Origin of the sequence: Arenibacter echinorum (assembly GCF_003259375.1) — a bacterium.
Taxonomy (GTDB): Bacteria; Bacteroidota; Bacteroidia; order Flavobacteriales; family Flavobacteriaceae; genus Arenibacter; species Arenibacter echinorum.
The window spans coordinates 173,015-230,685 of record NZ_QLLN01000007.1; the positions used below are offsets into that span (position 1 = coordinate 173,015).

Consider the following 57,671-nt stretch of genomic DNA (forward strand, 5'->3'; position numbering starts at 1 on the left):
GGCAAAATCCTCCAACCATCGGTTCATCATATACCATCCTATGGGTATCGCTATAAGTATAGCCAAAAGAATCAATTTTAGAAAATCCAGGGTCAATAGTTTATAGATACTTTCAAAAGGAGCCCCCAAAACCAATCGAATACTAATTTCCTTTTTGCGTTGTTCCACCATAAAGGCAGAAAGGGCAAACAAACCTAAACAGGCCACTAGAATTGCGAACATAGCAAAGCTGTTGAATATTTTCCCCATGCGCTCCACATCTTCGTGCATTTGGCTAAATTTTTGATCCAAAAAGGAATAAGCAAAGGTTTGGTTGGGCACATTTCTATTCCAAATAGCTTCAATGGAAGCCAGGGACTCCCCAATATTGCCCGACTTGAGCTTTACTGAAATAGCACCACTATCATTATTGGCAATCACCAGGCTAAGCGGGGCTATATCTTCTTTCAAGGATTTAAAATGAAAGTCCTTTACGACCCCTACAATCGCCCAATCCATTCCGTTATTTATATGTTTTCCAATGGGATTATCATAACCAAGTTCATGGGCCATTTGATCGTTGATTATCATGGAATTAATAGAGTCAGAGGCAAATTCCCGTGAAAAATCACGGCCCTCCTTGACTTTAATTCCCAAAGTTTTTATATAATCATAATCCACGCGCCAAATCTGTGCAGGAACCCCACGATCTTCGATGCCCTCCCCCGTCTTTTTAAAGGTATTTCCGTTTCTTTTGGCGCCATCTATCGGCAAATAATCGCTTATTGTTACTGTTTGTACCTGCGGAAGCTGTAAGAGTTGTTCCTTAAAACTCTCCGATTTGTTTCCTAGGATATTGGCCCCATCCAAAATAACAACCTGCTCCTTGTTATAACCCAATTCTTTGTGCTGTATATAATCCATCTGCTTGTAAATGATCAGTGTCCCTATAATCAGGATTACCGATGTGGCAAACTGAAACACTACCAGCCCACTCCTCAGCTTTCCGCTTTTACTACCAACACTTAGGCTCCCTTTCAGCACACTTACAGGTCTAAAGGCAGAGAGATAAAATGCAGGGTACATTCCCGCCAAGATTCCGATAAACAGCGCAGAAGCTACCATAAGCGGTACAAACCACCACACCTCCCAGGGAAATAAAATAGATTTTGCTGCAATGGAATTAAAGGCAGGCAACAAGGCCCAGGCCAGCATAAGCCCCAACATAAAAGAGATTATACTGAAGAACACCGATTCGGTAAGAAATTGCGCAACCAAATTACTCTTAAACGCTCCCACTGTTTTGCGTAAACCAACTTCTTTGGCCCTATTGGCCGATTTGGCGGTAGAAAGGTTGATGAAATTGATACAGGCCAGCAATAAAACAAACCCTGCAATGGCTCCAAAGAGCCAAACAAAACGAATATCTCCATGTTTTAGACCATCACCCATTGCAAGATCCGATCTTAAATGAATATCCCCTATAGGCTGTAATTTATATTCTATCGTCTTCAGAATTTCAATAAAATCCGGAGCACGGCCACGAGCCATTTGGGCGGGGATTACATAATTTTCCATAATAGAAAACATTTTTTTCTCCAAGGCTGGAATATCCGTATTCTCATCCACTAAAACATATGTAAAATAGTTCTGGTTGGTCCAACTCATGTTGGTATCCTCTATAGGTAACAGAAAATTAAACTTTAGATGGGAATTCTTGGGGAAATCTGGCATTACCCCGGTAATGGTATAGGGCTTTGAGGTATTATTGTCCAAAACAATGGTCTTGCCCAAGGCCTCCCCATGAGGGAAATATTTATCTGACTTGGATTTGGAAATCACGATATTCCCGGGTTGTAACAAGGCCTCGTTGGTGTTTCCCTGTTCCAAGGAAATCTCAAGAATTTCAAGGATGTTCTGATTGGCAAATACAAATCCGTCCTCAAAATTGTTCTGGGATTCACCCGCCAATCGCAAGCCACGTTTCCCAGCCCCAAAGAGCTCGCTCATATTTATTTTCCCTGCCTTTTCTATCTCTGGAAAATCGGATTGTAGGGCATCTGCAAAAGGCAATTGAAAATGAACACTTTTTCTTAGCTCACCATCCATTACACCTTGTAAAACAACCCTATAAATACGATCCTTATTTTTGTATTGTTGGTCATAGCTGAGTTCGTCATTAATGAATAATGCAATCAACAGACAAGCTGCAATGCCCATGGCAAAGCCCCCAACCTTTATAAAGGTAAAGAGCTTATCACCTTTAATACTTCGCCAAGCGATTTTTAGATAATTTTTATACATGATTGTAGATTTTGACCTCCCCCTAACCCCCTCCAAGAGAGGGGGAATCGGTTCGGTCTTTTAATTTATCTTTTCACGTTGTTTTCCTATGTATGCGCCACCCTTTGTGGGAAATAGTATTCACTTTATTCGTTTCTCAATGATTCCGCTGGGTTAACCATGGCCGTTTTAAATGATTGTGAGAGGATGGACAATGCCGCTACCACAAGAACTACCAATAGGGGTACTGCGAACATCCAAATACTCAAATCGATTTTAAAGGCATATTTTTCCAACCATTTTTTAGTGACAAAATAGATGATGGGTAAGGCTATTGCCCCTGATAGTAGGACCAGGCTCAGTAGTTTTATTGGAATTATGGCCAAGGCTTGTGCCACAGTGGCACCCATAACTTTTCGTACACTTATCTCCTGGGTCTTTTGCATGGCCATGTGCGACCCCAGGCCAAACAGTCCCAAGGCCGCTATAAATATGGCCAATAGGGAAAACACCAAACAAATAATTCCAAATTTAGATTCGGCCTGATACTGCCGATTAAAGTAATCATCCATAAAAAAGGAGTTGTACAAATCGTTCGGGAAAAACTCTTTGAACTTGGCCTCTATTTGGGCCGTTGTTTCAGAAATATTACCCGCTACAATATTTACGGTCATAAACGAGGCAGTATAGCCCTCGATATGCATGAAGACTATAGGGTCGTACCCTTTTTGTAGGGATTGTTGATGATGGTCCTCTACCACCCCGATAATTTCGGTTGTTCGATCGATAGGACCAAACTTGAATATCATCTTTTTGTTAATAGCCGCTCCAGGGTCCGAAAAACCCAATATTTTTGCTGCAGAACGATTGATTAGGACCCGATGTCCGGATGGAACCGGACCCTCCCTTGTATACAATGAGCTGGCATCTTCCTTAACAAAATCCCTTCCTGCCAAGAGATCAATGTCATAGGTTTTTATAAAATCTTGATCTATGATTGCGAAATTGGCACTGACCCCCAACTCTCTTGGTTTATGAACCTGCCGTATGGTATTCCCCTGAACAATTGGTTTACCGGGTATTTCATCGGACAAGGCAACCCTGTTTATCCTCGGGTTTTGGATCAGTTCCCGTTTAAAAGATTCTACTTTCCGTTGCGTGGTGGTATCGGCATACGTAGGTGCTGCAAAGACAAGATTTTGTTCAGCATTGAAGCCAAGGTCCTGGTTCTGCATGTATGAGAATTGGTTATAAACAATGTAGGTTCCCGCAATTAAAGCAATTGAAATGGCAAATTGGGAAACTACCAAAGTCTTTTGTAGCGTATTCCCTTTGGTGGTTTTATGAAACTTTCCCCGAAGAACTTCAATAGGTACAAAACCCGACAATACGAAAGCGGGGTAAAGGCCTGCTAAAACTCCCCCGATAAGAAATATACCTATCATGGCCCACCAGACTTGCCATTCACCCCACATTCCAAAGCTTAAAACCTCTATTCCGACCAATGAATTAAAAGAGGGAATCAACAAATTAATAAATACAAATGCTATGATAACTGCAAAAAAATTAATGAGGAGCGATTCAAATAGAAATTGATGTATAAGCACTGATCTAGGGGCGCCAACCACCTTTTTGATCCCTACTTCTTTGGCTCTCTCCATCGATTTGGCAGTAGATAGGTTGATGAAATTAATCATGGCAATGGCTATGATAAAACCCGCTACGATCAATAAAAAGTACAAAGTACCTTCGCTGTTATTGGCAGAAATCTCTTTTAATAAATGAGATTTTAAATGAATGTCCTTAACTGGTTGTAATGCCATTTTTGCTTCAAAACCGTGCTCAATCATAATATCCCCCAAATATTTTTTTACGAATTCCGGAAACTTGGCTTCAACGGTCTTCTGACTTGTTCCCGGTTTTAGTTTAATGTAATTGTAAAATTCCGGCCATACCCAACTGTTGGCATGATCGCCATTTGGGCCGAAGATGTTATAGGAAACAATCATACCCATAGGTAAGTGCGTATTGTCCGGCCGTTCTTTAAAGACACCGGTTACCTTCAATTTAAAATTATCATTGACCTCTATCATTTTTTCAATAGGTTCTTCATTCCCGAAAAAGCGATGGGCTATTTTCTCGCTCAGTATGACGGAGATAGGTTCATTGAGTGCTGTAGTGGCATCACCTTGAATGAATTGTAAATCGAAAAGATCGATAATCGAATTATCGGCAAAATAAATATGATCATCATTGGCATCAGATTTTATTTCGTCACCAAAGGTATTGGTATATGAAATATTCATGGTACCAGAAAACGCCATCGGCTTATCGGCGATACGCGTATAACTTTCAACTTCCGGAAAATCCGATAGCATGGCCCGGCCCGTCATAGGGTGATTTGTCGCTGAAGTAACAAAACCATTGTCGCCCAAGTTTGTAGTAAGGGTAACCCTATACAGGTCATCAACATCAGGAATAAAGGTATCATAGCTTTTTTCGAATGTGATGTATTGTGTCAACAGGATAAATGCCGTTATTCCAATTGATAGCCCTAAGACATTGATGCCAGTAAACAGTTTGTTCCTTAAAAAGAATCGTAAGGCAATTTTTAGATGATTTTTTAGCATGATTCCTGTTTTTAGTCCTCCCTCTAGTCCCGCCGTAGACGGGGAAACAGTTCGGTTTTTGATTTAACTTTTAATGTCTTCGTATCAATTGCACATCATTAGATATTCTTAGATATAGGATAATCTTTACTGCTACTGCCATCGCTCTACTGATTACTTAATTATTCCGTTCTCAAACTTTTTACCGGGTTGGCATTAGCCGCTTTAATGGCCTGAAAACTCACGGTTAATATTGTGATCGCCAACGATCCAATAACGGCAAAAGCGAAGATCCACCACTCCAAGATTACATGGTATGGATAGTCTTGCAGCCAACCGTTCATAACGTAGTATGAAATAGGTATGGCTATAAAACAAGAAATGATTACCAGTTTTAAAAAATCTTTGGAAAGCATGTTCCACACGTTGAATACTGTGGCTCCTAGAACCTTCCGGACCCCAATTTCCTTGGTACGCTGTTCCGCAACAAATGATGTGAGTCCGAATAGGCCAAGACAACTTATTAATATGGCCAAGGCCGTAAAAATTCCAGATAAGGTTCCAATGCGTTCTTCAGCAGCAAATTTTTCGCCATATTCATCATCCACAAAATCATATTGAAAAGGAAGGTTGGGAAAATGTTCTTTAAACACATTTTCAATAATCGCCATGTTCTGACTTGCACTTTGATTTGGATTCAATCTTAAATTATAGAAACTGGAATTGCCGTGTTTATCAAAAACATAAACACCCTGCTTAACAGGTTCATATGGCGATTGCGTAATCATGTCTTCTACAACACCAATAATTTTTAAGGGCGGACCCGGATCTTCTTCATCATCATCTTTCAAAAACTTGCCAACTGGATCCTTGATGCCCATGTATTTTACTGCAGTCCGATTGATCAATACCGCGTTTGAATCGGTAGCGAACTCCCTTGAAAAATCACGGCCTTCAATAATTTTCATACCCAAAGACTTGGCGTATTCCGGAGTTACTTCGGTCCATGCCAAATCTTCTTGAAAACCTTCGGGCTTCCCCTCCCAATCAAATCCACTGCGGTTGGACCAAATCTGCGTGGTTGGACTGCTGGAAGCCGACATTTCGATTACCGCACCTGAATTTAAAAATTCGCTTCGCATTAAATCATATTTACCTTCAAAATCTTGACTGAAGGTAGGTATCTGAACAAGGCCAGCTTTATCATACCCCACGGGTCGGTTTTTGGCATAATTGATCTGCTGCATTACTATGACGGTTCCAATAATAAAGGCCACGGAAACAGTAAACTGCAGTACGACCAAAATTTTTCTGGGCAAGCCGGCATATTTTCCAGATGTGAAGGTTCCTTTTAATACATCCACTGGTCTAAAAGAAGACAGATAAAGTGCCGGATAGCTACCTGCCACTAAAGCAGTAATCGTTATAAACACCAATGATACAACCCAAAAATTAGTGCTGTTCCAAGGGAACGAAATTTCCTTCTTGGATAAATCATTGAATCCGTTCATGGACAATAAAACTATTATCACGGCAATAATAAACGCAAACAATACCACTAAGAAAGATTCACTCAAAAACTGGTTGATCAATTGATTTCTTTGCGAGCCAATGGATTTTCGAATCCCCACTTCCTTGGCCCTTTTTTCGGACCTAGCCGTACTAAGGTTCATGAAATTTATACATGCCAATAGCAATACAAAAGCTCCAATTATTCCGAATAACCACACATATTTTATGCGCCCACCAACTTGCTCCCCGTTTTCGAAATTGCCTCGTAGGTACCAATCTTTCATTGGAAAGAGAAATATTTGTGGATTGAATTCCGCCGTATCCTCGTTTGCATTTTTTTTCACATTCAGAATGGCCTCGGTAACTTTTTCCATTGTAGAATTGTCAGCAATCTGGACAAACATCTGAAAGGAGTTATTTCCCCATTGATCTTCAGCATTCTTCATCCATTTTTGGGTCGCGATCATTTTGTCCCACGGCATTAGGAATTCGACATCATTAAATGAATTATTAAAAGGAATATCCTCATATACCGCACTCACCATTACATCATATTGATTATTTACTTTTAAGGTTTTACCAATAGGATCCTCATTACCAAAAAGTGCATGGGAGACGGATTCGGACAGCATTACGGAATTTAGTTCTCGCAAACCATCTTTCTCCCCTTTTATAATTTTTAAATCCAACATTTCAGGAGCTTCTCGCTGCATAAAATTTCCTGTTCTGGAAAGACTTTTCTCTTTGTATCGCAGATATCTGGAAATGTTCCAAGAAGACATCACCAAATGCTTAAAGTTATCTGCATAACCGTCACGTAACACTTTTTCCAAGGGTCGGGGTATCGCAGGGCCTGTACCGGTTTCTTGGTTAAATGTTTGTGATTGGAACACTTGGGCAATACTGTCTTTGTTTTTAAAATAGCTGTTATGACTAAGTTCATCTTGGATCCATAGACCAATTATGAGCGTTACCGCCATTCCCAAGGCAAGCCCGCCAACATTTATTACGGAATAGCCCTTATTTTTCCATAGGTTCCTCCAAGCTATTTTTAAATAGTTCTTAAACATGATTTGCGTTTTTGATTTGATTGATGATATGTGTTTTCAACTTTTAGCTGTTCACTTTCGACTATACATAACTTATTTTTACTATCAACTGCGAATTGATCGAACCACCCCTTCCGTTTTCTGCCCTCCATGCCACCTTCCCCACACTCAATACCGTTGGCCAAATTCGTTCGCCTTGTTCACTGCTCACTGGCTACTAACAACCGTTTCCTTTTTCACTCCGTTCGTAAACTTTTTACCGGGTTAACAATGGCCGCTTTTATGGTATGAAAACTGACCGTAAATAACGCCACCGCTATAACCATAGCTCCCACCCCCAAAAATATGAGTGGGTCGATGGATATACGATATTCATAATTCTCGATCCACATCTGCATTATATACCAGGCCAAGGGGACTGCAATTAAAAGACTGAGCAATACCAGTTTTACAAAGTGAATTGATATCATACCAACAATACTCTTCACCGATGCCCCCATAACTTTTCGTATCCCTATTTCCTTGGTTCTCAACTCTATGACCATTAATGATATGGCGAAAAGGCCTAAACAGGAAAGGAATATGGCTATGGCCGATGCGATGCTGAACACAGTAGTCATAATTATTTCGCCCTCGTACCAGGCCTGAAGATTTTCATCCAAAAAGGAAGCTTTGAAGAGGGCATTATCCGTAAGTTTTTCCCAAACTGCAGCGATATGTTCCATCACCATCTGTGGATTATCCGATTTAACCTTTAGGAAAATGTAATTTATACGTTCCGATGCCGATAGATGAATGGCTATTGGATATGACTTATCGGACGGGGAATAGGCATTAAAATCCGGTATTACTCCTATAATCCTATTCCCCAATCCCGCTTCTTCCCCTCCAAAATATTTGCCAATGGGATCAGGTTCTCCCATGGCCTTTACAAAACTCTCAGTAACCACGAACGCATTTATTGTATCCGTGGCATAGGCAGGATCAAAATCCCTTCCCTTAAGAATGGGAATTTGCAAAGTCTTTAAAAAATCATAATCCGCCAAGAGCCAATCGGCCGAAACCTGGTTTTGTTTATAATCGAACCCTACAACAGACCTAACGGTAACCCTATCCAAGCCCCTTCCCAAATTACCACCTGTCCCAGTAATGGAAACAATATTGGGATCGTTTTGAAGTTCGTTCCGCATACGCGCCAATATTTTTCTACCATCTTGTTGGAAACCTACAGGAATACTTATTACCTGCTCCTTTTCAAAACCAATAGGTACTTCCCTTAAAAAATCCAATTGTTGACTTGCTATCCAACTTACACAGATTAGCAGACTGGAAATGGCAAACTGACTTACCAACAGGGTATTGCGAAGTGCTCCCGGTTTCTTTGCTGAAACCTTGCCCTTTAAAACACCAACCAAGTTAAAGTTGGCCATCTTTAAGGCAGGGTATCCTCCAGCAATCAGGGTTACTAATAAAAAGACCCCGAACATAATTGCCAAAAAGGTGGGCTGGAACAGGGCTGAAATTTCTATGCCACCTCCAAATTGTGTATTAAAGGCAGGTATCAATTGGGAAGCGAGACCCAATCCCAACATAAAACCAACAAAATAAAGCAGAAAGGCTTCTCCCCATAACTGCATAAAAAGCTGTCCTTTATAGGCCCCAAGTGTCTTCCTTACTCCCAGCTCACGGCTTCGTTTAAAGGAGTTGGCCATGTTAAGGTTCACAAAATTAAAACAGGCAATCAACAGAATAAAGGCTCCTAGGGACATAAGGGCGTATACCAGTACCTTGGGAGCACTCCTTTCCCCAGAAAAATGAACGTCATTTATATTGGTGAGGTTTATACTAAATAATTCGGAGGTTTCCTTTATTTCCGGCCTATCGGCCCTAAGTTGGGCCAATTGATCGGGATAGTGTTTTTCCACAAAAGGCTGAAGTTTCAAAGCAACCTTTTGGGAATCGCTATTTTTAGAGATTTTAATAAACACACTGGATCCATTGGAGCCCCAATCATTTTGAAGCTTTCCAAAATTGGGAAGCGATTCAATCCTGGCAACGGCATCAAAACGAATACTGGAATTCTTTGGGCAGTCTTTGACCACAGCGGTTACGGTGTAAAATTCCACGTCCTCGCCTCTGCCAATTTTTAGCTCCTTCCCTATGGGATCCGAATCCCCAAAAATGGCCTTGGCCGTAGTTTCACTTAAGGCTATGTCTTGAAAACCAGAAAGTGCCGTGCTACCATTACCAATAAGTACCGGAAAATTGAACACTTCAAAAAAATCGGGATCAGTCCTAACAACCACCCGTTCCATATTTTTTTCCTCGTATGAAAAATTTTCAGGCATCCCCATATTCACCGCTATAGCTGTCTCCACCTCCGGAATATCGGCCATTAAAGCAGTAGCGGCAGGCAATGGCATTTGGGAACTCATTTCGGGACCCTGGGTACTGTTTATAAGACGGGAAGTTCTAAACAGCTGGGTCTTATCCTTGTGGAAAGAATCGAAACTCAGATGAAAATAGGCGGTCAAAAACAAGAGGATACAGATGGAAAAAGCGATTGCCAAACCAAAAATATGTATGGCCGAATGCAATTTATTTCTTTTTATATTTCGCCAGGCGATTTTAAAATAATTCTTAAACATGATTTTCGTTCCTTGATTTGATTGATGATATGCGTTATAATTCCCAACTATTCACTGCTCACTGTTCACTCAACTATTCCGTTCGTAAACTTTTTACAGGATTCACTATAGCCGCCTTAATACTTTGGTAGCTTACAGTAAGTATTGCTATCCCTATTGCCAAGAACGCCGCCAAGGCGAACACCCACCATTCTATTTCTATCCGATAGGTAAAATCTTCGAGCCACTTGTTCATTAGGTACCAACCAACGGGCAACGAAATAAGTATTGCAACCCCTACCATTTTTAAAAAGTCGGTCGTAAGGCGATAACTTATTTGGCCAACACTTGCCCCCAATACTTTTCGTATACCTATCTCCTTGGTTCGTTTTTGGGCATTGAAGGCCGCTAGACCAAATAATCCAAGGCAAGCGATTAAGATGGACAGTATGGTAAAGGTCACGAAAATGCGCCCTAATTGCTGTTCGGCTTCATAAGTGGTATTAAAGGAGTCCTCCATAAACCGATAAGCGAAAGGTTGCCCCGGAGCTATTTTATTCCATACCCCTCCAACACTTGCAATGGAGTTTGAAAAATCCCCTGCCTCCAATTTTATGGCCATGGAACCTGTAGACCTGCCCAAGGTCATACTCAATGCGCCAATATCTTCCCGTAGCGACTCGTAATTAAAATTTTTTATGACACCGATAATGGTAAAATAATTGGAAGTTCCATCTTCAAAATTGCGGATAATTCGCATACCCAAAGCATCTTTGGGTTGTACGCCCAAAATGGCCACTGCGGATTCGTTGATAAGCATTACTGTAGAGTCGGTACCAAACTGCCTATCAAAATTCCTACCCTCCAAAATCTCCATATTTAAAGTGGGAATGTAATTGTCATCTACATTCCATATCTGCATGTTGATGGAGTTCTCTGCTGTTGCCCCGCCTTCTTTAAAAAAGGAAGTATTGCTGCGGCTGGAAGGTGTTGGTAAAAAGCTGCTCAATGTTGCGCTTTCCACTCGGCCCAGTTGTTCCACTTCCTCCTTAAACGCCGTGGCTTTGTCTCCCAATGTATAAACATCATCTACAATTAAAACCTGATCTTTTGTAAATCCCAGATCTTTATTTTGAATAAACTTCAATTGCATAAAAACCACCAAAGTGCTTACAATTAAAAACACTGAAATAGCAAATTGGAATACCACTAGGAAACTTCTAATATTCCCACCCCCTGTACTAGTTGTTCCAGCCCCTTTAAGCACTTTAACAGGCACAAAACGGGACATAAAAAATGCAGGATACATTCCTGAAAAAAGAGCCAGAACTGTTGACCCAATAAATAAGGCCATCCAAAAAAATGGATCGGTAAATGGTATGGAAATGGACTTGCCAGATAGGGCATTAAAGTAAGGTGTAGCCATAATTGCTATTACCAAGGCAAACAATAATGAGATGAAGGAAATTAAACCTGATTCCGTCAAAAATTGTCGTATCAAGGCAGATTTGTCCGACCCCAATGTTTTGCGAATACCTACTTCTTTTGCCCTTTTAAGGGACTGTGCCGTGGATAGGTTCATAAAATTAACACTGGCCAATAAGATCAGGAACAAGCCTATAAATGAAAGAATATAAACATTTTGAATACTACTATTTGAGCTAAGTTCATGGTCTTTGTTGGAATACAGATGAATATCCTTCAAGGCTATTGTGCTATAGTACAGATAATTTCCGGAGGCGACCAACTGTTCTTCTGTTGCCCCAGGCAAAAATGTCTGTACATAAGGCATTATGTATGTGCCTAGCATGGACTGTAAGGGCTCCTGAAAATCGGCAATATCTGCACCGGGTATCAGCTTAATAAAGGTAAAGAAATTATGACTTGTCCATTCCTGGTTTTTAGCCTCTTCACTCCCCGCCATGGCCATAAAAACGTTATGATTTCTAAGGAATGACCGCTCTGGCATATCCTCTATTACTCCGGTGACGGTATAGGTATCGGTATTGTTCAACAATAACTGTTGACCTAGAGCGTCTTTTAATCCAAAATGCTTTAGGGCTGCCGATCTGGTCAGGACTAAGGTATTGGGCTCTTTTAGGGCGGTTTTCACATCCCCTTCCAATAGATCCAGACCAAACATCTCAAAAAAAGTAGCATCTACAAAGGTTGAACCTTGTTCTTTTACGCTTGCTTCCGCATCACTCTTTCTAAGGAGCATACTGCCCAAATTCCTAAATCTAGTTGTGAGTTCCACCTGTGAAAAATCGTTCTCCATGGCAGCCGCCATCGGAGCTGAAACTTCCGCGGATTTGCTCTCCGTACCCCCAAATTTTGTATCCGTATTTATTCTATAAATGCGGTCGGCATCTTTGAACATCGTATCAAAATTCATCTCATCATAGATGTATAGCGAAATGAGCAAGCCCCCGGCCATTCCAATGGCCAGACCAAAAGTATTCAGGAAGGTAAAAAAGGGCTGTCTTTTAAGACTTCTCCAAGCTATTTTGATGTGATTTTTAAACATGATTAGTGTTTTTGATGAGAAATAAGTTCTACACTTATTTCATTGATGAATAAACTCCTTTCTCTTATAAACCTGCAAGGTTTCCCTTCCCTCACAACCGGCAAGGTTTCCAAAACCTTGTAGGTTTTAATTTCCATGCAGGTGTCCGAACCTTATTGGTTTCACTTCCAAATCCTGGCCTAGACCTACAAGAAGGTCCGCAAAAAGGCGGACTACACCTTGCAGGTCTCCCTAACGCATTGCTCCCATTGCCCTATTATGGCTTTCGGTGGCAATCTGACCATCAAATAGGTTTACCACCCTATGTGCATAGTGCGAATCCCGGTCCGAGTGGGTAACCATAACAATGGTGGTTCCTTCCTGATTCAACTCTGTTAATAGGTTCATCACTTCGATCCCATTTTTGGAATCCAAATTCCCCGTAGGCTCATCCGCCAAAATTAATTTTGGATTGGTAACCACAGCCCTTGAAATAGCCACACGTTGTTGCTGCCCTCCGGAAAGTTGTTGTGGAAAATGCTTTTCACGATGTGCTATCTTCATTCGTTCCAATACCGCCATTACCTTTTGTTTACGCTCATTTTTGTTCATCTTAAGATAGATCAACGGCAATTCCACATTTTCATAAACAGTAAGTTCATCTATCAAATTAAAACTCTGGAAGACAAAGCCCAAATTGCCTTTTCGCAGTTGGGTACGTTGGCTTTCCTTTAAATGTCCCACTTCATGGCCAGCAAATTGATAACTCCCTGAAGTAGGATTGTCCAACATACCAATAATGTTCAACAAGGTAGATTTACCACAACCAGAGGGTCCCATTATGGCCACAAACTCGCCCTCCTGAACTTTGATGTTCACATTGTTCAATGCCAAAGTCTCTACCTCCTCGGTTCTGAAACTCTTTTTTAAATTTTGGATCTTTATCATTAGTAATAGATTTATTTAAGGACACCCTCTGTTGTATTAGTGCCAGTTTTGGACATTTGTTACTTCAATTTATTTCAACACTATATTATCGGCCTCTCCAAAACTATCATAGTTGGAGGTAATTACTTTTTCACCATTCTCCAATCCTTCCAACACTTCATAATATCTGGAGTTTTGCTTTCCTATTCTTATATTCCGCTTTAATGCCCGATTACCATCTGGGTTAACCACAAAGATCCACTGTCCGCCTGTACTTTGGAAAAAGCTTCCCTTGGGCAGTAAGAGTGCATCACTGGACTCGCCCAACTGTAATTTTATATTATAACTTTGTCCTGCACGGATGTTTTGTGGTTTTTCACCTGTAAAGACCAAATCTATCTTGAACTTGCCATTTCGAACTTCAGGATATACCTTTCTCAACCGCAGGGAATGTTCAGTTCCATTCCGCTCAAAAGTTGCATTTAAATCACGTTTCACACGGTCTATATAATGTTCGTCTATATCGGCCTCGATCTTATAATCTGTAAGGACATTAATCTGACCTATACGCTCGCCTTGACCAATACTTTGTCCTATTTCTGCATCCAAAAAACCCAATTGCCCATCTGCCGGTGCCCGTACATTTAAATGATCTAGACGTTCGTAAACCATAGTAAGTGTCTTGCGCATACGTTCCAGGTCCGTATCCAATCCCGCCAAGGAGGTGCTTCGCATTTCATCGTCATGTTCGGTCTGTAGTTTAACTATGTCATGTTGCTTTTGGGAAAGCTCAAAATTCTCTTTTGAAGTTAAATACTCCTCCTTCGAAATTAATTCGTCATCATATAAGGCCTGGTTCTGTTCAAAATTTCGTTTCAATTTTGTTAGCTCGTACTGCGCGTTGGCCAAAGATTTTCTACCCTCCACCTGCCTGGAATCGAATGTTATTTTGGTAGACCTTAGGTCGTTCTGCTTTAGTGCCAAATTGCTTTCACTGTTCAATATTTGCTCATACAGGCCAATATTCTCCAGTTTTAGGATGATATCCCCTTTTTGTACCATAGCCCCTTCCTCTATCAGTTTTTCGGTCACACGCCCCCCTTCGTAGGCATCCATGTATATGGTTGCAATAGGGGCCACCGTACCGTTGATGGTGATATAATCATCAAATTTTCCCTGTACCACCTCTGCTATGGACAATTTATCCTTTTCAGTTCTAAAAGTATGGCCGGTATTACCCATTATAATTTTCCAGCCCACAAATAGCAGCAAGACCCCAAGGGCAATATACCCGTAGTGTTTTGGCCTTAATCCTTTCTTCTTTTCTAATTGTATATCCATTTCAATTGGTGCTATTAATGTTAAAAACAGGTAAGCCTTGGTAAAAAGCCAATGTATTCCGGTTAATTTGAAGCAGTAGTTTTACCTGTAGATTTTTATTTTGTGAAGTGGCGTACATGGATTTTGCAAGATTAAGTTCCATTATCGTAAACAAGCCCTTTTCATATTTTTTTTGTGCCACTCCAAAAGCCTGTTCTTGGGCCATAATTTGCTTTTCACTCTGAATGAGCTCAACATTTAAAGCCTTATTCTCTTGAACAAGTTGTTGTATGGCCTTAAAAATTTCCTGCTCCTGTATTTCCAGATTATTTTCTTCCCTTTTCAAAGCAATTTTCTGTTGCTTGATGGCAGAACGCGTAGACCAGGCATTAAAAATGGGAACATTAAGTGAAAATCCCACATATCTGGAAGCATTGTCCTGAATTTGATTTTTAAATGGAATTGTAACGCCCAAAGTGTCCCTAGTGGTTTCATAATATCCGGTGCCATAGCCAGTAGCAAAAGAAAGTGATGGATAGAGCTCTCCCCTGGCAACACTCAATTGCTTTCTAACAGCCTCTGTTCTATACCTTTGAGCCTTGAGTAGGGGAACGAAATCCATTGCTAAGCCGTAAATACTATCTGTTGACAGCTTGTTATCGGCCATTGTATTGGGTACAATAGGGTTTATTTGCAGGGTATGGGCATTTTCCAAATTCATTTCCTGTATCAGGGTAAGCTTTGCGGCCTGAAGTAAATTTTCATTCTGGGTAACGTTCAATTGATCTGTATACAATACGGATTCTGCTTCATACAGATCGGCCTTGGCCTTCAATCCTATTTCAATTTGTTTATTGGCCAGTTTAAAATTGTCTTCAGAGATGGTCAATTGCTCCTTTGAAATTGCCAGAAGACCCTCATAAAACTGAATGTCATGATAGGCCGTCATAATCCTAAGGGCCAATAAAAAACGCTGCTGTTGCGACGTTTCCTGTGAAGCCTTAAATAAAAGCTTTCTTGCTTTAATAGTGTGGACCTTTTGGAAACCTCGAAAAAGATCAATGGAAGCGTTCAAGGAATAGCCATTGGAAAAAAATTCCGTATCAATTATATCATTGGTATTTGGATCTGTAGATCTACCATATCTAATATTATAATCGCCAAAACCATTAACCCTTGGAAGCATGTCCCTTATTGCCTGGTTATAATTCTCTTTACCAGAATCTTCCAGATATTGATAGTCTAGCAGCGTAAGATTATGTTCCAAGGCATAGGAGATGCAATTCTCCAAGGTCCAGTTCTCCTGACCAGTGGAGACAACACTGATAAACAAAAACAAAAGAAGTAATTTTCCTTCTATAAAATTCATAATACAAACAAGGTTAAAAAAATCACCAATCCGACCACTATAACAAGAATCGGCAAAGTACCCTATTCCAAGTCCATGCCAAACATCTACATTGTTGATTAACAATAAGTTACCGTATATTTAGCAAATACAATCTATTCTATTGTAAAATAGTTATACAACAATTGTCCAATATTTGGACACTATTTATGTAGTTATAAGGACATATTGTAGTTTTGATATAGGGAGTAATTGTCTGCTGGGATCATAAAAGGAAGTGAAGTGGATTCTTCGTTAAACTTCAGCACGAGCAACAAATCTAGATCCGCCCCACTTTTTTTTAAGTAAAAAAAGAGGAGTTTATAAAAGCTGATGAACAAAAGAAAAATTACCTTATTAACAATATTATGGTCGAGGGAAAAATATTAGTTATAGACGACAACAAAAGTGTTTTGAGTGCCTTGGAAATTCTGTTGCAATTTGAATATACCAGCATCACTACCCTTTCCAATCCCAATCAATTGTCTTCCTTTCCCGACTTAAGCTCGATTGACGTAGTCCTCTTGGATATGAATTTTTCTGCTGGGGTAAATACGGGAAATGAAGGGTTATTTTGGTTAAAGGAAATTAAGAAAAAGGCACCTCTTACCGCAGTTATCATGATGACCGCCTATGGGGCGGTAGAACTAGCGGTACAGGCGCTTAAAGAGGGAGCATCCGATTTTATTCTCAAACCTTGGAACAACGATAAGTTCTTGGCAACCGTAAAAGCGGCTTATATGCTTCGCAAATCCCAGAAAGAAATCAGTAAATTAAAACAAAAGGAAAGTAATTTAAAGCAGGTAATTAATCAGGACAAAAATTATATAATTGGTAATTCCAGGGCACTCACCGCCGTTTTGAACCTTACCAATAAAGTGGCCAGGACCGATGTGAATGTTTTGATTACCGGTGAAAACGGTACTGGCAAAGAACTGATTGCCCGACAACTGCACCGAATGTCTCCTAGACAAAATGAAGTTTTCATCCCGGTCGATATGGGTTCTATATCAGAAAATCTATTCGAAAGTGAGCTATTTGGCCACCTTAAAGGATCGTTTACGGATGCCAAGGAGGACAGGACCGGAAAATTTGAAGCGGCCAATGGAGGCACCTTGTTTTTGGATGAGATAGGCAACCTTTCACTACAAATGCAGGCTAAACTACTATCCGCCATTCAGAATAAGGTCATAGTACGCGTGGGATCCAACAAGCCCATTCCGGTAGATATTAGATTGGTCTGTGCCACCAATGGCAATTTGGAACAAATGGTAACCGATGGTCTCTTTAGAGAGGATCTTTTATATCGAATAAATACCATACATATTCAGGTTCCAGCACTACGGGACAGGGGGGATGACATTTTGATCATCGCTCATTTTTATCTGAAAAAATATAGCGCCAAGTATGCAAAACATGGACTCCGAATAAACGATATTGCTGAAGAAAAATTGATGCAATACTCATGGCCAGGAAATGTGAGGGAACTACAGCACACTTTGGAAAGGGCGGTAATCCTTTGTGAAGGAAATATTCTGAAACCTACCGATTTTATATTGAATGCGAAACCATCCCAACTAATGCCCACAGGACCTAAAACCTTGGAGGAAATGGAACAAATTATGATTGCAAACGCCTTGCAAAGCCATGATGGCAACTATAGTGCAGCGGCGGCACAATTGGGGATATCCCGGCAAACGCTCTACAATAAAATTAAAAAACAGGATACCAATGGTTAGTAAAAACTTCTATTTCCAAACCATAGGCCGAGTAGTCTTTATTACCGCCACATCCTTAATGCTCGCCTTTCTATTGGTCCGGGAAAACTATGTTTTTAGTGTTCTAACCTTAATTGCACTGGTACTTCAGGCCTCTTATTTAATAAAATATGTAAATGAGACCAACAGAAAAATAGCCTATTTCTTCGATGCTATAAAGAATGAGGATTTCACCCTTAGATTTCCCGAAAAATTGACACTTAAATCTCTTGAAGAGCTTAATCATAGCTTGAATATGCTAAATGAAATGATTCAAAAAATTCATTTAAAAAATCAGACCCAAGAACGATTTTACCAAGAGATCTTAAAACAAGCCGATATTGGCATTTTAGCGATCAACAACAAAGGACATATCCTTTTTGCCAATCCCAGATTGGAGCATATGCTAAATTATACGCCACTTAACCACATTAAACAACTATCCCAAATTGATGAAAATCTCTATCGTGTCTTTAGTGAATTGAAGCCTTTTGAACGTCGCATGTTTCAATTGACCAATGAACGTGAAAAAATTGATTTGGCGATAAAATCCTCATCCTTCAATTTGGATGGACAAGAATTATTATTGGTGGTCATCCAGGATATCCATCAGGAATTGGACGAAAAGGAAACCGAATCCTGGACCAAATTAATTAGGGTCTTGACGCATGAGATCATGAATTCCATTACCCCGATAACATCCATTTCCGATTCCATTTTAAAATATTACGAAAAGGGGGATATAAATCTTGAGAATGGCATTGAATACCAAAAACGCTTGGACAATACTATCAAGGGGTTGGAAGTGATTAAGGATCAAGGCTCCAATTTATTGAGTTTTGTAGAATCTTACAGAAGCCTCTTAAACGTTCCTGTACCGGATAAAAAAATTGTATTGGCGCAAAATTTATTGGAAAAGGTAAAGTTACTCGTAGGACAGAACCAGGGGTTTTCAAATACTTCCATCGAATTGCAAATACGGACCCAAGACTTGGAGCTTTTTATTGATGAAAAACAAATTACCCAAGTATTGATCAATTTGTGCAAGAATGCGTTACAGTCACTCTCAAATCAAGAGAACAGTACTATTAAATTAATTGCAGGACTAAACAATGCAGGAGAAAAATATATTGAAGTGGAGGATAATGGCCCAGGGATACCCCATGAATTGATCAACGAAATCTTTGTGCCTTTTTTCACTACCAAAAATACGGGAACAGGGGTAGGACTAAGTTTTTCAAAACAAATATTACGGATGCACGGCGGCAATTTAAAAGTGAACTCAATACCCGACAGGAATACCACCTTTACACTGTTATTTTAAGTCCACCGGTACTATTAAACAATTCACAACCCCTATTTTTGTAACAAACCCACCTTCCTATGGACTATTTCACTATTGCCTCTGTATTGATTTTTCTTTCTGCCGTTTTTGGATATATCAATGTTCGGTTTTTAAAGTTGCCCAATTCTATTGGGCTAATGCTGATTACCATTGTATTTACACTAGTCGTTTTTGCCATAAGTGGGTTTGATGACACTCTGTTAAATGCTGAAAAATATATCATAACCCATATTGATTTTAGAACCGTATTAATGGATGTAATGTTGAGCTTTCTCTTATTTGCCGGAGCATTGCACACCAATTTTGAACAGCTAAAAGTACAGCGATGGCCCGTCTTTGCCTTTGCCACCCTAGGGGTATTGGTTTCCACATTCTTGGTAGGAACGGCCATGTACTATATTTTACAGGTCGTTGGTTTACCTATAGACTATGTGTATTGCCTACTTTTTGGGGCCCTTATATCCCCGACCGATCCCATTGCTGTTCTTGGCATCTTAAAAAAGGCAGGGGTACCTAAAAAATTGGAAACCAAAATTGTAGGGGAATCCCTGTTCAACGATGGGGTTGGCGTAGTTGTTTTCTTAACCATTTTTCAGATTGCTTCCTTTGGAAGTAGCGAAACCGGTGCGAGCGAAATTCTAAAATTGTTTGGTCAAGAAGTAATTGGGGGACTTGTTTTGGGCCTGCTATTAGGATGGATCACCTTTAGACTCATGAAATCTATAGATGACTACGATATAGAAGTTATTATCACCTTAGCCGCAGTAATGACGGGAACTGTCATTGCACATCAACTACATCTTTCGGCACCTTTGGCCATGGTAACTGCTGGACTCATTGTAGGTAACGACAAAGTAAGAAACGCAGCAATGTCCGAGACCACAGAGACTTATGTGGATAAATTTTGGGAATTGTTGGACATTCTTTTAAATACCATATTGTTTGTTCTTATAGGGATGGAAATTTTGGTCCTTACCATTGAACTCAATTATTTTGTTGCTGGTCTAATTGCCATTCCAGTGGTATTGGCTTGCAGATACTTATCACTATTATTGCCCATCAACTTCTTTAAGAAAAAGCTGGATTTTGTCCCCAACACCAATATCATCATGACCTGGGGCGGATTAAGAGGTGGTATTTCCATTGCCTTGGCATTGGGACTTACTGCCGATATGCATCGGGATCTTTTCTTGGTCATTACCTATGTGGTTGTCGTCTTTTCTATCCTAGTGCAGGGTTTAACGGTAGAAAAACTGGTAAAAAGGTTATCCCTTCCAAACTAATATATCTTCTAAGCGAGAGATTCCAAAGCCAACCAGGCCATTAACCCTCCTCCTGTTTCCAAAGCCGATTCATCTATGTTGAAGGTTGGGGTATGCAAGCCGGAGGTAATTCCCTTTTCTATATTCCCAACTCCCAATAAGTAAAAACAGGCCTGATTTTTTTGGGTGTAGTAAGCAAAATCTTCGGCAGCCATCCATAAATCCAGGTCAACCACCTTATCTTCTCCAAGGTACGATATGGCACCCTGTTTCATGGAATTGGTCAGGACTACGTCATTTTTAAGATGGGGATATCCCCTTGGAATATCCACTATACAGTCCGCTCCCATTCCCTCGGCAATGGACTTTATCAGTTTGGTTAGTTTTTCTATAGCTTCCGTCCTCCAGACTTCATCATAAGTCCTAAAAGTACCCTCAATAGTTACCTTATCCGGAATAACGTTATTGGCTCCATCCCCAATAATACGCCCAAAGGATAGTACGCTGGGAGTTTTGGGCGATGCCATTCTGCTCACCACTTGCTGGGCCGCCACAATAACATGCGAAGCAATGAGAATTGGATCTATGCATTCTTCCGGTACTGCTGCATGACCGCCCTTTCCAATGATGGTAATATAAATCTCATCCATACTGGCCATAAATAATCCAGATCTAAAACCTACTTTCCCGGCAGGAAGATTTGGCATTACATGTTGACCCAAATGGGGTATGGGGCCTATGGATTTATAGGCGGCCTCTTTCATTACAAGTGTAGCCCCGCCGGGCATTAGTTCCTCACCTGGTTGAAATAATAATTTTACGGTTCCAGAATATTCATTTCTAAGCTCAAATAATATTTTAGCGGTCAACAAAAGGGAAGTCATATGCACATCATGTCCACAGGCATGCATAATCCCTTTATTTCGGGAAGCATATTCCACTGTATTTTCTTCATGAATGGGCAGAGCATCCATATCCGCCCTCAACAGAATGGTTTTGCCTTTATCGGTTCCTTGAATAGTAGCTAATAATCCAGTTTCTGCTACAGATTCAATAGTGTCGATTCCAATAGCAATAAGTTGCTGCCGTATATAGGCGCAGGTCTTATGTTCCTTAAAAGACAGTTCCGGGTGCTGGTGCAGATACCTCCTGACACCTACAATCTCTGAGGAATAAGTTTTTGCCAGTTGTTTTATTTTGTCGATTGTATTCATTTAACTTCCTGTATAACTAGTATTAAACCAAAATATAACTTTTGCTCCTTCAATTGGCAAGGGAAGGTGGCTTTTGTATCTTTTTCTGGGACAAAAGACGGAAGGGATCTAGTAATGTACTTAATTAAACCTCCGTTCATCAGCCTTTCCGTCCCAATCCACTAAAGCGTGGAATGGTCTACCTTCCCCTGCTAGGGGAAGGAGCCCGTAATTATTTGTAATCTTATTTCAATCCTCAACTATATAATTTAAAAATCCAGAACTATTCCATTGCTGGTATGACCCAGGTACATCCTCCACCATAAACACCTCCAAATTTATTGTTTCCTGAACAATTTTACAGCCTTCCCCTATACCCAGGACACTTAATGCCGAAGCATAAGCATCTGCCATAGTACCATTGGGGGCAATAATTGTTACCTGTATATTATTGCTCAACGCCATGCCATTTTTAGGATTGATGATATGCGAGTACCGCTTCCCATCTATAACGGCATACTGATATAAATCCCCTGAGGTAGCTACGGCCTGATTTTTCAACTTTATTTTCCGGAAAACTTCTTTTCCGTTTTTGTCATAATAGCTAAATCCTAAAACCCAAAACTCCTTATTGGGCGGGGCATTGCTTACCGTGACATCTCCCCCCATATCTACCAAAGCCGCATTTATTCCATTACTCTTCAGCAGGCTAATGACCTCATCCGCAGCAAACCCCTTTCCTATCCCGCCAACATCCAATTGCATTCCTTCTTGTTTTAACCTTACCGTATTCAACATGGGGAATTCCAGATTGCCATAACCGGTTCTTTGTTGTGCGGGCTTTATTTCAGCCATTGAAGGTATTTGTCTATTTTTCCTAGCCTTTTTCCATAGTTCAATGAGCGGACCTAGGGTAATATCGAAAGCACCGTTGGTCTTTGCAGCATAGTCCCCTGAAATTTGCAATAATCTAAAAAGGTCATTGCTAACCGCAACGTTTATATTTGAACCACTGCTAAGCTTATTAATTTCACTATTAGGAAGGTAATTACTTAAAGTGCTATTAAGTTCATCTATTCTAGCGAAAACCAATTGGGCAATGGAATCTGCCCTGGCCATATCTTCATTGTGGTCGTAAAAAACCAGACCAATTTGCGTACCCATTTGTTGGTGGGTATACTCATACCTGGCTTGGGCCATTGATAACGAATGAAAGGTAATAAGTAAAATGACAATTGGAATACGACAAGTCATACACATCCTAAGTAATTAATAATCTACTTACGAATTTACTGTATACTATCCACAATGGTGTCCTTCTCTATAAATTCCATTTTAAGCTCTGGATCAATTCCGTAGTCCAAATGTAAATTGGGCATGGCTTCCCTTAGCTCGGAAAGCCCTTGATCGGACATTTGCGTATCCCAAACATAAAGACTTTTAAGGCCTTTGAAATCCTTTAGAATGGCAACACTTTCATCGCTAATGCCTGTTTCATATGCCTTTAATACCCTTAAATTTTCAAGCCCGGTTATTTTTGCAAACTCGGCATCCGTGATGGGGGTTCGGTCCACTTCCAACCACTCCAAATTCTTGCACGTGGCCACTAGGTCCATTTCCTTTTCACCAATTGGGATTCCACTCAAATCCAATTCAACAATATTATTGGAAATTCGGTTTAAATCCGTAATATTTTTAGGATCGTATTCTGGAGGTAAGTACACGGATACGCTCAGCGCCTGCGAATTACTGGCAATCCTTTTAATTGTAACATAATCTGAGGCCAAATTTTGAAGGGTACTGTCCGATACCTTGGGAAGTTTTGCCCATGAATTTATTGTTCCGGGTTCCATCATCTTTCTAACCATTCCAACCAATGGTTCATCGTTATCCAAATGACTTAATTTTAGGGTATCAGAAGCTCCCAAGGCTATCCAACGTTCCAATATTTGTATTTCGTTCTCGGATAATGGTTTCTTGCCCTCAGGCGGCATATGCTCCTCGTCTTCCATTGGCAAATGTAGACGTCTGATGAGTTCACTGTTTCCTGGATCCCCAACTACCAAAGCGGGGCCACTTTCACCACCTTTGATCAACTCGCCTATACTGGTCATTAAGAGCTCTCCTTTTATTTTGTTTGGATTATGGCAGGCTATACAATTATTGTCCAACACCCTGTATACTATATGCTCATAAATCAATGGATTTTCAGGAATCTTCTCCAATTTCTTGCTTCTGGGCAAAGCCAAAAAGTCTTCCCCATGTGTAACCATACCTCCGTAATGGCCCGTTAGTCCCACCAAAATAATCAATACCACCTGTATTCCTTTCACCAAATAAGTCTGCTGTAAATGATTAGTACTCACCCAATACCATACAACTGCCAAAATAGCTACCCCGGCCCCCATCCATTGGTGCCAAAAAAGAAGGTCGCCCTTAGGTACAGATTCCGTTCCCAAAAAGAATCCCGTTATAGCGGTAACCAGCGCGGAAAGTGTGGCAACCATAAGTAAAAGCTTAGGAACCATTTGATTGAAAAGGCCTATAACGGCGGCCATCAGTAATAGTACAATGGGAAAATGCAGGATCAAAGGGTGCCAGCGTCCCAACCAGGCTACAAGGCTTGGAAGATCAATAAAAGATTCAAAAATTAAACAGAAAACAAGAAATACAGTAAGACCGAAAATAACATAATCGACCCAAGGAGAACTATTTTTTTGAGCCATATACTATGTTAAGATATCGTTTACAACATTACCGGCGACATCTGTAAGCCTAAAGCGACGTCCCTGATATTTATAAATTAATTGTTCGTGATCCAGTCCCAGATTATTCATAATAGTAGCGTGGAAATCGTTGATATGAACGGGGTTTTTCACAATATTATACCCAAATTCATCAGTTTCCCCATAAGTTATACCCGGTTTTATACCGCCACCGGCCATCCATATACTAAAGGCTCTTGGGTGATGGTCCCTACCGTAATTTTTTGGATCAAAATTACCTTGGCAGTAGTTGGTTCTTCCAAACTCCCCGCCCCAAATAACCAAGGTGTCCTCCAACATGCCTCGTTGTTTTAAATCCAGGATAAGGGCAGCAGATGCTTGATCCACATCCTTGGCCTGTCCAGCCATTTCATTGGGTAGATTTCCATGTTGGTCCCAACCTTGGTGGTACAACTGTATAAAGCGCACCCCATTTTCTGCAAGCCTACGGGCCTGCAAACAATTCGCCGCATAAGTCCCGGGAACCTGGGAGTCTTCCCCATATAATTTTATAATGGATTCCGGTTCCTTCTTAATATCCATAACATCGGGCACGGACATTTGCATCCTATAGGCCATTTCATATTGGGCAATCCTTGATTCTATCTCGTCGTCGCCCGTTTCAACATGATGTATTTTATTTAGTGAAGAAACATGGTCCAACAAATGGCGCTTATCTGAACGCGAAATTCCATCGGGATCGTTCAAATAGAGAACAGGATCCTTCCCTGAGCGCAACAGTACCCCTTGATGCTTGGAGTCCAAGAATCCACTGGACCAAAGCTTGGAATATAAGCCTTGACTATTTCCCTTGCCCCGTGAGGTAAGCACGACAAACGAAGGCAAATTTTGATTTTCACTTCCCAACCCATAGCTCATCCAGGAGCCCATACTAGGCCTACCCGATTGCTGACTCCCCGTTTGAAAAAAGGTGATGGCCGGATCGTGGTTTATGGCCTCGGTGTGCATACTTCTTACTATACAGATCTCATCGGAAATTTTGGCAATATGCGGAAAAAATTCGCTTACCCAAGCCCCACTTTTACCATGTTGGGCAAACTTGGCAGCCGAAGGCATTAAGGGAAATTTATCCTGACCAGCGGTCATCCCGGTAAGTCGTTGCCCGTTCCTTATAGATTCTGGCAAATCTTCTCCCATACGCTTGGCAAGGGTAGGTTTATAATCAAAGGATTCCAACTGTGATGGAGCCCCGGATTGAAACAAATATATTACCCGTTTCGCCTTTGGGGCAAAATGGGGAATTCCCAATGGTTGACTCGCCAAAGGCGCGGGTCCTCCTTTAAAAAGGTCTGGGATCAACAAAGAACCCAATGCCAAAGAACCGATTCCTACGCTTAATTGGGAAAAAAAGTGTCTTCGGTTTACCTTTAGTGGATTTTCAGAATTTGTTTTGTCTTCTTCCATAATCGTTATTCTTTGGTAATTGTTTCATCTAGATTGTAAATCACCTGGGCCGTCAACATCAATGCGGCCGTTTTTGCCGGATCGGTATCCAATCTTTTATATTCTCCCTGTGCAATCAATTTTTCGGCATTCTCCTTGTTGTTCAAGAACTTGCCCAGGGCATCGGTATAATATTCCTCCAAAACCTTTTTTTCCTCTTCTTTGGGGTTCCTCACCAAGATACGCTGAAATACAGTGGCGACCCACTTTTCCGAATCTTTGGTATCCAAAATGGTATTTTCTGCCAATACCCTTGCGGACTCCAACATTTGAACATCATTCTGAAGTGCAAGGGCCTGTAGAGGGGTATTGGTCTTTTGCCGTCTTACCTCACAAATATCCCTGTTGGGAGCATCAAAAATGGACATGCTTGGTGGTGGCAGGGTCCTTTTCCATAAGGTGTAGAGGGAACGCCTATACAATTTATCGCCTTCATCGGCAACATAGGTCGTAAGCACCCCCCTATTGCCACCGGCGTTTGTCTCTTCCCATAGCCCTGCGGGCTGGTAAGGTTTTACACTAGGCCCGCCTACCTCCTTATTTAGCAGACCACTGGTGGCCAGAACATAATCCCGTATCATCTCCCCGCTCATCCTGAACCTGGGGGCCCTGGAAAGCCACTTGTTATCCGGATCCGACTTTTTGGTCTCCTCGGTAGCTATGGAACTTTGCTGGTAGGTAGCCGATAGCATTATTTTCTTCAACAGATATTTTATGTCCCAACCGTGGTCCATAAAATCCTTGGCCAGCCAGTCCAACAATTGCGGATGGGTGGGCAGACTGCCCTGCACACCAAAATCTTCGGAAGTTTCTACAAGTCCCCTCCCGAACAACATTCCCCAGACCCTGTTCACAAAGACCCTGGAGGTCAACGGATTGTTTTCATCGGTCACCCATTTGGCCAGTCCCAATCTGTTTTTTGGAAGCTCATCCGAGTAGGGAAGTATTATTTCCGGGGCATTGGGAGTTACTTCCTCTCCCGGACTATCATATTCCCCACGGTTGAAAATATAGGTCGTTCTGGGCATGGAATCGTTCATGACCATCACCTTGACGGCTTCACCTTCGGACTTATTGATAAAGGATAGGACCCCACTGGTCTCCTCATCCGTTATATTCATAAAGGGGGCATCGGCAAAATATTTCTGATTGGCAGCCTGTACGGCATCCATACGCAACCCCTTTTCATCCACATTATTAAAAAAAGAATAGATCTCAAAATAATCCCTTTGGGACAGCTGGTCGTATTTGTGGTCGTGGCATTTGGCGCATTCCAAAGTAAGCCCCAAGATGCCCTTCCCCAAGGTATTGGTGCGGTCCACCACATAATAGGATTGGTACTCCTCCTGGATAACCCCGCCCTCCTGGGTGATGGGATGGTTCCTATTGAAACCTGTGGCCAGTACCTGTTCCTTGGTGGCATTGGGCATCAGGTCGCCCGCCAATTGCACGCTCAGAAAATCATCATAGGGCAGGTTGTTGTTAAAGGCATGGATAACCCAGTCTCGCCAGGGCCACATGCTCCTGTAACTATCGTCCTGGTAGCCGTGGGAGTCCGCATACCTGGCCACATCCAGCCATACTTGCGTCATGCGCTCCCCATAGGACGGTGAGGCCAAAAACTCGTCTATGGCCCGGTCCAGAATATCCCCGGAAGTATTGTTGAGAAACCTTTCAACCTGATCGGCATTGGGAGGCAGTCCCGTTAGGTCCAAAGCCATTCTTCTGATAAGTGTATGCTCCTCCGCTTTCTGGGAAGGGACCAGAGCGTTCTCCTCCAGTTTCTCCATGATAAAGGCATCGATCTCATTGTGTGCCCAATCCGTCCGTTCCGTTTTTGGCTGCTCCGCCTTCTTGGGAGGGATAAAGGCCCAGTGCTTATCGAACTTGGCACCCTGTTCTATCCATTTCTTCAAGAGTTTCTTTTCATAGGAATTCAGTGCCAATTGTGAATCCGGTGGGGGCATCAGCAGTTTGGGATCATCCGAGACCACGTGCTGGTACAAAAGACTGTTCGCGGGCCTGCCCGCCACAACGGCATATTTCCCGGGATTCTCCGGCAGTTCCGATAAGGCCCCTTTCTCCAGATCCAGACGCAGGCCAGCCTTCCGCTTGTTGGCATCAGGACCGTGGCAGGTATAACAATTGTCCGATAGTATGGGCTTTATATGGAAATTATAATCTACGACCTCCGGCAACTTCTGATCCGCATATACGTCACCAGAGGATTTGAAAAGCCCCGACTTAAATGCGAACAACAGCGCCACCAAGCCCAATAAAATCAATACTATGCTAACTTTTTGTCTCATAAGGAAACTATCTTATTATAAGGGCTATTTCATAGTTTTAACATCTTTAATAATGCATTTTATATATTGAAATAAATTAATCATTAATATACCGTCATTACATCCCCATTATTATGGCGGGACGATTTTCTTTTTTGGCAAAACTTGCCACCTCATCTTCGGTTATTGCTGTTCCCCAAGCGTACACACGTTCCAATCCCTTCATTTTTATAAAGTTATCAAAACTTGATGCCGTAATTTTAGTTTCATATAAATTAAGTCCTGTTATACTTTGAATCCCTGTAATTTCAGCTATACCCAAGTCTGTGATCGGATTTTTTTCCAATTCTACTTTTTGAAGGTTTACAAATTGACCGATGGTTTTTAAATGCCTGTCCTGCACACCGTTGTCCTTGAGGGAAAGCCATATAATATTGTCCTTCATTGGAAGTAGCTTTTCCAGCTTTCCATCCAATTCATCGCTGTTCTTGGAACTAATAAAATGAGGGGGCAAAACAACCTCATACAAACCGGATTCAAATATTAATTCCCGAACTTTAAACCCTGCACCCACAATATCCTTCAATATTTCCTCATTCACTTGAACAGCTTTAGGCAAAGGAATTCCACTTTTACCGGTCACATCTTCCAAGCCTAACATGTTAGAGGCAATACTTGTTATTTCCTCAGGAGTTTCCAATTCCCCCATTTTTACCCTAAAATCCGCATTTGCCTTTTCTATCCAAAAAGTCAAAATTGATTTCTCCTCATCAGTAAGGGGAGTTTTACCTTCAGGAGGCATATAATCCTCATGGTGAGGATCCAGCATGGTACGTCTAATCATCTCGGACTTGGCGACATTTCCAGCTATAAAGGCCTCACCATTTTTACCTCCTTTTTTAATATCGATACTGTCCTGAAAAGAGAGTCCGCCCTTTTTCTTGCTGGAATTATGGCAACTAGCACACTTGGCATCCAGGATAGGGTTTACCAAATAGTCATAGACCGCGGCATCCTCCAATTTGTCAATTGGGGGTAGCACTACTTTTTCCTCTCTACCAAATGGCGCATATTTTACCAAATAATCGCTTCCGTGAGTTAAATTACCTCCGTAATGCCCTGTAATACCCACCAAAACCACCACAAGGGTCAGACTGGCCATATTGGGTTTCATACCCTTTAATTTTGTTATATTAAGCCTGCCCGAACGTATGGACCATGCGAAAAATGTAACTATAGTAGTTGCAATTCCAAACCAAAAATGGGTATCCAACATACTCTCGTCATAGTCCCCGCTCAAGGAAAGCATGTAGCCCAAGGCACTGGCAACCACGGCGCTTATAGCTCCACCCAACAAGGCAAATTCAATAGCCATGGAGACCGAGTTATCTCTTTTCCAACGCCCATATAATTCCAAAAGAAAGGCAAAAATTAAGAACCCAATTGGCAAGTGCACCACTAGTGGGTGAAATCGACCTAAAAACAATATAAAATCCGGTACGTTATTTTCCATTGTCAACTACTAATACTCCTAAATTCAAATAATATTCTTCTAAACCCTTTCCAATTTTATTGGTGCCGTATTATAGGCGTTCCACTGACATACGTATAAATTTTTGTCCGGATCAACAAAAACATCGTGACCATGGTTAAAAATGGGAACGGTAGAATTATGCATGGTTTGGAGTTCCCCATTAATATAATTGGGAGCCTCGCCACCAGGGTTGGAAATCACCTTATTTTTTCCGTCCAATATGGTTACAAAACCCGTATCCCTAACCCATTTTTCACCATCCCTAGTTTCCGACCAACAAACTCCGGAATAGATGTTTTCATCGTCCAAAACAGCCCTACAAACAAAGGCTCCTGGCAAATTCAAGGTTTTGATATATTTTCCGTTGAGGGAGAAAAATTTAAAAGCATTTTCCGTTCTTGAAGTTACTATCAATACCGGGTTATTACTATCACGATAATCTACTGCCACTCCATGGGCATTTACCAAATTGTAGTTTTCATCGCTATTGTTTTTACCTCCCCATTTGCGGATAAATTCCCCCTTGTGATTGAACTGAAGAATATAATCCGAACCATAGCCATCTGCCACATAAATATCCCCATTGGGCCCTACGGCCGTTTCGGTGGGCATATAAGCTTCCTCTTGTTTGTAAACCCCAATAGTATGTGGATGTGGCAACGGAAAAATTAGACGCCCATCAATAGTAGTCTTAAACACCTGTCCGGCCTGCGCATGATATTTTCCGGATTTATCCACAAAATATCCGCAATCCACTATATAGAGTACATCTTCCCCTCCTTCGTTATGCAAGGTTAGACCATGTCCACCTGGATAACCAGTACCCCAATAGTCCAATAATTTCCCTGATTTATCAAATACCAAAATATTATTTGCCGTATGATCACCGATCATAAGCAACCTCCCCTTGCTGTCCATTTGCATTTCATGACAATTTAGGATAGGATTATGTGCAGTGCTTATTTTTGCCCAGTCTTTATGGACCTTATATCGGAAATCTCCGTGACCCACTATTGGATCCTCTTTAATTCCCTTCTTCAAAATATGAAAACCAAAAGAAGGGGTTGCTGCCAATGCCGTTCCCAACAACGCCGTATTACCTATAAATTTTCTTCTAGAATTGTTCATATATATTTCAATTTAATTGAATCTATTTTGAGTTAACTAAGAATATCTTTCACCACATCGCCATGAACATCGGTAAGTCTGTACCTTCTGCCTTGATGCTTAAAGGTCAATCGTTCATGGTCTATGCCAAAAAGATGCAATAAGGTGGCCTGAAAATCGTGGGTATGTACCGGATCTTTAATAATATTATAACCAAAGTCATCGGTCTCGCCATATGTAAATCCCGGTTTCACCCCTGCCCCTGCCATGAACATGGTAAAAGCCTTGGGATGATGGTCACGTCCGTAGTTCGTTTCAGTGAGCTGACCTTGGGAATAGACTGTACGTCCAAACTCTCCGCCCCACACCACCAAGGTATCTTCCAGCATACCCCGTTGTTTTAAATCCTTGATCAAGGCCGCGGTTCCCTGATCTGTATTCTTGCTCTGGTATTTTACTCCCCCAGGGCAATCGCCATGTTGATCCCAACCTTGATGATATAATTGAACAAATTTCACATCCTTTTCCAATAATTTACGGGCCATCAAACAATTTGCTGCATAAGTTCCAGGATTTCGGCTATCGGGTCCATACATATCAAAAATATAGTCGGGCTCGTCCGAAGTATCCGTTACCTCGGGTACGGAAGTCTGCATTCTATAGGCCATTTCATATTGCGCTATCCTTGCATTAATTTCGGGATCTCCAAAGGAATCATAGGCCATCCCATTCAATTTTTTCAAATAATCCAGCATTTGCCTGCGGTCATTTCCATCATAATTCTCAGGGTCCCCCAAATAGAGTACAGGGTCCTTTCCTGATCGGAACTGCACCCCCTGGTGTTCCGTAGGCAAAAAACCATTGCCCCACAAACGGGAGTACAAAGGCTGTCCAGAACCATTTTTGGAAACCAAGGAAATAAAAGTGGGCAAATTATCATTGTCCGACCCCAATCCATAGCTTATCCAGGAACCTATAGATGGTCTCCCCGGTTGTTGACTCCCTGTTTGAAAAAAGGTTATGGCCGGATCATGGTTAATAGCATCGGTATGCATACCCTTAATAAAACAAAGATCATCCACTACCTCGGACAAATAGGGCATAGCATCACTGACCCAAGCCCTGGATTCCCCATACTGCTTAAAATTTAAAGTAGATGCAGCAATGGGAAAAGCAGTTTGATCCGCGCTCATCCCCGTTAGGCGCTGGCCGGCCCTTATTGAATCGGGCAAATCCTGACCGAACATATCCTTGAGCTTGGGTTTATAATCGAACAGATCCAGTTGCGAAGGACCACCGCTTTGAAACAGATACACAATGCGCTTTGCTTTTGGCAGATGATGTGGCAAACCCAATTTATTTGTAGAGAAGGCATTCAAGGAATTCCTTTGGGCAGAGGTTGGATCTACAGCACTCCACAGCTTTTCCGTATTCAATAAGGATCCAAGGGCCATAGCCCCGATGCCTAGCGAGGTCTTTTTAAAGAACTCCCTTCTATCCCATTGCTTTTCAATGTCCTGAAGATCTCGATTGTTAGATCTTAATTTATCATGATGATCGCACATATCCTTTTGTTTAATTCTGCTTTTCTTTAAATCTTTATCTTTTGGTAATGCAGGCATCCGCATTCATAATGGTGTTGGCCACTACCGCATTGGCAGCTACCAAAGCCTTATCATCACCATTCTCCAATTTAAATTCACCCGTATTCAGCCATCCTTTTGTTCTTTCCAAATTGGTCGCGAATTTTTTATATTCATTCTCCTGAAGTTCAAGCAGTAATTGCAGCTCATCCTCCTTAATTTTCCGACCGGTAAGCTGTCTGAAAACATTGGAAATGGCCAATTTTATATCGGCTGAATCGCTCATACGCTTACCCAAAACTCTGGATGCTTCAATATAAGTGGGATCATTAAGCAATACCAAAGCCTGTAGCGGGGTATTGGTTTCCTGTCGCTGAATGGTACAAACATCTCGCGCGGGAGCATCAAAAGTGGCCAAGGTAGGATGCGGCACGGAACGTTTCCAGATGGTGTACATACTTCTTCGGTACAGTTTATCCCCCGTATCCTGCCTATAGGTAGCGTTATTCACCCTCCATAGCCCTTCCGGTTGGTAAGGACTTACACTTTCTCCTCCTATGGTTTTGTTCAACAATCCAGAACTCGCCAAGGCATTATCGCGTAACATCTCTCCGGACAGCCTTTTGGAAGGTCCTCTTGCCAAAAGTCTGTTGTCGATATCCATTTCCATCAATTCCTCACTTACCATGGAAGATTGCTGATAGGTATGAGACATCACTATCAATTTTTGGAATGCCTTAACATCCCATCCAGAGTCCCTAAATTTTAAGGCTAGCCAATCCAGTAATTTGGGGTGACTAGGCATTTCGCCCTGATTCCCAAAATCCTCCGAAGTCTTTACCAGGCCATACCCAAAGTAGTGCTGCCAAAACCTGTTCACCGCCACTCTTGCTGTTAGGGGATGATCCTCATGAAACAACCATTTGGCAAATCCCAAGCGGTTTTTTGGATACTCTTCGGGCATGGGCAAAATAGCTTTAGGGGTGTTTGGAAACACTTCTTCTCCGCGGGCATTATACACTCCCCGATCCAAAATGTAGGACGGTACCGGTTCCGGGGTCTCCTCCATGACCATTACCTCTTTAACCTTTTCCACACTATCCACATAGCTCTTGCGCAATTCGGCCAATTTATGGTGCTGTATTTTGGTGGCTTGGGAAACCGACTTCAAATAGTGTTCCTGCAATATTTTTTTATCCCCGGACCCAAGACTAACGACCTCTTTTTTTAGTAATTCACTTAATTGAGGATCGCTTGCAAGTTGCATCACCTCCACGGCCGACAAGTCCCTTTCATACACCCTTATCTCATCTACCACAGCTCCTTTTATTCCTTTCCCCCTTAATCTTGCCCCCAATTGCAAGCCTGGTTCATTATTATTTCTAAAAAGGATGTCCTTGTACAGGTTATCAGTTTTAACGACGGTCTCCATCTCCTTACCATTAACAAACAACTTATACCCTTCAGCCTTGCTGGAGCCATCATAGGTAATGGCAAAATGCACCCATTGGTCCCGTGGAAACGTATTTTTGGCAATCTCTACAATGGCATTGTTGGGTGCTGTATGTGCCATCATAAGTTCCAATTTATTGTCCACTATCTTCAGATGATACCCACGCCAATTGTACAAAATGGCGCCATCGCCCTTGTGGAAAATATTACCATTCTGGATATTTGCAGGTATATTTGCCCATAAACCTATACTGAAGGCATCATTTCTTCCGAAAACAGCTGTCTTTCTCAAATCCAGCCAAGTATCTCCATCGAACAGAACCCCTTTGCCTTGTTTTCCCTCGGAAAGATTTATTTTTTGCCCTTCCGTACCTTCCCGCTTCATGGTTCCCCTATGCTTTGGATCGATGACATTTTGCAAACTTTGATCGTTTAGATTGAAGTAGGCCGTTAATCCGTTTGAAGGAACTTTCATCCCAATGGATTTGTATTGCTTTTCCGACAGCCAATTATCAAAATTGACAGCCACTTCCTCCTGTTCCATTTTTTCGATTTCCCCTTCTTTTTCTTGAATTAAACTGTCCATATAGGTTAACACCTTTTCCTCCTCTTCCGTGGTCATCATTAAGGTAGGTACCGGGGTGGCATCATTCCAAGAAATCTGTCCCGATTCGTTTACATTATTGAAAAAACTGGTGAGTTCATAAAAATCCTTGTGTGATATGGGATCATATTTATGATCATGACATCTGGCGCAAGCCACAGTAAGCCCCATAAACGCTTGTCCAGCTGTACTTGCACGGTCTACCGCATATTCAACCAGAAACTCTTCACTTACTATACCCCCTTCCATATTCTGTGGATGAACACGGTTGAAAGCTGTGGCCAAAATAGTTTCCCGAGTAGGTTTTTCAATAAGGTCACCTGCCATTTGCCAAGTTATAAACTGCTCATAGGACATATTTTTATTGAAAGCACCTATAACCCAATCCCGCCAAGGGGACATATCCCGATATCTATCAACACTATATCCGTGAGTGTCCGCAAAACGTGCCAAGTCCATCCAATCCAAGGCCATTTGCTCTCCATATTGGGGAGAGGATAATAATTTGTCCACTTCTTTTTCGTAGGCCTCGGGTGAAGGATCCTTCATAAAAGAATCCATATCCTCCAAAGTTGGCGGTAATCCAGTCAGATCCAGATAAAGTCTTCTCAATAATAATTCTATGTCCGCTTTTGGAGAGAACTGCAATTTATCCTGCTCCAAACGTGCCAATACAAAATTATCGATAGGATTTTGTACCTGACCTGCCTTATCCTGAACTTTTGGGACATCGTATTCTTTCGGCTTTATAAAAGCCCAATGATCTTTATATTCGGCACCCTGTTCTATCCATTTTATCAAGATTGCCTTCTCATGGTCGGACAACGAAAGATGGGAATCCGGTTCGGGCATTACATAGTTGGGATCTTCTGATATAATTCTGTGGAAAACCTCACTTTTATTTAAATTCCCAGGCTTTAAGGCAAACTTTCCCGGGGATTCCTTTAGCTCCTTATAGGCAGCTTCAGGGGTATGCAATTGAAGGTCGGCCTTTATTTTTGCCTTATCCGGGCCATGGCAAATAAAACATTTATCTGAAAGAATGGGCTTTACATGAAGATTGAAATCCACTGTCTTAGGTAATTTATCATATTCAAGAGATACCAAATCAGGTATTTCCGGACCTCCACAGGAAAAAAATAATAAAACCCAAGTGAAAATTAAAAGCTTCTTAATAATTGACATATTCGACCTATCTATTTGCTATCTTTTCAAAGATAAAATTTAAGGATTCATAATACAGGTCCAAATCAGTTTAAGTATTGCACATTTCCGACATTAACACCATGCCAAATCCTATTCCTCACTATAAAATTTATTAAATTAGCAGTGAATTAATCGGTATTTGGATAAAAATATATTGATTACTACTGTTCTAAATCCGACAAAAAATTGAGCCATGTCCAAAATTCTTCAATCCCTAAAATTAGCCCTATTGAATGTAGGTTACGCAAAACTTGGGCCCCTATGGGATTATGATGATGTTATTAGCCCATTTATTAGACTATATTACATCACCGAGGGAAGTGCCATGGTTTATCACAGTAATGAAGCAATTGAATTGAAACCTGAACACATATATATCATCCCCAGCTACACCTTTGGCAGATACAAATGTGATGAATACCACGAACAATATTATATCAGTTGTTTGGAAGAGATAAAAAATGGCTATTCCATATTTAATTTTAGCAGTTTTATTTACGAGTCAAAAGCCAATGCAATGGACTTGTATTATTTTAAGCGCTTGTTGGAACTAAATCCAAATAGGCAGCTGGAAAATAACAACCCAAAAGTATATGACAACCGACCCACACTGATGGATTTTGAAAAGAGGAACGAAGAATTAAGTCCTTCGGCCTATATGGAAACCCACGCCATTTTGGAGATATTGATATCCAGATTTATAAAGGATATGAACTCCCAATCCACAAAGAGTAATGTAAAAAAGGAATTTGGTATGGTTTTAAACTATATCCATGAAAATCTCCACGAAAATTTAACCGTAAAGCAGCTGGCCGACTTTTGCCATCTGAATACAGATTATTTTTCAAGGGTCTTCCATGAAAATTTTGGTATGCGCCCCAATAAATACATTCAGTCCAAGCGTATTGAAAGAGCACAATTGTTATTGCTTTCCACCAACAATTCCCTGAAGCAAATTGCGGAGAAGGTGGGATTGGAAAATCTTTCCTATTTCAATAGGATCTTTAAGAGTCATACCGGGGTAACTCCGGGAATTTTTAGGGAAGAGCGATTGCAAAAATAGTATTGCACACGCACCAACTCATTCATTACTGAACCTAGGATTATCAGAAAACAAAAAAATTCGGAAATATACAATCAACCCAAGAAACAAAAGAGCCACTCCAACTATCTGGAATAGGCATCTCTATCCTTTGGCATAGACCAAATCGAAATCGATAGTAACATTATCTCCAACTATTATTTGGCCGAACATTGCCGTTGGTGGTTCCATACCATAATCCTGTAACTTTATCTCCTTGCTTCCCTTAAATACATATTTCCCGTCAACTTCTTGAAATTCCGATGTTATTTCCACTGCTTTTTCAACACCAGCGATATTAAGCATCCCATGAATCTGAAAAGTATTTTCCGAATCGGAGGTATTCTTTATTTCTTGAAATTTAAAGGATACTTCAGGATGCTCTTCCATCTTTAATGCAGCATGCATCTTTTTATCCATGGCCGCCCCACGTTCGCTTTTAATTTGGGCCACCTCCACCTGAAACAATAAATTATTTACTGCTCCAGCCTTCACTTTCATGGATCCCTTCATTGAATTGGCCGTCACAGTCCAGTCGTGAATGGTAGAGGAACCATTAATTTTGAGAACACTTTCTGTGGACAGGGTATATGATTCTTGGGCATATCCAATAAAAACCAGAAATGACAATAGTATGAACAGTGTATTTTTCATGTGCTAAATTTAATGATTTGTTTTTAAAAGGTTTCTCCGCTTATTCCTACTCGTCCAACACAATTTGCCAAAACTGTTTCTGCTCCTCTTTTGATGGCTGAACTTTTGGACTCACCAATCTGAACCCAATAAAGTTGGAATCCGTATTCCACCAAAAACTTTTTGGAATCTGCGGATCCCTCTTTTGCAATTTCAAGCTGGATGCAATCCTAGCAGACGACCTAAGTGTCTTTGCATCATCGTCCCAAGACCCTCCTTTGATTACCCTGGGATGTATTACAGTAGGTTTTACCCAAGGGTTCTTGGATTCGGTAATAGCCAAAGCATTTTCCTTGTACTCATCCAAGGTCCATTCGGAGACATTTCCGTGCATATCGTACAATCCCCAAGGATTGGGCAGTTTGCTCCCCATCTTGGCATACTGATTATTGGAGTTTTTGTAATACACGGCATATTCATCAATTTTGGAAATATCATCACCAAAGGAATAGGCCGTATTGGTCCCGGCTTTGGCTGCGTACTCCCATTCCGCTTCTGTTGGCAATCTATAGAACCTCCCCGTAACGGTACTTAACCACTTACAGAACACCAAGGCGGAATATGCCGACATACTTATTGCAGGATACCCAACCTTTCCCATACCATAAGAAGGATCCTCATAGGGAGGACTAGGCCTTGTAATAGCGTCTATGCCATTTAACTTATCCGCTTCCAAGCTCTCGAACAAATTCTTGTTCTGCTTAAAGAACAACTCAAAAACCTCCCAACCCAGTTCGTATTTTCCCATATAAAAGGCATCCAATTCAACAGTTTTCATTGGGCCTTCATCGGCCTTTCTGTTTACCTGGTTCTCTGGACTTCCCATCTCAAACGTTCCTTCGGGTATCAATACCATATCAAAAGAAATATCGGTAGCCGGAATTTTTTCGGTAAAGGCCTCGTTTTCAGACAATTTGTTATCCGTTCCAGCCACAACGGCCTGACCAGATTTACAGGACTGCAAGGAAATCAATAAGAAACACAATGAGAAAACATTGGACAGAGGCAGATTAAATAATCTAGAGGCAATTCTTAGCATTTGATAAATTAGTTTAGGTTGATGGGTTAAAAATATTACAATTTTTCTAAAGAGCCATCCCTATGTCATAATATACCTCCAAAACTCAAAATTTCTAAGGTTATAACCCCTAAAACACCCTTTAATTTTTGTAATATTGAATATCAAAAAACTACACTACCATGAGAATAAAAATCTTATCTCTTATACTAATCTTCCTGATTTGCAATAGTCTTTCCTATGGGCAATTACAAAAAGTGGCCTCTGTGGAGGGAATAACGGAGTACCAAATGGACAATGGTCTTAAAGTACTTCTGTTTCCCGATAATTCGTCACAGACCATAACGGTCAATATTACCTATATGGTAGGGTCCAGACATGAAGGTTACGGAGAAAAGGGCATGGCCCACCTTTTGGAACACATGGTTTTTAAAGGTACCCCCAACCATCCGGACATCCCCAAAGAGTTGAGTTCGCATGGGGCAAGACCCAATGGAACCACGTGGTTCGACAGGACCAACTACTTTGAAACCTTTAATGCCACAGATGAAAACCTGGATTGGGCATTGGACCTGGAGGCAGATCGTATGGTAAATTCCTATATAGCCAAAAAAGATTTGGAGTCCGAGTTCAGTGTAGTACGCAATGAATTTGAAAGTGGCGAAAACGACCCTTCACGGGTTCTTATGCAGAACGTTATCAATGCCGGTTTTATATGGCACAACTATGGCAATAGCACCATTGGAAATAGATCTGACATAGAACGCGTTCCCATTGAAAACCTACAGGCCTTTTATAAAAAATTCTACCGTCCTGACAATGCAGTTTTAATGGTAACAGGCAAATTTGACGAAGCCAAAACACTGGACTTGATCGAAAAAAAGTTTGGTGAAATTGAAAAGCCCTCTACTCCAATAAGGGACTCCTATACCGAAGAACCGGCACAGGACGGCGAAAAAACAGTACAGCTCAATCGTGTTGGCGATCTACAGATAGTCTCCACCATGTACCATACCCCGGCAGGCTCACATGAGGATTATGCCGCCATTTCAATTATTGAAGACGTTCTGGCTGACGAACCTTCCGGCAGGCTCTACAAAGCTTTAATCGAGGCAAATAAAGCATCTTCCTTATGGTCTTTCTCCCCTTTTACCAAGGAACCTGGTTTTTTATATATCAACGTAGATGTACCGTCCGATAAGAATGCGGACGAAGTGGAAAAAGTACTAAAAGAAACTTTGGATGCAGTAAAAACCACACCCATAACCCAGGAGGAACTGGATCGTGCCAAAGCCAATCTTTTAAAACGAACCGATCAAATCTTTAGAAATTCTTCCTATTTAGGAACCTATATGAGTGAATTTATCGGGGGTGGTGATTGGCGATTGGCCTTTATTCAACGGGATAGAATTGAAAATGCGAGTCTTGAAGCCGTAAATGAAATTGCCAAAAAATACCTGATTACCACCAATAGAACCATAGGCCGATTTATTCCTACCAAAAAGCCCGAAAGAATAGAAATTGAACATACCCAAAATCTTGAGGCCCTTGTATCCAACTATAAAGGCAAGGAGGATATGGGTACAGGTGAAGCCTTTGATGTTTCCTATGATGCCATTCAATCCAGATTGGACCAAGGCCAACTTTCCAATGGCATTGCATACGGTATTATTAAAAAGAGTAACCGCGGAAAAACCGTCAGACTTAGTTTTAGTATTAGAAACGGAAACGAGGAATCCCTCAAGAATAAAGGGGTTGTCCCCTCTTTTACCGCAAGTCTGCTTAACAAGGGCACCCGCTCCAAGTCCAGACAACAGATCGAGGACGAATTGAGCAAATTAAAATCTTCAGTATCCTTTAGAGCTAGTAATGGGAATGTTTATGCCAATGTAGTTTCTACCGAAGAAAACCTAATGGCGACTTTGGCCCTAATGTCGGAAATGCTCAAAACCCCATCCTTTGAGACCTCGGAATTGGAAAAATTAAAAACAGAGTCCTTGGCATATTTGGAAAGTAATAAGACAGAGCCACAATTTTTGGCCTCCAAAAGATTATCCTTGATAAACAATACCTTTCCCAAGGGGCATCCCTTATACACCATGACAGTTGAAGAAGAGGAAGCAGCTATAAAGGCAATCACTATAGAGGACATTAAAAGCTTCCACAAGGCGTTTTATGGTTTGGGCAAGTCCATTCTGGTCGGTATAGGGGATATGCAGCCGGAGCAAATAAAAACCTATATGGAAAAAGAGTACGCCACCTTCAAGAGCAAAAATACCTACGCGAGGCTAAAAGATCCATTTACAAATTCCCCAGAAGTGAATGAAGACATTCTTACCCCTGACAAGAAGAATGCCATGACGCTTGGAAACCTTAACGTTAAAATTAGCCAGGACCATGAAGATTATGCTGCACTAAATATGGCAGCCACTATACTCGGAGGCGGTTTTCTAAATTCGAGGATTGCGGACAGGTTACGCCAAAAGGATGGTGTCAGTTATGGCGCAGGTGCCGGATTTCAGGCCGATTACAATGCGGATGACCAAAATTCATCCATATACTTATACGCCATTTACGCCCCAGAGAACTATGACAAGGTGCAATTAGGCTTTAAAGAGGAATTGGATCGTTTCATTAAAGATGGCATTACAGAGGAAGAATTGAAGAATGCCGTAAACGGTTGGGTGCAGGAGGAAAATGTTTCCCGGGCCAAAGATGCCGAACTGGCCGGCCTAGTAAACAACAATATTTATTACAATCGCTCTATGGAATTCCAAAAAAACTTGGAAGAAAAAGTGAAGAGTCTAACCATAAGCGATATCAATAATGCAATTCTTAAATACATTAAACCCTACATGAATTGGACGGTAATCAACGCCGGAGATTATAAGAAATAGGCCTAGCCTACAATACTGACTTTAAAAGGACAGTTTAAACATCTATGTTTGGGCTGTCTTTTTTTTTAGGACACATGGTTTTTTCCCAAATATTATTGTCCAATATCCAAAGCCTCAAATGCAATTAGCTCCCCTTCTTCAAAAACTGGAGCAACCGATATAGGATTACAACAAACCTCACAATCTTCCACATAAGTCTGTCGAGAAATGGAGGGGTCCAACAGCATAGATATTTCTTCCCAGCAATAGGGACATTGAAAGAAGTGTTCGTACATGGATCAAGAGTTTAATTACTTAAACTTTCTAGCGTCAAATGGGAGCTTTCCTCCACTTGGACTTGAATATAAATCTATCAAAATTCTACGGACAACAACTGCCCTGTTAATTGCAACAGCTGCAATTCCGCCAATTTGGCATCGTATTTTGCTAAATTCTTATTGGTCTGTGCGTTGAGCAAGTTTATCTGTGCCTGCCTAAATTCTATGGATGTAATACGTCCCAATTGAAATTGTTCCTTGGACCGCTCAAAATTATTTTGATTGGTCACTACGTTCTGTTCCTGAATTTGAAATATCTGCAACCTGTTTTCATAGATGCCCAAGGCATTTAAAATATCCCTATCTACTTCAAGTATTACTTGTTCTTTGAAGATTTCCTGATTTTCATAGGCTATTTTGGAGTTTTTAAGCCTTACGGTTGTTCCTCCACCATCAAACAAATTCCATGTAAGGCTGGCCCCCAATGCCAAATTTAAACTGTTCCTATTGCTTCCCGGTATAATTTGTCCCGGAAGAAAGGATGTGGCAGCGCTTTGGTTCAAATTCCACCCATAGCTACCGCTTAACCCCAAAGTAGGCAGGTATCCCGATCTGTTCACCTTAATATCATACTCATTTATGGCCATATTGCGCTCTGTCTGAAGTATGGCCACATTATTCTCTTTCGATTGAGCAATATAATCCTCCAACTGTAATTTAGGAATAAAACTTACTAGGGTATCCACTACAAATGTCTCATTGAGGTTTTGATTGAGCACCACATTCAAATCCCTTTTTGCATTGGCCAAGTTCTGCTGAACGTTCATTAAACTAATACTATCGTTGGTAACATCAACCTGGGCATTAAGAATGTCCAATTTGGTATTCTGTCCATATTCAAAGGAATATTCCGCTCTTTTGATCCGGTCTTTGGAAATTTCCAAGGCCTGCCTTAGAACATTCTCGTTTTCGGTAAGCCTGGCAATTTCATAATAAACACTAAATAATTGGAGAATGGTATTTTCTATGGTTTCCCTAGCTTGTAATTCTGATAATTGATACTGCTCTTTTAATCGCTTAAAATTATAGAGTCTACCCATACCATCGAACAGCGTATAGTCTATACGAAGAGCGGCATTGTAGGCTTGGGATTCCGCATCATTGATCTCCAAATCTGGCCTGGGGCTACCATTCGATTCAAATTGACCTGGGTACTCCGTATTGCTGTTAAATTCGTTATAGGTGGCACCAGCTGTACCGGTGAGGGTAGGCAAGTAACCAGAGTTGAGGATACCCGCATTATTATCCGCAATGGCCACCTGATTTTTGGCAACCTTAATTCCAAAATTGTTTTCCAAGGCCAATGATACAGCAGCATCCTTGGACAACAGCTCCTCTTGTGCACTTACAACTCCGCAAAAACCAATTAGCAGGCTTGCGATTATATATTTATATTTCATTTACTTATTGTCTTCCAAGTCATTAGATATTACGGTTTCTTCCTCTAACGAAGTTGATATTTCCGGAGAATGACCATTCTGCTCATGTTTTTCAAAATTTTGCATATGACTTTCTTCCATTTGTTCCTTTATTGCCCGTTCTACTTCTTCTTTGGTCACTTTTTTTCCGGTGATCAACCATTTGGTACCTACTTTCATTTTATTGCTAAAGGCCAAAAACAAAGGCAACATCAATAAGGTCAATACGGTTGCATACCCAATTCCATAAGCAATGGAGATTGCCATTGGTTTCAAAAATTGTGCTTGTCGACTTTTTTCCAATAGCAAAGGCGCCAAACCGGCAATAGTAGTTATGGAAGTCAGGAATATAGCCCTAAACCTAGATTTACCGGCTTCATAAATGGCATCATCAAATTTCATTCCTTCCCTAAGATTACCATTAAATTTACCAATAAGCACCAAGCCGTCATTTACCATAATTCCTATCAAGGCAATTATTCCCAACATGGACAAAACGTTGATAGGAAAATCATGGATCCAGTGACCCCAGGCTACAGCGGTGATACTAAAAGGCACCAAAATAATCAACAGCAGGGGCTGACTAAAACTCCTGAAGGTAAAGGCTATGGTAATATAGATCAACAACAAAACGGAAAGGCCCACAAATTTTAAAGACCCAAAAAGCTTAGCGGTCTCCCTGTTCTGACCTTCATAGGACGCAGTTACAGTGGGATATCTAGAATGGATGTCCGGCATTATAACCGTCCTTATTTCGTTCATAATATCGGTGGCACTTGTGGTCTTGTCATCTTTAATATCCGCAGAAACCTGAATTTCGCGCTGACCTTCCAAATGGTTAATGGCAACATCCCCTCGCACTATTACATAACTTGCAATTTCCTTTAAGGGCACCTTGCTTCCGCTGGGAGTGCTGATTCGCATGTCATCCAAATCATTGATAGACGATCGGTCAGAGCGGTCGTAACGCACCCAGACCCGAATTTCATCCTGTCCCCGTTGAAAACGTTGCGCTTGGGCCCCAAAAAATCCGGCTCGCACCTGATTCATGACACTTCTCAGATCCAACCCCATTAAATAGGCATTCTCCTTCAGCTCCAAGCGTATTTCCTTTATTCCCGCCGGATCATTGTCCGCTACATCCTTTAATAGGGCATTGTTCTGCAAAATGCTCTTAAGCTCTTTTTTTGCCTCTTTTAATTCCACTATGTTATTACCCAATAGGGAAACCGAAACAGGGCTACCCCCAAAATTTCCACCCGAACCATAGATGAGACTTTCAACTCCAACAACCGGGCCTACCAGTTCCTGCAACCTATTGGTAATCAAATCCGATCGTATAGCGTCTGGTCGTTCTTCCCCTGGCAAAAGATTAATGTCCAGCGAGGCCGTGGAGGAACCAGGCCCCACTTTTCTTATCATGTTTTCAAAAAGCTTTTTACCAGTACCCTTTAAGTACTTTTCCGTTAGCTCCTGGTCCACAATTTTAGCCTTTTCTTCAATTAAGCTAATTATCGAGTCGGTTACCCTTTCATGGGTTCCATTGGGCATTAACAAGTCTACGGATACCCGATCACTTGCTACCCGTGGAAAAAACGCAGTTCTGATAATTCCACCTCCAATGGAGCCGAAACTTAAAAACAGTAACATTACGAATATGGAAAACATCAGAATTTTATAGCGAAGCGAAAAACGGAGTACGGGGCCATATAGTTTATCCCTCATCCATACCATAAGACTATCGCCCCATTCATTGATGACCCTTAATTTTGCAAATACCTTGGCTATTCCTTTTTTAGGTTTATTATCCAATGGTTGAAGGGCTTTGGAATGGGCCAAATGGGCAGGTAAAATTATTAGAGCCTCAATCAAAGACACCACCAAGGTTAAAATTACAATTACTGAAACCTCTCCAAAAAATTCGCCTATCCTACTATCTAAAAATAGGAATATGGAAAAGGCCAATATTGTAGTGATGATGGCAGAAATAATTGGAGGCAGTACTTCCATAACACCATCAACCGCTGCCTGTATGGGAGGCTTTCCTTTTTCGTAGTTCTGATAAATATTTTCGGCTATCACAATCCCGTCATCCACCAAAATACCGATTACGATAATCATTCCAAAAAGGGACAGTACATTGATGGTTACGTCAAAGAATCCAGCAAATACAAACATTCCCAAAAATGCTACCGGTAAGCCGAAGGCCACCCAAAACGCCAATCTGGTATTAAGAAACAGCGAAAGAAAAAGGAGCACCAAAATCATCCCCATAATGGCATTTTCGGTCAACAATTGCGTGCGTTGTGTTAGTGTTACTGACTGATCACTGACCACACTCAACTTTACGTTGTTATGCTTTTGATTATACTCTTCTATATATTCCTTTACCTTTTCGGATGATGTTATTAAATCTTCCGTATTGGTACTTGTAATAGCAATATTTACAGCTAGATTTCCATTAAAATAGGTAGCATTGGGCGTTTCCGAAAACCGATCCCTTATAACTGCCACATCCTTGAGGCGTACTGTTTGCCCGGACGAATTGGCCCGGACGATGACATTTGATAATTCATTTCCGTAATACGACCTATTGTTGGCCCTGATCAGAAATTCTTCCGCGCTAGTCTTAATATTACCCCCGGTGACTAAAATATTGGCATTAGAGACGGCTTGGGCTACCTCGTCAAATGAGACATTATAAGCCAAAAGGCTATTCTCGTTCACCGCAATCTCTATTTCCTCTGCAGGATATCCGCTAATAGTTATTTGGGAGATGCCCTCCATGGCCCTGATATCGTTCTCCACCTGTCTGCCTATCTGCTTTAAAGCAGACAAACTTATATTTTCACCGCTAATGGCAAAACTAATGGTTTGCCTTACCGCCTCCAACTTGGAAACCACCAAAGGTTCCATACCCGTTGGGAACGAAGGCACCCTATCTACGGCATTTTTAACTTCCAAGAGCATAAAGTCTATATCCCTGCCCTTCTCTATCTCAACATTTATAATACCGCTGTTTTCCCTTGATGTGGAAGTAACTCGGTCCACACCCTCCAAACCTTTTAGGTTATCCTCTATCTTAAGAACAATACCTTCCTCCACTTCTTGTGGGGAAGCACCCGGATAGGTTACATTTATGCTAATGTTTTTGGAATCGGTAAGTGGGAAATATGAAGATTTTAATGATAACGCCCCTACTACACCAAAAATAATGAAAGCCACAATTATGACATTTACGGCCACATGGTACTTTATAAAATAGGCTATTATATTCCTCATTAGTTTTGATCGTTGGTTACTTGGCCATTAAATACTTTTACCAACATTCCAGCATAGGCTCCCATTACCGGTTTGGATAGAATTGTTATTCCGTCTGGCACATCTTTTAAAACTACTTTGTTATCCGAAAAATAAACCGGTTTCACGGGTATCAAATCCAAAACTGAGTCCCTGACGACATATATTTGTTCGGTTTCCAGTAATAAACTCCTGTTTATTTCAATGGAATTTGGCTCTTCCTTCGCTTTCAGATGGGCCTCTAGGTACATCCCTTCCCTTAGTTCCGGATCCTTTACCTCTATAAAAGCCGTAATGGTCTGGGAAGCCAAATCTACACGTCCATTTATCCGCGTAACTTTCCCTTGATAGGTTTTGTCATTATCAATACTTTTTAACTGCACTACTTCACCAACATTCAATAGATCGCTGTAGGTCTTGCTAATGGCGACTTCCAATTCGTAATCATTGGTATTGATAAATTCTCCCAATTTTTGCCCAGACCTGACCAAGGTACCCTCTGTGACCAACGCTTCGGTCAAAACCCCATTAAAAGGTGCCACAATTGTATATTTGGCCAAACGTTGCTCTAAATTTTTTGTAGTGTAATAATTGGTCAAAATACCTCGCCCGGAAATAAAATATTTTTCTTTGTCCGTATTCATTTCCGGAAGAGGAGGAACACTTTTATTTATATCAAAATTAGCCAGAAATGATTGCCATTTATCAAATACCTCCGGATAGTCCAATCGAAGGTCGGGCATTATGGAAGTGATTAAATTGTATAAATTACTTTTGGAGGATTGAACGTTGGCATAATATTCAGCAGCGTCTATTCTTATCAGTATTTCTCCCGCCCTATATTCCTGTCCGGGTTTAAATAATTTGTTTCCAGTTTTAAAAACCCCTTGGACCTCAGCGTAGAGCTCCACCCTTCTTTTGGCTACAAGATTTCCGTTTGCCGGAACAATTATTGGTACATTACCATTCTTGACTATCTCTACAATAACCGTTTTTACCACTTTCTCTGGTCGTGGCTTTGGAGTGGTCTTACTATTGACAATATATTTTGCACCAAAAAAGGAGCCTATTATTAGGAGGGCCCCAATAATAGATAATGCAATTTTTCTAGAATTCATAAAGGGTTTATAAGTTGGTTTGACTGCAAAACTATCTATTAGTTTAAGGGATTCTTGTTAAATGTATCTTAAAGTTCCTAAATACAGTATTAATCTAAAAAAAAAGGAATACAAATTGTATTCCTTCTAACCAAACCAACTTATTTTTAAGTAATTACTATTCCTCCATTTCATCCTCAAACTTCGTATCTGCCATTCTTGTTTTAATGACGTCAAAATCCTTATACTTATTTTCTTTTTCTACTTCTACTTTATCGTAATCAAAAACAAGGAACTGACCAGAATTCATGCTTTCCATATTATCAAAAGAGAAAATATTGTTATTCTGAATTTGAAGGACCTTAAGGCTTGACAATTGTCCAAACTCCTTTGGAATTTCCCCGCCCAGTTCATTGTTCGCCAATACCAGCTCCTTTAATTCTCCTAATTTCCCCAATTCTCCAGGGATAGAACCGTACAATTTATTTTCAAAAAGCCCCAGACTCTCCAATTTTGAAAGCTCTCCCAATGAATTTGGTATGCGCCCCGTAAGGTTATTGCTGGATAAATTAAGCTCCTTTAGGGTTTGAATGTTTCCAAGACTTTCCGGTATTTTTCCACTTAGGAAATTATTAAAAGCAGAAAGTTTTACCAAGGATTTCATACTCCCGATTTCTGATGGTATTTCTCCCTCCAACCTATTCATCTCCAATTTCAACACCTCCAATTTACTTAACTGGGCTATACTTTTCGGAATTTCCCCACTTATGACATTAAAGGCAAGGTTTAGATTCTCCAAGTGCTTCAAATCCCCTATACTTTCTGGCAGACTACCTACAAGGTTATTCCTAAAAAGATTTATTTCCACCACATGCCCGTTTTGGACCGTCACCCCAAACCAAGTATCAACAGGGGCATTGACATCCCATGTAGTATTCCATTTTTGGCCTTGGGTACTTTTGTAAAGTTCCAATAGTACGTTTTTTTCACTTTTTGGAACCATCGCATCTACCGCTGTGGTAAACACCAAGCAAAATACAATCACTCCCAAAACCCAAGCTCTTCGTAATTTTTGTTGTATCATATATGTATTTCTTTAATTAAAACTATCCTCAAATCTGGTATCGGCCGTTCTAACATCCTTATCACTATTTATTTTATTAAGATCAAAATTTCTGTGATTACTTCCATCAAAATCAAAAAGAGCAAAATTATTTTTACCCGCATCCTTACTGAAATCATTTTCGCCAAATCTATTATTTTGAAGTTGTACCAGTTTTAGATTAGGAAGACTTAAGATATCCTCCGGGAATTCTCCCCTAAATCGGTTTTCCGCCAAAACAAGCATTTTAAGATTGGTCAGGTTTTCCAGACTGTCCGGCACTACGCCACTAAAATTATTATCGCCCAACTCCAAACGTTCTAAATATTTTAAATTTCCAAAGGTCAAAGGTATAGAACCACTTAATCCATTATGGGAAAGCAATATTACCCTTAGCCTTTTAATCTCACCCATACTTAGAGGCAATTCTCCAGAAAGGTCATTATAAAAAAGATCCAGTACAAGAAGCTTTTCCAAACTCCCAATATTTTTAGGAATCGTCCCTGTTATTTTATTTTTACCCAACCTTAGCACAACCAATTTTTTTAATTCCGTTATACTTTCTGGAATACTCCCTCCAATATTATTTAAGGCAAGGTTCAATACTTTTAAATTCTTTAGGTCGCCTATTGAATTTGGTATGCTCCCCTTAAGATTATTATTCATTAAATTAAGGGATACCACCTTATTGTTCTCAAGGGTAACACCCTCCCAGGTAGATACCGGAGCGTTCAAGTCCCATCCCTTGGTCCAGGTATGGCCCTTTGCACTGTTATAGAGGTCTACAAGCACATTTTTTTCCAGTTCAGAAACCTGACCAGATAAAAATTGTCCAAATAAAACCACAAATAGCATAAATATGCTTTTTTTCATATTTTTCACTTTTATCCTAAATAAAGAATAAGAATTACCCTACAAAATAAGGTTATTGTCCGACAAACAGCAAAAATATTCGATGAAATAAGCTCGAAAGCCCCTTATTTGTTGTGAAAGTGCAAAAAGTTGTGGTGAAAGAAATTTAAACACTTGGATTTATTTCCTACAAAGAGAATTCTTCAAGTTCCAAAGTGATATTTTCCCAAGTTTTCATAAGGTTTTCGAGGTTCTTTTTTTTCTTTTGATAAGCGTCGAAAAAATTGGCCTTTGCAATTGTTGCATCATAATTCATAAGTAGGTCATGATCAATTCCTGCTATTTCCTTTTCTAAGCGGGCAATGTCACTTTCCGCTGAACTAAGCTTATTTTTTAAAGATTTTATCTTTTTTTGATCTTCGAAATCGATGTGTTTCTCCTGGGGTTTTTCTTTTTTCTGGACTACCGTTTGCTTCTTTTCTATTGCCCTGAAATCCTCAACTTTCCTCTGCTCCAAATAGAAATCGATGTCCCCAAGATATTCTTTGATGCTGCCATCCCTAAATTCATATACCTTGTTCGTAAGTCCCTGCAAAAAATCCCGATCGTGACTCACTAATATCAAGGTTCCATCAAAATTCTGAAGGGCCTGCTTTAGCACATTCTTGGATTTGATGTCCAAATGGTTTGTTGGCTCATCCATAACCAACACATTAAAAGGCTGTAGTAGCATTTTTGCGAGGGCCAATCTGTTCCGCTCACCTCCAGATAGTACTTTTACATATTTCTCCACCTCATCGCCCCTAAATAAAAAAGACCCCAATATATCCCTAACTTTACTCCTGTTCTTTTCATTGGCCGCATCTAACATGGTATCCAAAATAGTCTTTTCCCCATCCAAATATTCTGCCTGATTTTGTGCGAAATATCCAATTTGAACATTATGACCTAATTTTAGGTGCCCCTTATGATCCAAATCTCCCACCATTATTTTTGCCAGAGTGGATTTCCCTTGCCCATTTTGCCCAACAAATGCGGTTTTGGAGTCCCGCTCTATCAACAGGTCTATTTTCTCTAGTACATGGTTGTCTCCATAACTCTTGGATAAGCCTTCTATTTCTGTTACAACTTTACCAGGGGTAACGGAAATTTGAAATCTCAAGTTCATAACACTATTGTCATCCTCATCAACCTCTATCCGCTCCATTTTATCGAGCTTCTTGATTAGGGACTGTGCCATGGAGGCCTTTGTGGATTTGGCCCTGAACTTTTCAATCAATCTTTCAGCCTGCTGTATTTCCTTCTCTTGATTTTTCTGGGCATTTAACTGCTGCTGCTTTATTTCGTTCCTAAGCACCAAGTATTTGGAATAGGGCTTATTGTAATCATATATCCTTCCCAATGAAATTTCAATAGTCCTATTGGTAACATTATCCAAAAACATTTTATCGTGGGAGACTATCATAACACCCCCGGAATAATTCTTCAGGAAATTTTCCAACCAAATTATTGATTCTATATCCAAGTGGTTTGTTGGCTCATCCAATAAGAGTACGTCATTGCTCTGTAACAAAAGCTTTGCCAATTCTATCCGCATCCTCCAACCTCCGGAAAAGGTTTCCGTTTTACGATCAAAATCCTCACGTTTAAAACCTAGGCCCAACAATACCTTTTCGGTTTCGCCCTGATAATTGTACCCTCCCAAAATCTCATAATGATGGGTTACATCGTTCAAGTCTATAATTAACTGATTATAGGCTTCACTTTCATAGTCGGTACGCTCGGCCAGCTGATGGTTAATTTCATCCAACCTGAGCTCCAAAGCCTTTATTTCCTCAAAGGCCTGATGAGCCTCTTCCTGCACCGTCCTTCCTAGTTCAAAATCGATATCCTGCCGTAGGAATCCCATCTTAATATCTTTATCAGAGGCTATAGTTCCCGAATCTATGGGCATATCCTTGGATAAAATTTTCAAAAGCGTAGATTTCCCCGCTCCGTTTTTTCCTATTAGACCAACGCGATCCCCAGAATTTAAACGGAAAGATATTTCTTCAAACAGATATTCTCCTCCAAAAGAAACGGAGAGATTGTGGATATTAAGCATATTTGGTGACTAATGTTACACTGATTAATGCTACAAAAATGTAATTTTGTAGAAACTTTTTGCAAATGTTAAAAAAAGGAAACAAACTCTACAGCATTTTAACAGGAACTTGTCCTAAATGTCATGAAGAGAGTATGTATCAGGACAAAAACCCATATCATTTGGGCAATATCTTCAAAATGAACGAGCGTTGCTCGCATTGCGGTACCAAATATAAAATAGAACCCTCTTTTTTTTACGGGGCCATGTATGTTAGTTATGGTGTAGGTGTAGCCTTTGCCGTAGCCGCTTTCGTAATTGCTTTTTTATTTTTCCAAGCTACCTTAATAAATACCTTTATTGCCATCATTGCTACGATGATCGTGTTTATGCCATTTATCATTAGGGTATCACGAAACATTTGGATCAATTTCTTCATAAAATACGACCCAAAGGCCACTACTAAGATCAGTTCCTAAAATGCTTCTTGGTAAAACGCGATAGGTCCATTTCGGGCGCCATAGCCTCTTTATTTTCTATTAAGGCATAAAGTTGTATGGACGCCATAGGGGCAATCATAACCCCACGGGAACCCAATCCATTTAGTAAATACATGTTTTCATGTTGGGGATGCCTGCCTACTAGTGGCTTCCTATCACTCACCGTTGGCCTAATGCCAGCAACATGATCAATAACTTCATAAGGACATCTTAGAAAAGTATTCAACTTTTGCAAAAGCTCCTGTTTGCATTCTTCGGTGGGAGTATTGCTTTTATCTTTCCATTTATAGGTAGCACCCACTCTATACATATCATTGCCCAAGGGAATAATAAAAACAGACGATTTTATAACCCTCTCCTCTTTTAAGGCCGGTGCCTTGATACTCAACAATTCCCCTTTGGTACCGTTGAGCGGCAAATAATTGAAATATGGGTTGTTTTTGATCCCAAACCCTGTTGCAAAAACTATGTTTCTAGCCTTTGTACCATGATATTCCACAAATCCGTCCTGTAGCGTTAGGGCTTCAAAGTCAAAGGTTTCCCTGAGCAATACATCTTTATCCCTCAGATACTTGCCGTAGTGCAAAAGTAAAACGGCAGTATCTATCCTTCCCGTATGCATTACCTCCCCATAGCCATAGGGAGCTTCGATACTGGGATTATGATTGGAAAGTATTTTTGGGGCCACAAAATGGCCCAAATTCGGTTTGTCCGAAGCTTCAAACCAAAGGTTCTGTTCATTTATACTGGCAAAACGTCTCAGGATCGGAATCTTGTAATCCAATTGGACATTTAATTTCTTTTCCAATTCGGAATAGAAGGGAATGGCCAAGTCTAACTGTTCTTTGGCATTCCAGGCCAATGTAAAGCGCTTAAGGGTAACCGGATTGTACAGTCCACCTGCTACTACGGAAGAGGTTTGGGAATCATCACTGATTACTTTAAAAGATTTTTTATTTATCTCCAATACTTCGCAAAAGGAAATACCGGCCAAGCCCAGACCCACAATTAGATAATCTACCATTTTGCAAAAGTAGAGAAGGAAATCTAAATCTTCATCAAATTGAAATATTAATCATCCTGCTTTCTATAAAAGCACCATTCTTCACTATGCAATGATTTAAAGTAAAATATAAATCTGTTAAAAAAGGAAGCGCCACATCTTAGGATGTGGCGCTTAGCTTTATATGTGAATTGGAATATTATTAAGGCTAGTAGGCCCACATATCTTGTTCTCTATCTCGGATAACCTCTTTAATACGTTTGGATTCCAATAATTGGAACAAGGCATTATCAGCTATATAGTCCTTAACCTCACGATCTCCATGCACGTTATCTTCCTTATAGATCGTTGCATTGAATCTTCTTGCATTCAACAACATATCAAAAGAAATAGGCTGTGCGGAATTTCGTTGATTAAACACTTTGGCCTCATGTAATATCTGTCTTGCACTAGGATACCATACCCAAAACAATGGAACTTTTGCCTCGGCCAAATCCATAGACTCATCGTCTATAAAGTTAACGTCGGGAGCTACAGGTGCAATACCCAACAATCGGTATTTTAATTCACCCAATCTTTTGTCGAAATACCAGATTCCTTTAACAAGGTACTCCTCCAAATCGGCAGCAACAAGGTTCCTACGATTAATATATTCAGGAGAAATAGGCTCTCCCGCATTATATTGCTCGTATCCGTAGTCTGTAGTATCTACTTTTTGCAAAGTTGCAGCCAAATCGCTGAACTTTCTTTTTTCGGTAAAATAGGAATCTACATAGACGTCTTCCAATTTTCCATTTTTTATATTCTTGATCAACACATCGTATAAAGACCTTCTATCAGGACCTATATCAATGGTATCTAAAGGATAATAAAGTGGAAAATTAACACGCTCGTCCAAGTCGATCACTTCCCAAATGGTTTTGGACCAGAGAATATCCCTGTCGTCTACGTAAGCGTAAGGTAAAGGAGCGTCATTATCTTTAGCAATTTGCGCTTCCGTCTTCTTCCCTATCTCTTCCGGTAATTTGGCATTTAAAATATTAGCCTGGGCGGAAATAGACAATGGTAACAGGACCACTACTCCAATTAATAAAACATTTTTCCAATTCATCTGTTTAAATTTATTGTTTTTAATCTTCAGTCCCACCGAAGTTGGACTGGTGAATTAGCCATGGTAAACATTCTTAATTTGCCATGGCCGTTTCACAACATTTTTACTAGTTTGTTATCTCCACAACAACCGGAGATACTTTTTTAAGCTTATAGCCTTTATTGTTAGTAATGTAGGCTTCGATATCAAATATTTGAACGGCATCTCCACGACCTGCCCTTTTAAGCGCAGACTTGGCTCTTTCATCCAATTTGTTTCCGTTTACATCTACTGTAGGCTGTCCTGGTACTTTAAATTTGAATCCACTAACCGCAAGGTTAAGATCAAAATCAAAGTCTTCCAATAGAGCTCCAATAGTAGAAATCTCTAGGTTGTTTTTACCCATTTTAGCACTTCCAGATTCTCCTCTTACAGATCCTGAAGGTCTTGGAATATCCTTAATCCTAAACTCGGACGAAGTTTTGATCATTTGTCCATCAGGTAATTTACCTGAAGCAGTTATAGAAACAGTTCTACCTGTACCAGGATTCATAGCGTATTTACTTCCACTCTGCTTACTAAGCCCTGGAGCGGATGCAGATACATTGTTATCAGGAATACCAGGAATGGATATGGTTATAGGGTTTGAAACACCACGATAAACAACATTCATTTTATCAGCTGAAATAACGGCAGCATTTGGTTTGGTAATAGTGGCAAATGTAGAGGATACTGGCACTTCTGTACGCTCTCCATCTTGCATAAATACCAAGTTACCTGCAATCTTATGATCACCAGCACTTCCAGCACTTACGGTCAATCTTACCTTACCGTCCTCGATTACATAATCGGTACCTTCACTTAACTTTCTACCATCTAGGGTCAAGTTAACTTCGTTAGGTTTTGTAGTGGCATCTTTACGACCCAATACAATATTTCCTGCAAATTTTTCACCTGCATAAAAAGCAGATTTCTCTTGCTCCAACAAAGTGGTATAATTGGTCATAGAAACCTCACTGCTCAACTGTCCTTGAAGCATAGCTTTTAGAGCATCCTCCTCGGTAGCCTTAATATCGGCCTGAAGTGAAGTGATCTTGGTCAAAGAAGCTACTAACGGATAACCTTCAAAGTTATAGTTCAACCAATCTTGCTTGGAACCATCCCTTTTTTCAACCTTACCGTTCTCATCTCCAGTTTCGAACCTAGAATTTACAGAAGACTTTACAGACTCCAATTCCTTAGGCATAACTGCAGCAATCTGGGTACGATAGTTTACCAAGCGATCCAAGAACTCTTTACCATCCGCTCCAAGTTGGTCTCCTTGGAAAAAACGTTGATCTAAATAATCGGTCTTATCCATAACTTGATAATCTTTTGGATCATCAACATCGGCCATCATCTCCTTTTTCAAGTTTTCCAAGTATAGGTAATACTCTGAAGACAATTCCTTTATTTTCTTGGCATCCTCCAAAAGAGGGCCAAATTTCTCAGCATTTTCAGATGCTTTGGTTTCAAGACCACTTAGGAAAGCCGTATTGTTTTCCGTGGTTTTTACGTTAGAAGCTTCTAACTTTTCGTTCATAAGACCGAAAGCCGATAGAACTTCTTTTCCCATATTTAAGGCCAACATCGCGATGAAGATCAAGTACATTAGGTTGATCATCTTCTGACGTGGTGTTGCTTTTCCTCCTGCCATTTTTCTAATTAGTTTTAATTATTAATTGATTTGGGTTTGGTTATTGAATTTTAACTAATTAGTTTCTATTCATTGCAGATAACATACCACCGTAAACTCCGTTCAAAGAAGAAAGGTTGGTTGCCAAAGATTCCATTTGATCTTTAAGGGCACTTGAATTCTGTACCACTTCCTCGTTGATGGAAGCTTGTCTGCTTGCGCTTTCCAATTGTACTTTATAAAGACTGTTCAAAGATTCCATTTGAGCGGCAGCTTGTACCATTTCATCAGAATACTTTTTAGTAGATTCCATAGCATCAACAGTAGGAGCTATACCTTTGGCAGCACCTTCAAAGTTTCTAATGCTAGATCCAAGACTTTCCATAAGGTTGGCATCTACACCGGCTTCTTTTAACAAATCATCCAATTTTTTGGATAAAGAAGCTTCTGCCTCTTTCAGTTCAGCTTTGGAATTTGATTTTCCAGCGGTAGCACCTCCATTTAATTCCGGGTACACCAATGACCAATCGTATTCGTCATCTACTGGTTCAAATGCACTGATAGCAAAAATTAATGCTTCGGTAATAAGACCGATTGCCAATAACAATCCTCCCGTAAGTGGGCCAAATTGCCAGTGAAGGATCTTAAACAATGCTCCTATAATTACTACAGATGCACCAAGGCCGTAGGCCATGTTAAATAATTTCTTAGTTGATTTTGACTGTGCCATAATTTTAAATTTAATTAAGTAATGTTAATAATAAGTATTTGGTTTAACGTTTGATTCAATATAAAGGTCTTCTTTATTTTATATTTTAATTGGTAGAGTCTTCCTCTCCCATATAATCCTGTACGGTTCTAAAACCGATATAACTACGTGCCGAATCCTGGTATTCATAATCTCTGGTGCTTACCTGTAGGAAATAAGCAACATCTTTCCAAGATCCACCTCGTATAACTTTTCTGGCGTTTTGTGTAGATTCCGCATTTGGATTCATAGTGGACACATATTCATATGAATTTGGGTCATAGCTACTATTGGTCCATTCGGAAACGTTACCTGCCATATTATAAAGGTTATAATCGTTGGGCTCATAGGCCTTTGCCTCTACCGTATACAAGGCTTGATCCGCCGCATAATCCCCACGCTGTGGTTTAAAGTTGGCCATAAAACACCCGGTATCACTAATTACATAAGGTCCTCCCCATGGGTATGTTCCTCCTTCTATACCTCCTCTTGCAGCATATTCCCATTCCGCTTCGGTAGGTAATCTAAAGCGGTTGACAAATTGCTTACCCCTACTTTTTTGATCGTCGTTCTTGAACTTGGTCCTCCAGTTACAAAAGGCCTGTGCCTGTTGCCAAGAAACACCTACCACAGGATAATCACTATAGGCATCGTGCCAGAAGTAATCGTTGTGCATTGGCTCATTATAAGAGTAGGAGAAATCCTTTATCCATACCGTAGTATCCGGATAAATTTCCAGTTCTTCCTGTTTTATAAAATTCTTTCTATTTCCCTTTTTGGCACGGGCCGCAGCCTCAATATCCATCCAGGTATATTTGTATTTCAATTTGGTAACATCTATATGTCGTTGGCCATTATAGGATTCCTCCTGGGAAATATACAATGAATCCATAACCTCGGCATAATACTCATCCGGATATTTGGATGTATCCCATGTTAAGCTCTGTTTTCTGTCCAATGCCCTACCCTCGTAGCCTGTTTCTCCCATACCGGCATAATTGTTCAGCATATACTTGTCGTAGGCAGACAATCTTGTGG

The 57,671-nt window shown here is 40.6% G+C and carries 37 protein-coding genes (2 of these 37 running past the window's edge); 6 read left to right on the forward strand and 31 right to left on the reverse strand.

Features of this window, described 5'->3' with window-relative positions; translation table 11 throughout:
• The 8 genes from LV92_RS17890 to LV92_RS17925 form a co-directional block, all read right to left on the reverse strand.
• On the reverse strand, positions 1-2,283 hold the 5' portion of the coding sequence (locus tag LV92_RS17890; protein WP_111624970.1) for an ABC transporter permease. The gene continues 135 nt to the left of window position 1, outside the view; only the first 2,283 of its 2,418 coding nucleotides appear in the window; its start codon is at positions 2,281-2,283; the stop codon falls past the left edge of the window.
• A gap of 125 nt (positions 2,284-2,408) precedes the next feature.
• On the reverse strand, positions 2,409-4,892 hold the full coding sequence (locus tag LV92_RS17895; protein ID WP_111624971.1) for an ABC transporter permease: 2,484 nt from the start codon (positions 4,890-4,892) through the stop codon (positions 2,409-2,411).
• 161 nt (positions 4,893-5,053) lie between these two features.
• Positions 5,054-7,453 carry an ABC transporter permease gene (locus LV92_RS17900; protein WP_111624972.1) on the reverse strand — a complete coding sequence of 800 codons (2,400 nt, stop codon included), beginning with the start codon at positions 7,451-7,453 and terminating at the stop codon, positions 5,054-5,056.
• Positions 7,454-7,668: 215 nt separating this feature from the next.
• A complete protein-coding gene (locus tag LV92_RS17905; RefSeq protein WP_111624973.1) occupies positions 7,669-10,080 on the reverse strand; it encodes an ABC transporter permease in 2,412 nt (803 codons plus the stop codon).
• Between the two features lie 73 nt (positions 10,081-10,153).
• Complete coding sequence (locus LV92_RS17910) at positions 10,154-12,586, reverse strand: ABC transporter permease (RefSeq protein ID WP_111624974.1); 2,433 nt, start codon at positions 12,584-12,586, stop codon at positions 10,154-10,156.
• A gap of 231 nt (positions 12,587-12,817) precedes the next feature.
• The gene (locus tag LV92_RS17915) at positions 12,818-13,513 is read right to left on the reverse strand and encodes an ABC transporter ATP-binding protein (protein ID WP_111624975.1); all 696 of its coding nucleotides are present in this window, start codon (positions 13,511-13,513) and stop codon (positions 12,818-12,820) included.
• A gap of 69 nt (positions 13,514-13,582) precedes the next feature.
• A complete protein-coding gene (locus LV92_RS17920) occupies positions 13,583-14,833 on the reverse strand; it encodes an efflux RND transporter periplasmic adaptor subunit (RefSeq protein ID WP_111624976.1) in 1,251 nt (416 codons plus the stop codon).
• A 1-nt stretch (position 14,834) separates the two neighbouring features.
• Positions 14,835-16,181 carry a TolC family protein gene (locus LV92_RS17925; protein ID WP_111625084.1) on the reverse strand — a complete coding sequence of 449 codons (1,347 nt, stop codon included), beginning with the start codon at positions 16,179-16,181 and terminating at the stop codon, positions 14,835-14,837.
• A gap of 386 nt (positions 16,182-16,567) precedes the next feature.
• On the opposite strand from LV92_RS17925, the gene LV92_RS17930 reads away from it, so the two are divergent.
• Genes LV92_RS17930 through LV92_RS17940 form a run of 3 tightly spaced genes read left to right on the forward strand, consistent with a single transcriptional unit; the run spans position 16,568 to position 20,584 of the window.
• Complete coding sequence (locus tag LV92_RS17930) at positions 16,568-17,938, forward strand: sigma-54-dependent transcriptional regulator (protein WP_111624977.1); 1,371 nt, start codon at positions 16,568-16,570, stop codon at positions 17,936-17,938.
• Entirely contained in the window at positions 17,931-19,280 is a 1,350-nt protein-coding gene (locus LV92_RS17935; RefSeq protein ID WP_111624978.1) for a sensor histidine kinase, read from the forward strand. The genes LV92_RS17930 and LV92_RS17935 overlap by 8 nt, the downstream gene beginning before the upstream one ends.
• 59 nt (positions 19,281-19,339) lie before the next feature.
• Positions 19,340-20,584: a cation:proton antiporter gene (locus LV92_RS17940; RefSeq protein ID WP_111624979.1), complete on the forward strand. Its 1,245-nt coding sequence runs from the start codon at positions 19,340-19,342 to the stop codon at positions 20,582-20,584.
• 8 nt (positions 20,585-20,592) lie between these two features.
• Here the strand turns inward: LV92_RS17940 and LV92_RS17945 are convergent, their stop codons facing one another.
• The 9 genes from LV92_RS17945 to LV92_RS17985 form a co-directional block, all read right to left on the reverse strand.
• Positions 20,593-21,777 carry a M20 metallopeptidase family protein gene (locus tag LV92_RS17945; RefSeq protein WP_111624980.1) on the reverse strand — a complete coding sequence of 395 codons (1,185 nt, stop codon included), beginning with the start codon at positions 21,775-21,777 and terminating at the stop codon, positions 20,593-20,595.
• Between the two features lie 228 nt (positions 21,778-22,005).
• Entirely contained in the window at positions 22,006-22,920 is a 915-nt protein-coding gene (locus LV92_RS17950) for an FAD:protein FMN transferase (protein ID WP_170126357.1), read from the reverse strand.
• A gap of 125 nt (positions 22,921-23,045) precedes the next feature.
• Positions 23,046-24,482, reverse strand: a complete 1,437-nt coding sequence (locus tag LV92_RS17955) for a c-type cytochrome domain-containing protein (protein WP_111624982.1) — start codon at positions 24,480-24,482, stop codon at positions 23,046-23,048.
• A gap of 3 nt (positions 24,483-24,485) precedes the next feature.
• Entirely contained in the window at positions 24,486-25,946 is a 1,461-nt protein-coding gene (locus tag LV92_RS17960) for a DUF1501 domain-containing protein (RefSeq protein ID WP_111624983.1), read from the reverse strand.
• A 5-nt stretch (positions 25,947-25,951) separates the two neighbouring features.
• Positions 25,952-28,294, reverse strand: coding sequence for a PSD1 and planctomycete cytochrome C domain-containing protein (locus tag LV92_RS17965; RefSeq protein ID WP_111624984.1), 2,343 nt, complete (start codon positions 28,292-28,294; stop codon positions 25,952-25,954).
• Between the two features lie 97 nt (positions 28,295-28,391).
• Positions 28,392-29,786, reverse strand: a complete 1,395-nt coding sequence (locus LV92_RS17970; protein WP_111624985.1) for a DUF2231 domain-containing protein — start codon at positions 29,784-29,786, stop codon at positions 28,392-28,394.
• Positions 29,787-29,825: 39 nt separating this feature from the next.
• Positions 29,826-30,935, reverse strand: a complete 1,110-nt coding sequence (locus tag LV92_RS17975; protein ID WP_111624986.1) for an NHL repeat-containing protein — start codon at positions 30,933-30,935, stop codon at positions 29,826-29,828.
• A 32-nt stretch (positions 30,936-30,967) separates the two neighbouring features.
• Positions 30,968-32,479 carry a DUF1501 domain-containing protein gene (locus tag LV92_RS17980; RefSeq protein WP_111625085.1) on the reverse strand — a complete coding sequence of 504 codons (1,512 nt, stop codon included), beginning with the start codon at positions 32,477-32,479 and terminating at the stop codon, positions 30,968-30,970.
• A gap of 34 nt (positions 32,480-32,513) precedes the next feature.
• The gene (locus tag LV92_RS17985; RefSeq protein WP_111624987.1) at positions 32,514-35,738 is read right to left on the reverse strand and encodes a DUF1553 domain-containing protein; all 3,225 of its coding nucleotides are present in this window, start codon (positions 35,736-35,738) and stop codon (positions 32,514-32,516) included.
• 214 nt (positions 35,739-35,952) lie between these two features.
• Here LV92_RS17985 and LV92_RS17990 point away from each other — a divergent pair, with 214 nt between their 5' ends.
• The gene (locus tag LV92_RS17990; RefSeq protein ID WP_111624988.1) at positions 35,953-36,822 is read left to right on the forward strand and encodes a helix-turn-helix domain-containing protein; all 870 of its coding nucleotides are present in this window, start codon (positions 35,953-35,955) and stop codon (positions 36,820-36,822) included.
• A 123-nt stretch (positions 36,823-36,945) separates the two neighbouring features.
• Here LV92_RS17990 and LV92_RS17995 read toward each other — a convergent pair whose 3' ends face one another.
• Both LV92_RS17995 and LV92_RS18000 read right to left on the reverse strand, forming a co-directional pair.
• A complete protein-coding gene (locus LV92_RS17995) occupies positions 36,946-37,494 on the reverse strand; it encodes a YceI family protein (protein ID WP_111624989.1) in 549 nt (182 codons plus the stop codon).
• Positions 37,495-37,540: 46 nt separating this feature from the next.
• Positions 37,541-38,572: a formylglycine-generating enzyme family protein gene (locus LV92_RS18000; protein WP_111624990.1), complete on the reverse strand. Its 1,032-nt coding sequence runs from the start codon at positions 38,570-38,572 to the stop codon at positions 37,541-37,543.
• Positions 38,573-38,733: 161 nt separating this feature from the next.
• Between LV92_RS18000 and LV92_RS18005 the strand changes: the two genes are divergently transcribed.
• Positions 38,734-41,448 (forward strand): M16 family metallopeptidase, encoded by a 2,715-nt coding sequence (locus LV92_RS18005; RefSeq protein ID WP_111624991.1) that lies wholly within the window; start codon positions 38,734-38,736, stop codon positions 41,446-41,448.
• A 92-nt stretch (positions 41,449-41,540) separates the two neighbouring features.
• Here the strand turns inward: LV92_RS18005 and LV92_RS18010 are convergent, their stop codons facing one another.
• From LV92_RS18010 to LV92_RS18040, 7 genes are all read right to left on the reverse strand, one after another.
• Entirely contained in the window at positions 41,541-41,723 is a 183-nt protein-coding gene (locus tag LV92_RS18010) for a CPXCG motif-containing cysteine-rich protein (protein WP_111624992.1), read from the reverse strand.
• Between the two features lie 77 nt (positions 41,724-41,800).
• The gene (locus LV92_RS18015) at positions 41,801-43,165 is read right to left on the reverse strand and encodes a TolC family protein (protein ID WP_111624993.1); all 1,365 of its coding nucleotides are present in this window, start codon (positions 43,163-43,165) and stop codon (positions 41,801-41,803) included.
• Positions 43,166-46,465 carry an efflux RND transporter permease subunit gene (locus LV92_RS18020; protein ID WP_111624994.1) on the reverse strand — a complete coding sequence of 1,100 codons (3,300 nt, stop codon included), beginning with the start codon at positions 46,463-46,465 and terminating at the stop codon, positions 43,166-43,168. It lies immediately after the preceding gene.
• A complete protein-coding gene (locus LV92_RS18025; RefSeq protein WP_111624995.1) occupies positions 46,465-47,601 on the reverse strand; it encodes an efflux RND transporter periplasmic adaptor subunit in 1,137 nt (378 codons plus the stop codon). Before LV92_RS18025 ends, LV92_RS18020 begins: the two co-directional genes overlap by 1 nt.
• Positions 47,602-47,758: 157 nt before the next feature.
• A complete protein-coding gene (locus LV92_RS18030; RefSeq protein ID WP_111624996.1) occupies positions 47,759-48,664 on the reverse strand; it encodes a leucine-rich repeat domain-containing protein in 906 nt (301 codons plus the stop codon).
• A gap of 12 nt (positions 48,665-48,676) precedes the next feature.
• Positions 48,677-49,555, reverse strand: coding sequence for a leucine-rich repeat domain-containing protein (locus LV92_RS18035; protein ID WP_111624997.1), 879 nt, complete (start codon positions 49,553-49,555; stop codon positions 48,677-48,679).
• 166 nt (positions 49,556-49,721) lie between these two features.
• Positions 49,722-51,638, reverse strand: a complete 1,917-nt coding sequence (locus LV92_RS18040; RefSeq protein ID WP_111624998.1) for an ABC-F family ATP-binding cassette domain-containing protein — start codon at positions 51,636-51,638, stop codon at positions 49,722-49,724.
• Between the two features lie 65 nt (positions 51,639-51,703).
• On the opposite strand from LV92_RS18040, the gene LV92_RS18045 reads away from it, so the two are divergent.
• Positions 51,704-52,096: a DUF983 domain-containing protein gene (locus LV92_RS18045; protein WP_111624999.1), complete on the forward strand. Its 393-nt coding sequence runs from the start codon at positions 51,704-51,706 to the stop codon at positions 52,094-52,096.
• Here LV92_RS18045 and LV92_RS18050 read toward each other — a convergent pair.
• The 5 genes from LV92_RS18050 to porK form a co-directional block, all read right to left on the reverse strand.
• Entirely contained in the window at positions 52,086-53,141 is a 1,056-nt protein-coding gene (locus LV92_RS18050; RefSeq protein ID WP_111625000.1) for an NAD(P)/FAD-dependent oxidoreductase, read from the reverse strand. The genes LV92_RS18045 and LV92_RS18050 overlap by 11 nt on opposite strands.
• A 187-nt stretch (positions 53,142-53,328) precedes the next feature.
• Positions 53,329-54,231, reverse strand: coding sequence for a type IX secretion system ring subunit PorN/GldN (gene porN, locus LV92_RS18055; protein ID WP_111625001.1), 903 nt, complete (start codon positions 54,229-54,231; stop codon positions 53,329-53,331).
• A 106-nt stretch (positions 54,232-54,337) separates the two neighbouring features.
• Complete coding sequence (porM, locus tag LV92_RS18060) at positions 54,338-55,906, reverse strand: type IX secretion system motor protein PorM/GldM (RefSeq protein WP_111625002.1); 1,569 nt, start codon at positions 55,904-55,906, stop codon at positions 54,338-54,340.
• Between the two features lie 58 nt (positions 55,907-55,964).
• Positions 55,965-56,615 carry a type IX secretion system motor protein PorL/GldL gene (porL, locus tag LV92_RS18065; RefSeq protein ID WP_111625003.1) on the reverse strand — a complete coding sequence of 217 codons (651 nt, stop codon included), beginning with the start codon at positions 56,613-56,615 and terminating at the stop codon, positions 55,965-55,967.
• Positions 56,616-56,700: 85 nt separating this feature from the next.
• Positions 56,701-57,671, reverse strand: the 3' portion of a protein-coding gene (porK, locus tag LV92_RS18070) for a T9SS ring complex lipoprotein PorK/GldK (protein ID WP_111625004.1). It continues 385 nt past the right edge of the window; the window shows 971 of its 1,356 coding nt (coding positions 386-1,356); the start codon falls outside the window, past its right edge; its stop codon occupies positions 56,701-56,703.

Coding starts and splice junctions, on each gene's coding strand:
- LV92_RS17895 (WP_111624971.1), bottom strand. CDS start 4,892: ATGCTAAAAAATCATCTAAAAATTGCCTTACGATTCTTTTTAAGGAAC.
- LV92_RS17900 (WP_111624972.1), bottom strand. CDS start 7,453: ATGTTTAAGAACTATTTAAAAATAGCTTGGAGGAACCTATGGAAAAAT.
- LV92_RS17905 (WP_111624973.1), bottom strand. CDS start 10,080: ATGTTTAAGAATTATTTTAAAATCGCCTGGCGAAATATAAAAAGAAAT.
- LV92_RS17910 (WP_111624974.1), bottom strand. CDS start 12,586: ATGTTTAAAAATCACATCAAAATAGCTTGGAGAAGTCTTAAAAGACAG.
- LV92_RS17915 (WP_111624975.1), bottom strand. CDS start 13,513: ATGATAAAGATCCAAAATTTAAAAAAGAGTTTCAGAACCGAGGAGGTA.
- LV92_RS17920 (WP_111624976.1), bottom strand. CDS start 14,833: ATGGATATACAATTAGAAAAGAAGAAAGGATTAAGGCCAAAACACTAC.
- LV92_RS17925 (WP_111625084.1), bottom strand. CDS start 16,181: ATGAATTTTATAGAAGGAAAATTACTTCTTTTGTTTTTGTTTATCAGT.
- LV92_RS17930 (WP_111624977.1), top strand. CDS start 16,568: ATGGTCGAGGGAAAAATATTAGTTATAGACGACAACAAAAGTGTTTTG.
- LV92_RS17935 (WP_111624978.1), top strand. CDS start 17,931: ATGGTTAGTAAAAACTTCTATTTCCAAACCATAGGCCGAGTAGTCTTT.
- LV92_RS17940 (WP_111624979.1), top strand. CDS start 19,340: ATGGACTATTTCACTATTGCCTCTGTATTGATTTTTCTTTCTGCCGTT.
- LV92_RS17945 (WP_111624980.1), bottom strand. CDS start 21,777: ATGAATACAATCGACAAAATAAAACAACTGGCAAAAACTTATTCCTCA.
- LV92_RS17950 (WP_170126357.1), bottom strand. CDS start 22,920: ATGGGTACGCAAATTGGTCTGGTTTTTTACGACCACAATGAAGATATG.
- LV92_RS17955 (WP_111624982.1), bottom strand. CDS start 24,482: ATGGCTCAAAAAAATAGTTCTCCTTGGGTCGATTATGTTATTTTCGGT.
- LV92_RS17960 (WP_111624983.1), bottom strand. CDS start 25,946: ATGGAAGAAGACAAAACAAATTCTGAAAATCCACTAAAGGTAAACCGA.
- LV92_RS17965 (WP_111624984.1), bottom strand. CDS start 28,294: ATGAGACAAAAAGTTAGCATAGTATTGATTTTATTGGGCTTGGTGGCG.
- LV92_RS17970 (WP_111624985.1), bottom strand. CDS start 29,786: ATGGAAAATAACGTACCGGATTTTATATTGTTTTTAGGTCGATTTCAC.
- LV92_RS17975 (WP_111624986.1), bottom strand. CDS start 30,935: ATGAACAATTCTAGAAGAAAATTTATAGGTAATACGGCGTTGTTGGGA.
- LV92_RS17980 (WP_111625085.1), bottom strand. CDS start 32,479: ATGTGCGATCATCATGATAAATTAAGATCTAACAATCGAGATCTTCAG.
- LV92_RS17985 (WP_111624987.1), bottom strand. CDS start 35,738: ATGTCAATTATTAAGAAGCTTTTAATTTTCACTTGGGTTTTATTATTT.
- LV92_RS17990 (WP_111624988.1), top strand. CDS start 35,953: ATGTCCAAAATTCTTCAATCCCTAAAATTAGCCCTATTGAATGTAGGT.
- LV92_RS17995 (WP_111624989.1), bottom strand. CDS start 37,494: ATGAAAAATACACTGTTCATACTATTGTCATTTCTGGTTTTTATTGGA.
- LV92_RS18000 (WP_111624990.1), bottom strand. CDS start 38,572: ATGCTAAGAATTGCCTCTAGATTATTTAATCTGCCTCTGTCCAATGTT.
- LV92_RS18005 (WP_111624991.1), top strand. CDS start 38,734: ATGAGAATAAAAATCTTATCTCTTATACTAATCTTCCTGATTTGCAAT.
- LV92_RS18010 (WP_111624992.1), bottom strand. CDS start 41,723: ATGTACGAACACTTCTTTCAATGTCCCTATTGCTGGGAAGAAATATCT.
- LV92_RS18015 (WP_111624993.1), bottom strand. CDS start 43,165: ATGAAATATAAATATATAATCGCAAGCCTGCTAATTGGTTTTTGCGGA.
- LV92_RS18020 (WP_111624994.1), bottom strand. CDS start 46,465: ATGAGGAATATAATAGCCTATTTTATAAAGTACCATGTGGCCGTAAAT.
- LV92_RS18025 (WP_111624995.1), bottom strand. CDS start 47,601: ATGAATTCTAGAAAAATTGCATTATCTATTATTGGGGCCCTCCTAATA.
- LV92_RS18030 (WP_111624996.1), bottom strand. CDS start 48,664: ATGATACAACAAAAATTACGAAGAGCTTGGGTTTTGGGAGTGATTGTA.
- LV92_RS18035 (WP_111624997.1), bottom strand. CDS start 49,555: ATGAAAAAAAGCATATTTATGCTATTTGTGGTTTTATTTGGACAATTT.
- LV92_RS18040 (WP_111624998.1), bottom strand. CDS start 51,638: ATGCTTAATATCCACAATCTCTCCGTTTCTTTTGGAGGAGAATATCTG.
- LV92_RS18045 (WP_111624999.1), top strand. CDS start 51,704: ATGTTAAAAAAAGGAAACAAACTCTACAGCATTTTAACAGGAACTTGT.
- LV92_RS18050 (WP_111625000.1), bottom strand. CDS start 53,141: ATGGTAGATTATCTAATTGTGGGTCTGGGCTTGGCCGGTATTTCCTTT.
- porN (WP_111625001.1), bottom strand. CDS start 54,231: ATGAATTGGAAAAATGTTTTATTAATTGGAGTAGTGGTCCTGTTACCA.
- porM (WP_111625002.1), bottom strand. CDS start 55,906: ATGGCAGGAGGAAAAGCAACACCACGTCAGAAGATGATCAACCTAATG.
- porL (WP_111625003.1), bottom strand. CDS start 56,615: ATGGCACAGTCAAAATCAACTAAGAAATTATTTAACATGGCCTACGGC.